At 37.4% G+C, this 57671-nt stretch carries 55 protein-coding genes and 5 tRNA genes (1 of these 60 cut by a window edge); 49 read left to right on the forward strand and 11 right to left on the reverse strand.

From position 1 onward, the window contains the following. Positions 1-1006: 1006 nt before the first annotated feature. The 16 genes from F598_RS0109905 (at position 1007) to F598_RS0109980 (ending at position 15678) form a co-directional block, all read left to right on the forward strand. Entirely contained in the window at positions 1007-1900 is an 894-nt protein-coding gene (locus tag F598_RS0109905; RefSeq protein WP_019038895.1) for a tyrosine-type recombinase/integrase, read from the forward strand. A 125-nt stretch (positions 1901-2025) separates the two neighbouring features. Continuing rightward, positions 2026-2099: transfer RNA gene (locus tag F598_RS0109910), tRNA-Thr, on the forward strand. Positions 2100-2199: 100 nt separating this feature from the next. Further along, positions 2200-2281 (forward strand) — tRNA-Tyr (locus F598_RS0109915). 51 nt (positions 2282-2332) lie between these two features. Further along, positions 2333-2405 (forward strand) — tRNA-Gly (locus tag F598_RS0109920). A gap of 29 nt (positions 2406-2434) precedes the next feature. Then, a tRNA-Thr gene (locus F598_RS0109925) sits at positions 2435-2506 on the forward strand. Between the two features lie 94 nt (positions 2507-2600). After that, positions 2601-3785 (forward strand): elongation factor Tu, encoded by a 1185-nt coding sequence (tuf, locus tag F598_RS0109930; protein WP_019038896.1) that lies wholly within the window; start codon positions 2601-2603, stop codon positions 3783-3785. Between the two features lie 126 nt (positions 3786-3911). Further along, a tRNA-Trp gene (locus tag F598_RS0109935) sits at positions 3912-3984 on the forward strand. Positions 3985-4077: 93 nt separating this feature from the next. Continuing rightward, positions 4078-4275, forward strand: coding sequence for a preprotein translocase subunit SecE (gene secE / locus F598_RS0109940; RefSeq protein WP_019038897.1), 198 nt, complete (start codon positions 4078-4080; stop codon positions 4273-4275). 3 nt (positions 4276-4278) lie between these two features. After that, a complete protein-coding gene (gene nusG, locus F598_RS0109945) occupies positions 4279-4830 on the forward strand; it encodes a transcription termination/antitermination protein NusG (protein ID WP_019038898.1) in 552 nt (183 codons plus the stop codon). A 74-nt stretch (positions 4831-4904) separates the two neighbouring features. Further along, positions 4905-5342 carry a 50S ribosomal protein L11 gene (gene rplK, locus F598_RS0109950; protein ID WP_019038899.1) on the forward strand — a complete coding sequence of 146 codons (438 nt, stop codon included), beginning with the start codon at positions 4905-4907 and terminating at the stop codon, positions 5340-5342. A 15-nt stretch (positions 5343-5357) separates the two neighbouring features. Beyond that, entirely contained in the window at positions 5358-6056 is a 699-nt protein-coding gene (rplA, locus tag F598_RS0109955) for a 50S ribosomal protein L1 (protein ID WP_019038900.1), read from the forward strand. Between the two features lie 9 nt (positions 6057-6065). After that, the gene (gene rplJ / locus F598_RS0109960; protein ID WP_019038901.1) at positions 6066-6587 is read left to right on the forward strand and encodes a 50S ribosomal protein L10; all 522 of its coding nucleotides are present in this window, start codon (positions 6066-6068) and stop codon (positions 6585-6587) included. A gap of 46 nt (positions 6588-6633) precedes the next feature. Continuing rightward, positions 6634-7011, forward strand: a complete 378-nt coding sequence (gene rplL, locus F598_RS0109965) for a 50S ribosomal protein L7/L12 (protein ID WP_019038902.1) — start codon at positions 6634-6636, stop codon at positions 7009-7011. A 158-nt stretch (positions 7012-7169) separates the two neighbouring features. Further along, the gene (gene rpoB / locus F598_RS0109970; RefSeq protein ID WP_019038903.1) at positions 7170-10982 is read left to right on the forward strand and encodes a DNA-directed RNA polymerase subunit beta; all 3813 of its coding nucleotides are present in this window, start codon (positions 7170-7172) and stop codon (positions 10980-10982) included. Positions 10983-11050: 68 nt separating this feature from the next. After that, complete coding sequence (rpoC, locus tag F598_RS0109975) at positions 11051-15358, forward strand: DNA-directed RNA polymerase subunit beta' (protein ID WP_019038904.1); 4308 nt, start codon at positions 11051-11053, stop codon at positions 15356-15358. A 2-nt stretch (positions 15359-15360) separates the two neighbouring features. After that, positions 15361-15678: a DUF3467 domain-containing protein gene (locus tag F598_RS0109980; protein ID WP_019038905.1), complete on the forward strand. Its 318-nt coding sequence runs from the start codon at positions 15361-15363 to the stop codon at positions 15676-15678. Positions 15679-15760: 82 nt separating this feature from the next. On the opposite strand, the gene F598_RS0109985 is transcribed toward F598_RS0109980, so the two are convergent. Next, positions 15761-16432 (reverse strand): YceI family protein, encoded by a 672-nt coding sequence (locus F598_RS0109985; protein WP_019038906.1) that lies wholly within the window; start codon positions 16430-16432, stop codon positions 15761-15763. A 121-nt stretch (positions 16433-16553) separates the two neighbouring features. Here F598_RS0109985 and F598_RS0109990 point away from each other — a divergent pair, with 121 nt between their 5' ends. The 3 genes from F598_RS0109990 to F598_RS0110000 all read left to right on the forward strand — a co-directional run bounded on the left by F598_RS0109990 (position 16554) and on the right by F598_RS0110000 (position 19722). Further along, complete coding sequence (locus F598_RS0109990) at positions 16554-17147, forward strand: nucleotide exchange factor GrpE (protein ID WP_019038907.1); 594 nt, start codon at positions 16554-16556, stop codon at positions 17145-17147. A 6-nt stretch (positions 17148-17153) separates the two neighbouring features. Beyond that, positions 17154-18278, forward strand: coding sequence for a molecular chaperone DnaJ (dnaJ, locus tag F598_RS0109995; RefSeq protein ID WP_019038908.1), 1125 nt, complete (start codon positions 17154-17156; stop codon positions 18276-18278). Between the two features lie 271 nt (positions 18279-18549). Continuing rightward, on the forward strand, positions 18550-19722 hold the full coding sequence (locus F598_RS0110000; RefSeq protein WP_019038909.1) for a sigma-54-dependent transcriptional regulator: 1173 nt from the start codon (positions 18550-18552) through the stop codon (positions 19720-19722). On the opposite strand, the gene F598_RS0110005 is transcribed toward F598_RS0110000, so the two are convergent. Further along, entirely contained in the window at positions 19715-20323 is a 609-nt protein-coding gene (locus F598_RS0110005; RefSeq protein WP_019038910.1) for a hypothetical protein, read from the reverse strand. The genes F598_RS0110000 and F598_RS0110005 overlap by 8 nt on opposite strands. Positions 20324-20498: 175 nt before the next feature. On the opposite strand from F598_RS0110005, the gene F598_RS0110010 reads away from it, so the two are divergent. Genes F598_RS0110010 through F598_RS0110020 form a run of 3 tightly spaced genes read left to right on the forward strand, consistent with a single transcriptional unit; the run spans position 20499 to position 22678 of the window. Further along, positions 20499-21866 carry an MATE family efflux transporter gene (locus F598_RS0110010; RefSeq protein ID WP_019038911.1) on the forward strand — a complete coding sequence of 456 codons (1368 nt, stop codon included), beginning with the start codon at positions 20499-20501 and terminating at the stop codon, positions 21864-21866. After that, complete coding sequence (locus F598_RS0110015; protein ID WP_019038912.1) at positions 21863-22087, forward strand: hypothetical protein; 225 nt, start codon at positions 21863-21865, stop codon at positions 22085-22087. The genes F598_RS0110010 and F598_RS0110015 overlap by 4 nt, the downstream gene beginning before the upstream one ends. 3 nt (positions 22088-22090) lie before the next feature. Then, a complete protein-coding gene (locus F598_RS0110020) occupies positions 22091-22678 on the forward strand; it encodes a phosphatase PAP2 family protein (protein WP_019038913.1) in 588 nt (195 codons plus the stop codon). On the opposite strand, the gene meaB is transcribed toward F598_RS0110020, so the two are convergent. Beyond that, positions 22675-23757, reverse strand: coding sequence for a methylmalonyl Co-A mutase-associated GTPase MeaB (gene meaB / locus F598_RS0110025; protein WP_019038914.1), 1083 nt, complete (start codon positions 23755-23757; stop codon positions 22675-22677). The two genes, F598_RS0110020 and meaB, sit on opposite strands and share 4 nt — an antisense overlap. A gap of 86 nt (positions 23758-23843) precedes the next feature. On the opposite strand from meaB, the gene F598_RS0110030 reads away from it, so the two are divergent. The 4 genes from F598_RS0110030 (at position 23844) to ctlX (ending at position 26985) form a co-directional block, all read left to right on the forward strand. Beyond that, a complete protein-coding gene (locus F598_RS0110030; protein WP_019038915.1) occupies positions 23844-24269 on the forward strand; it encodes an organic hydroperoxide resistance protein in 426 nt (141 codons plus the stop codon). A gap of 76 nt (positions 24270-24345) precedes the next feature. After that, positions 24346-25029, forward strand: coding sequence for a peptidoglycan DD-metalloendopeptidase family protein (locus tag F598_RS0110035; protein WP_019038916.1), 684 nt, complete (start codon positions 24346-24348; stop codon positions 25027-25029). Between the two features lie 61 nt (positions 25030-25090). Continuing rightward, positions 25091-26002 (forward strand): dimethylarginine dimethylaminohydrolase family protein, encoded by a 912-nt coding sequence (locus tag F598_RS0110040; protein WP_019038917.1) that lies wholly within the window; start codon positions 25091-25093, stop codon positions 26000-26002. Positions 26003-26052: 50 nt separating this feature from the next. Then, positions 26053-26985, forward strand: coding sequence for a citrulline utilization hydrolase CtlX (ctlX, locus tag F598_RS0110045; RefSeq protein ID WP_019038918.1), 933 nt, complete (start codon positions 26053-26055; stop codon positions 26983-26985). Positions 26986-27143: 158 nt separating this feature from the next. On the opposite strand, the gene recQ is transcribed toward ctlX, so the two are convergent. Continuing rightward, positions 27144-29330, reverse strand: coding sequence for a DNA helicase RecQ (gene recQ / locus F598_RS0110050; protein WP_019038919.1), 2187 nt, complete (start codon positions 29328-29330; stop codon positions 27144-27146). Positions 29331-29419: 89 nt separating this feature from the next. Between recQ and F598_RS0110055 the strand changes: the two genes are divergently transcribed. Genes F598_RS0110055 through lptB form a run of 5 tightly spaced genes read left to right on the forward strand, consistent with a single transcriptional unit; the run spans position 29420 to position 33025 of the window. After that, positions 29420-30382: a KpsF/GutQ family sugar-phosphate isomerase gene (locus F598_RS0110055; protein WP_019038920.1), complete on the forward strand. Its 963-nt coding sequence runs from the start codon at positions 29420-29422 to the stop codon at positions 30380-30382. 1 nt (position 30383) lies between these two features. After that, positions 30384-31229: a twin-arginine translocase subunit TatC gene (gene tatC, locus F598_RS0110060; RefSeq protein ID WP_019038921.1), complete on the forward strand. Its 846-nt coding sequence runs from the start codon at positions 30384-30386 to the stop codon at positions 31227-31229. Positions 31230-31231: 2 nt separating this feature from the next. Further along, entirely contained in the window at positions 31232-31591 is a 360-nt protein-coding gene (locus F598_RS0110065) for a carboxymuconolactone decarboxylase family protein (RefSeq protein WP_026302641.1), read from the forward strand. A 16-nt stretch (positions 31592-31607) separates the two neighbouring features. Next, positions 31608-32267: a hypothetical protein gene (locus F598_RS0110070; RefSeq protein WP_026302642.1), complete on the forward strand. Its 660-nt coding sequence runs from the start codon at positions 31608-31610 to the stop codon at positions 32265-32267. A 2-nt stretch (positions 32268-32269) separates the two neighbouring features. Continuing rightward, complete coding sequence (gene lptB / locus F598_RS0110075; RefSeq protein WP_019038924.1) at positions 32270-33025, forward strand: LPS export ABC transporter ATP-binding protein; 756 nt, start codon at positions 32270-32272, stop codon at positions 33023-33025. On the opposite strand, the gene F598_RS0110080 is transcribed toward lptB, so the two are convergent. From F598_RS0110080 to tgt, 5 genes are all read right to left on the reverse strand, one after another. Further along, positions 33026-34282: a hypothetical protein gene (locus F598_RS0110080; protein ID WP_019038925.1), complete on the reverse strand. Its 1257-nt coding sequence runs from the start codon at positions 34280-34282 to the stop codon at positions 33026-33028. Between the two features lie 8 nt (positions 34283-34290). Next, positions 34291-35832, reverse strand: a complete 1542-nt coding sequence (gene dnaB, locus F598_RS0110085; protein ID WP_019038926.1) for a replicative DNA helicase — start codon at positions 35830-35832, stop codon at positions 34291-34293. Between the two features lie 166 nt (positions 35833-35998). Next, positions 35999-36952 (reverse strand): acetyl-CoA carboxylase carboxyltransferase subunit alpha, encoded by a 954-nt coding sequence (locus tag F598_RS0110090; RefSeq protein ID WP_019038927.1) that lies wholly within the window; start codon positions 36950-36952, stop codon positions 35999-36001. A gap of 73 nt (positions 36953-37025) precedes the next feature. Beyond that, the gene (locus F598_RS0110095; protein WP_019038928.1) at positions 37026-38102 is read right to left on the reverse strand and encodes an LptF/LptG family permease; all 1077 of its coding nucleotides are present in this window, start codon (positions 38100-38102) and stop codon (positions 37026-37028) included. Between the two features lie 11 nt (positions 38103-38113). Next, positions 38114-39244 (reverse strand): tRNA guanosine(34) transglycosylase Tgt, encoded by a 1131-nt coding sequence (gene tgt, locus F598_RS0110100; protein WP_019038929.1) that lies wholly within the window; start codon positions 39242-39244, stop codon positions 38114-38116. A 142-nt stretch (positions 39245-39386) separates the two neighbouring features. On the opposite strand from tgt, the gene F598_RS0110105 reads away from it, so the two are divergent. Then, positions 39387-40232: a transketolase gene (locus tag F598_RS0110105; protein ID WP_019038930.1), complete on the forward strand. Its 846-nt coding sequence runs from the start codon at positions 39387-39389 to the stop codon at positions 40230-40232. 35 nt (positions 40233-40267) lie between these two features. Beyond that, a complete protein-coding gene (locus F598_RS0110110; protein ID WP_019038931.1) occupies positions 40268-41224 on the forward strand; it encodes a transketolase family protein in 957 nt (318 codons plus the stop codon). A gap of 52 nt (positions 41225-41276) precedes the next feature. On the opposite strand, the gene F598_RS0110115 is transcribed toward F598_RS0110110, so the two are convergent. Further along, on the reverse strand, positions 41277-41705 hold the full coding sequence (locus F598_RS0110115) for a BLUF domain-containing protein (protein ID WP_026302643.1): 429 nt from the start codon (positions 41703-41705) through the stop codon (positions 41277-41279). A gap of 142 nt (positions 41706-41847) precedes the next feature. On the opposite strand from F598_RS0110115, the gene F598_RS0110120 reads away from it, so the two are divergent. From F598_RS0110120 to F598_RS0110175, 12 genes are all read left to right on the forward strand, one after another. After that, a complete protein-coding gene (locus F598_RS0110120; RefSeq protein ID WP_019038933.1) occupies positions 41848-42618 on the forward strand; it encodes a 3'-5' exonuclease in 771 nt (256 codons plus the stop codon). A 93-nt stretch (positions 42619-42711) separates the two neighbouring features. Then, positions 42712-43056, forward strand: coding sequence for a hypothetical protein (locus tag F598_RS0110125; protein ID WP_157594998.1), 345 nt, complete (start codon positions 42712-42714; stop codon positions 43054-43056). A gap of 167 nt (positions 43057-43223) precedes the next feature. Continuing rightward, complete coding sequence (locus tag F598_RS0110130; RefSeq protein WP_019038935.1) at positions 43224-43838, forward strand: fumarylacetoacetate hydrolase family protein; 615 nt, start codon at positions 43224-43226, stop codon at positions 43836-43838. Between the two features lie 3 nt (positions 43839-43841). Then, positions 43842-45089 carry a competence/damage-inducible protein A gene (locus tag F598_RS0110135; RefSeq protein ID WP_019038936.1) on the forward strand — a complete coding sequence of 416 codons (1248 nt, stop codon included), beginning with the start codon at positions 43842-43844 and terminating at the stop codon, positions 45087-45089. Positions 45090-45174: 85 nt separating this feature from the next. Then, the gene (gene rpmB, locus F598_RS0110140; protein WP_019038937.1) at positions 45175-45414 is read left to right on the forward strand and encodes a 50S ribosomal protein L28; all 240 of its coding nucleotides are present in this window, start codon (positions 45175-45177) and stop codon (positions 45412-45414) included. 19 nt (positions 45415-45433) lie between these two features. Continuing rightward, positions 45434-45616: a 50S ribosomal protein L33 gene (rpmG, locus tag F598_RS0110145; protein WP_019038938.1), complete on the forward strand. Its 183-nt coding sequence runs from the start codon at positions 45434-45436 to the stop codon at positions 45614-45616. Between the two features lie 3 nt (positions 45617-45619). After that, positions 45620-45772, forward strand: coding sequence for a DUF4295 domain-containing protein (locus F598_RS15120; protein ID WP_019038939.1), 153 nt, complete (start codon positions 45620-45622; stop codon positions 45770-45772). 117 nt (positions 45773-45889) lie between these two features. Beyond that, on the forward strand, positions 45890-46852 hold the full coding sequence (gene ftsY / locus F598_RS0110155) for a signal recognition particle-docking protein FtsY (RefSeq protein ID WP_019038940.1): 963 nt from the start codon (positions 45890-45892) through the stop codon (positions 46850-46852). Next, on the forward strand, positions 46852-47151 hold the full coding sequence (locus tag F598_RS0110160; RefSeq protein ID WP_019038941.1) for a hypothetical protein: 300 nt from the start codon (positions 46852-46854) through the stop codon (positions 47149-47151). Before ftsY ends, F598_RS0110160 begins: the two co-directional genes overlap by 1 nt. A 102-nt stretch (positions 47152-47253) precedes the next feature. After that, a complete protein-coding gene (rimO, locus tag F598_RS0110165; RefSeq protein WP_019038942.1) occupies positions 47254-48606 on the forward strand; it encodes a 30S ribosomal protein S12 methylthiotransferase RimO in 1353 nt (450 codons plus the stop codon). Between the two features lie 114 nt (positions 48607-48720). Beyond that, the gene (gene bshC, locus F598_RS0110170) at positions 48721-50334 is read left to right on the forward strand and encodes a bacillithiol biosynthesis cysteine-adding enzyme BshC (protein WP_019038943.1); all 1614 of its coding nucleotides are present in this window, start codon (positions 48721-48723) and stop codon (positions 50332-50334) included. Between the two features lie 4 nt (positions 50335-50338). Next, complete coding sequence (locus F598_RS0110175; RefSeq protein WP_019038944.1) at positions 50339-51727, forward strand: pyridoxal phosphate-dependent decarboxylase family protein; 1389 nt, start codon at positions 50339-50341, stop codon at positions 51725-51727. Between the two features lie 136 nt (positions 51728-51863). Here the strand turns inward: F598_RS0110175 and F598_RS0110180 are convergent, their stop codons facing one another. Beyond that, a complete protein-coding gene (locus tag F598_RS0110180; protein WP_019038945.1) occupies positions 51864-52397 on the reverse strand; it encodes a DUF2911 domain-containing protein in 534 nt (177 codons plus the stop codon). 234 nt (positions 52398-52631) lie between these two features. On the opposite strand from F598_RS0110180, the gene gyrB reads away from it, so the two are divergent. The 4 genes from gyrB to secDF form a co-directional block, all read left to right on the forward strand. After that, a complete protein-coding gene (gyrB, locus tag F598_RS0110185) occupies positions 52632-54572 on the forward strand; it encodes a DNA topoisomerase (ATP-hydrolyzing) subunit B (RefSeq protein WP_019038946.1) in 1941 nt (646 codons plus the stop codon). Between the two features lie 9 nt (positions 54573-54581). Then, positions 54582-55598, forward strand: coding sequence for a DUF6588 family protein (locus F598_RS0110190; protein ID WP_026302645.1), 1017 nt, complete (start codon positions 54582-54584; stop codon positions 55596-55598). A gap of 26 nt (positions 55599-55624) precedes the next feature. Further along, on the forward strand, positions 55625-56548 hold the full coding sequence (locus tag F598_RS0110195) for a malate dehydrogenase (protein WP_019038948.1): 924 nt from the start codon (positions 55625-55627) through the stop codon (positions 56546-56548). A gap of 179 nt (positions 56549-56727) precedes the next feature. Then, positions 56728-57671 carry the beginning of a protein translocase subunit SecDF gene (gene secDF, locus F598_RS0110200; protein ID WP_019038949.1) on the forward strand. Its footprint extends 2104 nt past the window's final position, so 944 of the gene's 3048 nt are visible here — the first part of the coding sequence; the start codon lies at positions 56728-56730; the stop codon falls past the right edge of the window.

Raw genomic sequence — 57671 nt, forward strand, 5'->3', positions numbered from 1 at the left:
AAATTATCGCCAAGATGGTTATCGATAATAAGGATTATAAGCCTGCGACCTAAGTCAGTTGAAAAGATTTGACTGAACGTTTGCGCTTGGCGAAAATACATCCAAAATTATCGCCACGATGGTGATCGATAATAAGAATCATAAGCCTGCGACCTAAGTTGGTTGAAAAGATTTGACTGAACGTTGACGCTTGGCGAAAATGTATTTTAAATTAAAAATACTCTATTTAACATCGAGCGGAGTCGAGAGTAGATTTGTTCTCGACTCCGCTCGAACGTAAACATTACTTCTAAGTTGTGTAAATAGATCTTTAGATATTTTTGAAAAAGCTTAGAAGAAAATAATTACTAAGATGGTAATTGATAATAAGGACTACAAGCCTGCGACCTAAGTCAGTTGAAAAGATTTGACTGAACGTTGACGCTTGGCGAAAATAAAATCAAAATTATCGCCACGATGGTTATCGATAATAAGGATTATAAGCCTGCGACCTAAGTCGGTTGAAAAGACCTAGCTTAAAGTTGACGCTTGGCGAAAATGTAATTTAAATTAAAAATACTCTGTTTTAGCATCGAGCGGAGTCGAGATGTGGATTTGTTCTCGACTCCGCTCGAACGTAAACATTACTTCTAAGTTGTGTAAATAGATCTTTAGATATTTTTGAAAAAGTTTAGAAGAAAATAATTACTAAGATGGTAATTCATAATAAGGACCACAAACCTGCGACATAAGTTGATGAGATGTCACCTCGAGCAGCCTGTGCTGAACGAAGCCGAAGCAGAGTCAAGATGTAGATTTGTTCTCTACTTTAGTTTATCCTGAGCAAGAACGAAAGGCTTAAACATTACTACTATACTTTTTGAATGGGTATTTGGGCATACTTTGAAAACTTAGAGGAAGACAGTTATCATAATGGTAATCGACGATAAGGATCACAAGTCTGCGACTTAGTTCAAATAAATCAATAACTTTGTAACCATGAATTCACCTGAGTTCATGGTTTTTTATGGATTATATAGATGCTTTTTTAGACTATCTTGAACTTGAGAAGAAGTATGCCAAGCATACTGTATCCTCTTATGCTTCAGATTTGCAACAGTTTCAATCCTTTCTTCTCGAAGAATACGGGACATCTGATTTTTCGGAAGTGAATTATCCGATGATACGCCAGTGGATTGTCAGTTTTGTGGATAAGGGAATGACCAACAAAACCATCAATAGAAAGCTATCTACTTTAAAAACGTTTTTCAAGTTTCTATTGAAAGTTAAAGCAATAGAGTTGAACCCTATGACTAAGCACAAATCGCTCAAATTACCAAAGCGAGAGCAAGATGTGTTTTCAACGCAAGAGCTCGAGAAGGTTTCTGAATATTATAAGGAGGATAGTTTTGCTGAGGTTAGAGACCATCTGATTATTGAACTGTTGTACGCCACGGGAATGCGAAGACAAGAACTTATAGACCTTAAGCTTGATCATTTAGATTTCGAACAGAAACAACTTAAAGTTCATGGTAAACGGAATAAACAGCGTCTTATTCCATTAATGCCATCTACGATTAACTTAATTCGAAACTACCTAGAGCATCGTAAATTGCTAGCTACGGACTCAGTTTCACTATTCTTAACAGCAAAAGGAAAACCTATCTACCCTAATTTGGTTTACAGAACCGTAAATAGTTATTTTAAAAAAATATCTAGTAAACGAAAACTAAGTCCGCATTTACTTCGGCATGCTTTTGCCTCACATCTGTTAGAAGAGGGAGCAGACCTTAGCGCGATTAAAGATTTATTGGGTCATAGCAGTTTAGCTTCAACAGAAGTCTATACCCACTCCAATTTTAAAGAATTAAGTAAAGCGCATTCAGCAGCTCATCCTCGATCAATAAAGGGAAAGAAATAATAGATGAGTTTATTGACTTCATTTCTTTCAAATTTCAGAAAAAAACCAATAAAAAATTTTCAGATATCAATAATCGTTTTATATTTGCAACCCGTTACGAAAAGTAGCGTTTGACATACTGATAAGCCGATGTAGCTCAGCTGGCTAGAGCAGCTGATTTGTAATCAGCAGGTCGTGGGTTCGAGTCCCTCCATCGGCTCAAGAATGTAAAAAAGTTTATTGCATTCTTAATGATATTGAAAGTGAAGCAAAATTTATTTGCTTCTGGAAGTTAAGGCTTTTGTTCAATAATCAGCTTTGGGGAGATACTCAAGCGGCCAACGAGGACAGACTGTAAATCTGTTGGTTTTACCTTCGCAGGTTCGAATCCTGCTCTCCCCACACCAAGTCGGATGATATCAGGCTTTGCATTGACATATTGAAATTAAATAAGCGGAAGTAGCTCAGTTGGTAGAGCGTCAGCCTTCCAAGCTGAATGTCGCCGGTTCGAACCCGGTCTTCCGCTCTATTTTTTAAAAATGCAAATTCTTGAATGCCGACGTAGCTCAGGGGTAGAGCGTTTCCTTGGTAAGGAAAAGGTCACGAGTTCAATTCTCGTCGTTGGCTCAATTATTAAGTCTCAAAACCTGGTTTTGTTGACTTTATACGTTGTTATAAACATTAACACTAATATATAACTAAGATTAAATAATTTACTACTATGGCAAAGGAAAATTTTGATCGCTCCAAACCACACCTTAATATAGGTACAATTGGTCACGTCGATCACGGAAAAACTACACTTACAGCTGCTATCACAAAAGTAATGGCAGATGCTGGATATTCTGAAGCTAGTGCTTTCGATCAAATTGATAATGCACCTGAGGAAAAAGAGCGTGGTATTACTATTAACTCTTCTCACGTTGAATATCAAACTGAAAAGCGTCACTATGCACACGTTGACTGTCCAGGTCACGCCGATTATGTAAAGAACATGGTTACTGGTGCTGCTCAAATGGACGGTGCTATTTTAGTTGTAGCTGCTACCGATGGTCCAATGCCACAAACACGTGAGCACATCCTTTTAGGACGTCAGGTAGGAATTCCTAGAATTGTTACTTTCTTAAATAAAGTTGACCTTGTTGATGATGAGGAGCTTTTAGAATTAGTTGAAATGGAAGTAAGAGATTTGCTTTCTTTCTACGAATATGATGGAGATAACGCTCCTGTAATTTCTGGATCTGCATTGGGTGCATTAGAAGGAGACGAAAAATGGTCAAAAACTGTACTTGAATTAATGGAGGCAGTTGATGAGTATATCGAACTTCCAGAAAGAGATGTTGAAAAAGATTTCTTAATGCCTGTAGAAGACGTATTCTCTATTACTGGTCGTGGAACTGTTGCTACTGGACGTATCGAAACTGGTGTTGCAAACACTGGTGATGCTGTTGAAATTAACGGTATGGGTGCAGAGAACATGAAATCAACCATTACTGGTGTTGAAATGTTCCGTAAAATTCTTGATAGAGGAGAAGCTGGTGATAACGTAGGTATCTTGTTGAGAGGTATTGAAAAGAGCCAGATCTCTAGAGGTATGGTAATTGCTAAGCCTGGTTCTATTAAGCCACACGATAAGTTTAAAGCTGAGGTCTATATCTTGAAAAAAGAAGAAGGTGGACGTCACACTCCATTCCATAATAACTACAGACCACAGTTCTACGTAAGAACAACAGATGTAACTGGTACAATCAATCTTCCTGATGGAGTTGAGATGGTTATGCCAGGTGACAACCTTACAATCACTGTTGACTTGATTCAACCGATTGCTCTTAACGTAGGTCTTAGATTCGCGATTCGTGAAGGTGGACGTACTGTTGGTGCAGGACAGGTGACTGAAATTCTTTAATTCTTAAGAATTAAGTTTATATAGAGTTAAGGTGTCTGCCACAGGTAGATACCTTAACTTTTTAAATTTTCTTTTTTATCTGCTAGAAATTTTGTTTCTTTGCACGCTTTAAAAAATGAAATATTTACGGGTTTAGCTCAGTTGGTAGAGCACTGGTCTCCAAAACCAGGTGTCGGGAGTTCGAGCCTCTCAACCCGTGCAAATGAAAAGTATGTGGCGAGAAGTTTATCCTGAGTCCCGATAGCGATCGGGAGCGAAGGAAGCCTCTCAACCCGTGCAAATCTTAAAGAAGATGTCAAATTTTAAAAATTACGTAAGCGAGTCTTACAGCGAGTTAAAAAACCATGTGACCTGGCCTACCTGGGCTGAGGGACAAAAGCTCATGGTTATTGTTGCGGTGTTTTCAATTCTATTTTCGCTTGCCATTTGGGGCGTGGATGAAGTGTTTAGCGCTGCTGTAAAGCAATATTTTAACTGGGTTAAATCATAATTCATGTCTGAAACTGATTTAAAAAAATGGTACGTTGTAAGAGCGATTAGTGGCTCCGAAAATAAAGTCAAAGACTATATTGAGAAAGAAATTTCTCATCAAGGATTAAGTGACTATGTCGATCAAATTTTGGTTCCTACAGAAAATGTCGTTCAAATTCGTAACGGAAAGAAAATAAGTAAGGAAAAAGTATATTTTCCTGGCTATATTATGGTGAATGCCAATCTTGAAGGAGAAGTTGGACACGTTATTAAAGGTGTTAATGGAGTGATTGGATTTTTAGGAGAAACTAAGCGAGGTGAGCCAGTACCGATGAGAAAATCTGAGGTGAATAGAATGCTTGGTAAAGTTGATGAGCTTTCTGTTCAGAAAGACAATGTGGCTATACCTTACAACATTGGAGAGTCTGTGAAAGTGGTGGACGGACCATTCAATAGCTTTACAGGAACTATAGAGAAGATTAATGAAGATAAGAGAAAATTACAGGTAATGGTTAAGATTTTTGGGCGTAAAACACCAGTGGAACTTAGCTACATGCAAGTAGAGAAAATTTAAGTGTTACATATAATATAGAGTTGTTTTTAAACATAATGCTTCCCACTGAAAACAATTCAACTAAATTTTGAAAAATGGCAAAAGAAGTAAGTAAAGTAGTAAAACTCCAGGTTAGAGGTGGTGCAGCAAACCCATCTCCACCCGTTGGACCTGCTTTGGGTGCTGCTGGGGTGAATATCATGGAATTCTGTAAGCAATTCAATGGTAGAACTCAAGATAAAAGTGGAAAAATCCTTCCTGTAGAAATTACAGTATACAAGGATAAGTCTTTTGATTTTATCATCAAGACTCCACCGGCAGCAGTTCAATTGATGGAAGCATCAAAACTAAAGAAAGGATCTGGTGAGCCCAACTCTAAAAAAGTTGGTTCGGTAACTTGGGATCAAGTAAAGGCGATTGCTGAAGATAAAATGCAGGATTTAAATGCATTTACTACAGAATCTGCAATGAAAATGGTAGCTGGTACAGCAAGATCTATGGGTATAACTGTAAAAGGTAATGCACCATTCTAAAAAAACGAAATTAACATGGCAAAAATAACTAAAAAGCAAAAAGAAGCAGAATCTAAAGTTGATAAGTCTAAGACTTACTCTGTAGCTGATGCCTCTGCTTTATTGAAAGATGTGGCTTACGCTAATTTCGACGAATCTGTTGATCTAGCTGTAAGATTGAATGTTGATCCACGTAAAGCTAACCAAATGGTTAGAGGAGTGGTCACTTTACCACACGGAACAGGTAAAGATGTAAAAGTCCTTGCCCTTGTAACTCCAGACAAAGCTAAAGAAGCTGAAGAAGCTGGCGCTGATTATGTAGGTCTAGACGAATACCTTGAGAAAATCAAAGGGGGATGGACAGACGTTGATGTCATCGTAACCATGCCTAGCGTTATGGGTAAATTAGGTCCATTAGGACGTGTGTTAGGTCCTAGAGGCTTAATGCCAAACCCAAAAACAGGCACAGTTACTATGGACATTGCCAAAGCAGTTTCTGATGTAAAAGCTGGTAAAATTGACTTTAAAGTTGATAAAACTGGTATTGTTCACGCCGCTGTTGGAAAAGTATCCTTTGATGCAGATAAAATTGCTGGAAATGCAAGAGAATTACTAACGACGCTCGTCAAACTTAAGCCTCAAGTTGTAAAAGGTGCATACATTAAAAGTATTCACATCGCTTCTACAATGAGTCCAAGTATTGAAATCGATACTAAACGATTTACCGAGCAATAATTTTAAGTTATGACAAGAGAAGAGAAATCTATAGTAATAAAAGATTTAACTACTAAGTTAGCGGATTCATCAAATGTATATTTAGCAGATATTTCAGGGTTGAACGCCGCTGTTACATCAGATTTAAGACGTGCATGCTTTAAAGCAGACGTTAAGTTGATGGTAGTTAAGAATACTCTCCTAGCCAAGGCTATGGAAAGTACAGATAAAGAATTCGGTGAGTTAACAAGTATTTTGAAAGGAAGTACTTCTATTATGCTTTCCGAAACTGGAAACGCTCCAGCTAAAGTGATTAAAAACTTTAGAAAGAAAAATGAAAAGCCTGTATTGAAAGGGGCTTATGTTGCAGAATCCATTTATGTTGGAGACGAGAACTTAGATGCTTTAGTAGATATCAAATCTAAAGAGGAAGTAATCGGAGACATCGTTGGATTGCTTCAATCTCCAGCTAAAAATGTTGTATCAGCACTTAAATCTAGTGGTGGTAAACTTTCTGGAATCCTTAAAACACTTTCACAAAAAGAAGAATAAACACGCACTAATTACTAAATATTAAATTACACTAAAACGATAGAAAATGGCAGAATTAAAAGATTTCGCAGAACAATTAGTTAACCTTACTGTAAAAGAGGTAAATGAGTTAGCTGATATTTTAAAAGAAGAATATGGAATTGAGCCTGCTGCTGCTGCAGTAGCTGTTGCTGGTGGCGGTGCTGCTGGTGGTGGTGAAGAAGCTGAAGAGCAATCAGAATTCGACGTAATTTTGAAAGCTGCAGGTGGATCTAAATTAGCAGTTGTAAAACTTGTTAAAGAATTGACAGGTTTAGGTCTTAAAGATGCTAAAGCATTAGTTGATGGTGCACCAGCTCCAGTTAAGGAAGGTGTTGCTAAAGACGAAGCAGAAGCACTTAAAGCACAATTAGAAGAAGCAGGTGCTGAAGTTGAGCTTAAGTAAGCTCACCAACACATTTAATACTAGGTTTAGACCACAAGATATAGTCTTGTAGGTCTAAACCATTTTGCGTATCTATACGCGACGTGTTTATTTTACTTTTTATAAGTTAATATTGCTGATGAATTTTTTAAAATTCTAAGCATTAAAATCTTTCTTAGATGTTAGCAATGCATAATGAACGAATTAGTTTTTCTTCCGTACAAAACAAGCCAGATTATCCAGATTTCTTGGATATTCAAGTAAAATCCTTCCAGGATTTTTTCCAGCTTGAAACGAAACCAGAAGAAAGATCCAATGAAGGTTTATACAATACCTTCCAAGAGAATTTCCCAATTACAGACACCAGAAATCAGTTTGTACTTGAATTTTTAGATTACTTTGTAGATCCTCCCCGTTACTCTATTCAGGAATGTATCGAAAGAGGTCTTACCTACAGTGTGCCGCTTAAGGCAAGATTAAAACTTTACTGTACCGATCCAGAACATGAGGATTTCGAAACGATCGTGCAGGATGTATATTTAGGAACTATTCCTTACATGACTCCAAGTGGTACGTTTGTGATTAATGGCGCAGAACGAGTCGTAGTTTCTCAATTACACAGATCTCCGGGTGTGTTCTTTGGCCAGTCTTTTCATGCCAACGGCACCAAGTTATACTCAGCCCGAGTCATTCCTTTTAAAGGGTCTTGGATTGAATTTGCTACAGATATCAACTCGGTGATGTACGCCTACATCGATAGAAAGAAAAAATTACCTGTCACTACACTTTTCAGAGCTATTGGCTTTGAAAGGGACAAAGATATTTTAGAGATCTTCGACCTTGCTGAAGAAGTTAAGGTATCTAAAACCGGTTTGAAAAAATACTTAGGCAGAAAGTTAGCAGCTAGAGTATTGAATACATGGTATGAAGATTTTGTGGATGAAGATACCGGTGAAGTTGTTTCGATTGAAAGAAACGAAATTGTACTCGACCGTGATACTATTTTAGAGAAAGATCATATAGAAGAAATCTTAGAAACTGGATCAAAAACCATCTTACTTCATAAAGAAGATAATTTGACTGGGGACTATGCTATTATCTACAACACTCTACAAAAAGACCCTACTAACTCAGAAAAAGAGGCAGTAGAGCATATATACAGACAATTACGTAATGCTGAGCCGCCTGATGAAGAAACAGCGAGAGGTATTATTGATAAATTATTCTTTTCGGATCAACGTTACAACTTAGGTGAAGTAGGTCGTTACAGAATGAATAAGAAATTAGGACTTGATATCAGCATGGACAGTAAGGTTTTGACCAAGCTAGACATCATTACGATCATCAAGTACCTTATTGAATTAGTGAATTCCAAAGCAGAAGTCGATGATATTGATCACCTGTCCAACCGACGTGTTAGAACCGTAGGTGAGCAATTATCTCAACAATTCGGTGTTGGTCTAGCCAGAATGGCAAGAACCATAAGAGAGCGAATGAACGTAAGAGATAATGAGGTCTTCACACCAATTGACTTGATTAATGCAAAGACCTTGTCTTCAGTTATTAATTCATTCTTTGGAACCAACCAGTTGTCTCAGTTTATGGATCAAACCAATCCATTGGCAGAGCTAACTAACAAAAGAAGACTTTCTGCTCTCGGGCCTGGTGGTTTATCCAGAGAAAGAGCAGGTTTCGAGGTTCGTGATGTTCACTATACTCACTACGGAAGACTTTGCCCTATTGAAACTCCTGAAGGACCAAACATTGGTTTGATTTCTTCAATGTCGGTTTATGGAAAAGTCAACAATATGGGATTCATCGAAACTCCATATCGAAAGGTTGAAAATGGAAAAATTGATTTTGAATCCGATCCACTATACCTTTCTGCTGAAGAAGAAGAAAATAAATTAATAGCACAGGCTAATATTCCTATAGATAAGGATGGTACAATGACTTCAGAACGTGTTATTGCGCGTATGGAAGGTGACTTCCCAGTCGTAGATCCTAAAGAAGTAGATTATATTGACGTTGCACCAAATCAGATTTCATCGATTTCAGCTTCTTTGATTCCGTTCCTGGAACATGACGATGCTAACCGTGCCTTGATGGGATCTAACATGATGCGTCAGGCGCTTCCATTGTTAAGAGTTGATGCTCCAATCGTCGGTACAGGATTAGAAAGAAGAGTAGCTCAGGATTCCAGAGTATTAATCAATGCTGAAGGTGAAGGTACTGTAAAGTACGTGGATGCCAGAAAAATTGTTATTGATTACGATAGAACTGATAACCAAAGATTGGTCAGTTTTGACGATGATGACAAGACATATGATTTGATTAAATTCAGAAAAACCAATCAGGGTTCTACAATCAACCTAAAGCCAATCGTACGTGTTGGCGATAGAGTGACCAAAGGACAAGTCCTCTGTGAAGGCTATGCGACAGATAATGGTGAGCTAGCTTTAGGTAGAAATATGAAAGTGGCATTTATGCCATGGAAAGGTTACAACTTCGAGGATGCTATTGTGATTTCAGAGCGTGTGGTCAAAGATGACCTTTTGACGTCTGTTCACATCGATGAGTACTCTTTAGAAGTAAGAGATACGAAACTTGGTAATGAAGAATTAACCGCTGATATTCCAAACGTTTCAGAAGAGTCTACAAAAGACTTGGATGAGCATGGTATGATCAGAATTGGTGCTGAAATCAAGCCAGGTGATATTCTTATCGGTAAGATCACACCAAAAGGTGAAAGCGATCCAACCCCAGAAGAAAAATTACTGAGAGCGATTTTTGGTGATAAAGCTGGTGATGTTAAAGATGCTTCTTTAAAAGCCTCGCCATCACTTAATGGTGTTGTTATAGATAAGAAATTATTTACAAGAGCGGTTAAGGATAAGCGTAAAAGAGCTCAGGATAAGCAAGAAATTGATGCACTTGAAGCTAAATATCAGGTGAAGTTTGAAGAACTCAGAAACCGATTAATCGAAAAATTATTTGGTATTGTGGGTGGTAAGACTGCACAAGGTGTTCAAAATGATTTAGGAGAAGATACTTTACCTAAAGGTAAGAAGTATACCCTAAAAATGTTGAATTCTGTAGAAGACTTCAGCCACTTAACTAAAGGAACCTGGACGACCGATAAGGAAACCAATGCTCTTGTAGCAGATTTGTTACACAACTACAAGATCAAACAAAACGATCTTCAGGGTAACCTTAGAAGAGAGAAATTTACCATTACCGTTGGAGATGAATTACCATCTGGTATTTTAAAACTCGCTAAGATTTACGTAGCTAAGAAACGTAAGTTGAAAGTGGGTGATAAAATGGCAGGACGTCACGGTAACAAAGGTATTGTAGCCAAAATCGTAAGAGAGGAAGACATGCCATTCTTAGATGATGGAACTCCGGTAGATATCGTATTGAATCCACTAGGTGTACCATCACGTATGAATATCGGTCAGATTTATGAAACTGTACTGGGATGGGCTGGACAAAAATTAGGTAGAAAATTTGCTACTCCAATTTTTGATGGTGCTACCTTAGATCAGATCAACGAATTGACAGATGAAGCAGGAATTCCAAGATTTGGCCACACTTATCTATATGATGGTGGAACTGGTGAACGTTTCGATCAGCCAGCAACAGTTGGTGTGATTTATATGTTGAAACTAGGACATATGATCGAAGATAAAATGCACGCCAGATCAATTGGACCATACTCGTTGATCACGCAGCAACCTCTTGGTGGTAAAGCTCAGTTTGGTGGACAGCGTTTTGGTGAAATGGAGGTTTGGGCACTTGAAGCTTATGGTGCTTCTGCAACCTTGAGAGAGATCCTAACCGTTAAGTCTGATGACGTTATCGGTAGAGCCAAAACTTACGAAGCTATCGTGAAAGGTGAGCCAATGCCAGAACCAGGATTGCCAGAATCTTTCAATGTATTGATGCATGAATTGAAAGGTTTAGGACTAGATATCAGATTAGAAGAGTAATAGCAATCCCGCTCTAGGGCGGGATATGTTATCACATTTTATTACAATAATTCTTTAGCACTTGTATTATGACAAGAAATAATGATAAGAATACACAAAAGAGATTTAATCAAATCTCTATAGGTTTATCTTCTCCAGAAAGTATTCTAGCCGAATCTAGAGGTGAAGTTTTAAAACCTGAAACGATTAACTACAGAACACACAAGCCAGAAAGAGATGGATTGTTTTGTGAACGAATTTTTGGCCCAGTCAAAGATTATGAATGTGCTTGTGGGAAATACAAAAGAATACGTTACAAAGGAATTGTTTGTGACCGCTGTGGAGTTGAAGTTACTGAGAAAAAAGTACGTCGAGACCGCGTTGGACACATCAACTTAGTGGTTCCTGTAGCGCATATTTGGTACTTCAGATCTTTACCAAATAAAATTGGTTACCTTCTAGGAATTCCTTCTAAGAAGCTCGACATGATTATCTACTATGAAAGATATGTCGTCATTCAACCTGGGGATGCCAAAAATGAAGATGGAGAGCCGTTGAAAAAGATGGATTTCTTAACTGAAGAAGAGTATCTAAATATCTTAGATGAACTACCACAGGAAAATCAATACTTAGATGATGAAGATCCAAACAAATTCATCGCCAAAATGGGTGCTGAATGTTTGTTGGAAATCCTTAAACGTCTTGACTTAGATGAGTTATCTTACGACTTAAGACATAAAGCTAATAATGAAACCTCTAAGCAAAGAAAAACCGAAGCGCTTAAGCGTCTTCAGGTTGTGGAAGCGCTTAGAGATTCTAAAAATAACAGAGAGAACAACCCTGAGTGGATGATCATGAAAGTGATCCCCGTAACTCCACCAGAATTGAGACCTCTTGTACCTTTAGATGGTGGTCGTTTTGCTACTTCAGATTTAAATGACCTATATAGAAGAGTCATTATTAGAAACAACCGTTTAAAGCGTTTGATGGAAATCAAAGCTCCTGAAGTCATTCTTAGAAATGAGAAACGTATGCTTCAGGAATCTGTGGATTCTCTGTTTGATAACACCAGAAAATCTTCTGCAGTTAAAACGGATTCTAACAGACCACTTAAATCACTCTCAGATTCCCTTAAAGGGAAGCAAGGTCGTTTCAGACAAAACTTACTTGGTAAGCGTGTAGACTATTCTGCTCGTTCTGTCATTGTCGTTGGACCAGAAATGAAAATGTTTGAATGTGGATTGCCAAAAGACATGGCAGCAGAACTTTACAAGCCTTTCGTAATTCGTAAATTAATTGAGAGAGGTATAGTTAAAACTGTAAAATCTGCTAAGAAAATAATAGACAAGAAAGAACCTGTAGTATGGGATATCTTGGAGAATGTATTGAAAGGACATCCAGTTCTTTTAAACAGAGCTCCAACTCTTCACAGACTGGGTATACAAGCTTTCCAGCCAAAGTTAATTGAAGGAAAAGCTATCCAGTTGCACCCTTTAGTGTGTACTGCATTTAATGCCGATTTTGACGGTGACCAGATGGCTGTTCACCTTCCATTAGGACCAGAAGCTATCTTAGAAGCTCAACTTTTAATGTTAGCCTCCCATTCTATTTTAAATCCGGCTAACGGATCACCTATTACTGTACCATCACAGGATATGGTTCTTGGTTTATACTATATGACCAAGCCAAGAAAATCAACAGATGAAGTTGCTGTAAAAGGTGAAGGCCTTAAGTTCTATTCTGCTGAAGAAGTAAACATTGCTTACAATGAGAAGAAAGTAGATCTTAATGCGCTGATTACGATCAGAACTAATGATCTGGATGAAGAAGGAAATATTGTCAAGAAAAATATTGAAACGACAGTTGGACGGGTATTATTCAACGAATCTATTCCAGATAGTGTTGGTTTTATCAACGATGTGATGACCAAAAAAGCACTGCGTGACGTTATTGCAAAGGTGCTTAAAAAAACCTCTGTGCCTGAAACTGCAGAGTTCCTTGATGAAATCAAAAGCTTAGGATACAACTTCGCCTTTAGAGGTGGTTTATCTTTCTCTTTAGGTGATATTATTATTCCTGAAGAAAAGCAGACCATGATTGCTGATGCCAACGAACAGGTTGAAGGCATTATCGGTAATTATAACATGGGTCTGATCACCAATAACGAACGTTATAATCAGGTGATTGATATATGGACAGCAACGAATGCTAATCTTACCGAATTAGCGATGAAGCGAATTCGCGAAGACAAGCAAGGGTTCAACTCCGTATATATGATGCTTGACTCTGGTGCAAGGGGTTCTAAAGAACAAATTCGCCAGTTAACCGGTATGCGTGGATTGATGGCCAAGCCTAAAAAATCAACATCTGCAGGTGGAGAGATTATTGAAAACCCAATTCTTTCTAACTTTAAAGAAGGACTTTCGATTTTAGAATACTTTATCTCTACTCACGGTGCGCGTAAAGGTCTTGCCGATACCGCCTTGAAAACTGCTGATGCTGGTTACCTAACCAGACGTTTGGTAGATGTGTCTCAAGATGTCATCGTAAGAGAGGAAGACTGTGGAACCTTAAGAGGTATTGAAGTGTCCGCCTTAAAGAAAAATGATGAAGTAGTTGAAAGCCTTGGAGAACGAATTGTAGGTAGAACAGCCTTAAACGATGTTGTAGATCCCATTTCTCAGGAGCTTTTAGTTTCTGCTGGAGACGAGATTCATGAAGATGCTGCAGATAAAATTGAAGCTTCTGCTTTAAATTCTGTTGAAGTACGTTCGCCATTAACCTGTGAAGCTAAACAAGGCATTTGTGTGAAATGTTATGGTAGAAACTTATCGACTAATAAAACTGTACAAAGAGGTGAAGCTGTAGGAGTTGTTGCTGCCCAGTCAATTGGTGAGCCAGGTACTCAGCTTACCCTAAGAACCTTCCACGTGGGTGGTATCGCCGGTAACATTTCTGAAGAAAATAAATTGGAAGCCAAATTTGATGGTGTAGCAGAAATTGAAGATCTAAAAACTGTTGAAGGTCAAAATAGCGAAGGAAAGAAAATTGATATCGTTATTTCAAGGACTTCAGAGGTGAAAATCATCGATAAAAAATCCGGTATTGCTTTAAGTACAAACGTGATTCCTTATGGTTCAGAATTGATGATTAATCCTGGCGATAAAGTGAAGAAAGGAGATGTCATTTGTAAATGGGATCCATATAATGGGGTTATCATTTCAGAATTCTCTGGTAAAATTGAATTTGAAAACATCACTCAAGGTCAAACCTATGAGGTGGAAAGTGATGAGCAAACTGGATTCCAGGAGAAAGTGATTATAGAGTCTAAGAACAAACGTAAAATACCGACACTTCATATTAAAAATAATGATGATGAAGTGATGAGATCTTACAATTTACCAGTTGGAGCACACCTAATGGTAGACGATGATGAAGAGATCAAGATTGGTAAAATTTTAGTGAAGATTCCTAGAAAATCATCAAAAGCTGGTGATATTACTGGAGGTCTACCACGTTTGACAGAGCTTTTTGAAGCGAGAAATCCTTCAAACCCTGCTGTAGTCAGTGAAATTGATGGTGTGGTATCTTTTGGTAAAATCAAAAGAGGTAACCGTGAGATCATTATAGAATCTAAATTAGGTGAAATCAAAAAGTATTTGGTTAAGCTTTCTAATCAGATCTTAGTTCAGGAGAATGACTACGTAAAAGCTGGTATGCCATTATCAGATGGTTCTGTAACTCCAGAAGATATCTTGAATATTAAAGGCCCAAGCGCTGTTCAACAGTACTTAGTTAATGAGGTTCAGGAAGTCTATAGATTACAAGGAGTACAGATCAATGATAAACACTTTGAAGTGGTAGTGAGACAAATGATGAGAAAAGTGAAGATTCAGGATTCTGGAGACACTATTTTCTTAGAAAATCAATTGGTTCACAAAGAAGACTTTATTGAGGAAAACGATAATATTTTTGGTAAAAAGATCGTTGAAGACGCTGGAGACAGCACAACACTTAAGCCAGGACAGATTGTGACTTTACGCGAGTTAAGAGATGAAAATTCTATCTTGAAACGTGAAGATAAACAACTGGTCACTGCCAGAGATGCAGAGTCTGCAACAGCAGCTCCAATACTACAAGGTATTACAAGAGCTTCTCTACAGACTAAATCTTTCATTTCTGCAGCATCTTTCCAAGAGACAACAAAAGTCCTCAACGAAGCAGCTGTTAGCGGTAAGATAGATCGTTTGGAAGGCTTGAAAGAGAATGTAATTGTGGGACACAAAATTCCTGCAGGTACTGGTCTTAGAGAGTTTGACGACATCATTGTAGGTTCTAAAGAAGAACTAGCCAGGATGATGGAGAAGAAACAAGAAGTGAATGTAAACTTTAATTAAACATGAGCGATCAAAACGATAAAAAGCAACAAAAGTTAAACATACAGATCGATGATGATGTAGCGCAAGGTATTTATAGTAACCTCGCTATCATCAATCATTCTCAGACTGAATTTGTTTTGGATTTTGTTAATATAATGCCTGGATCACCTAAGAATAAAGTTCGATCCAGAATCATATTAACTCCTCAGCACGCTAAACGTTTGCTCAAGGCCTTAAATGATAACATTGTTCGTTTTGAGAAGAGTCAGGGTTCAATTAAAGAACAGGAAAAAACCAATATTCCATTGAATTTTGGTGGACCAACTGGAGAAGCTTAACAAAGCAGTTTTATTGGTTTAATAAAAAGAGCCCCGTCAAATATATTTGACGGGGCTTTTTGTGTTTACAACAATTCTATATCTATTCAGCTTTGAACGCTTTCAGATCAAACGAAATATTCATTTGATCACTCACGAAATTATCTCCTAAATTTTCTATAAAAGATTTGGACATAAATTTGATGCCCCATTCAGTTCTGTCTAACATGATTTCCTCAGAAGTGAGTATTAGAGAATTATCAGAAGCATTCATAGAAACATCGACTGGGAAAGTGATATTTTTAGAAGTGTCCTTTAAAGTCAAATTACCAGACAACATCATTTGACCATTTTTCTCTTCAAGGCCTGTGATTTCAAATTGAGCTTCAGGATATTTGTTGGCATTGAAGAAGTGATCTTCTTTTCCATTAGAGTAACCCATCAGGTGATCTTCAAGCTTCTTTTTGTCATCCCCTTCAAGATCTTGTACTTCAATACTTGTCATGTCAATGACAATATTGCCACCCTTGAGTTCATCGCCTTCTACCTGAAGTGTACCTTCAGAAATAGAGACCTGGCCATTGTGCTCTCCTGCAGGCTTTGATCCTACCCAGTTTATTTTAGACTGTTCTACATCTACGTTGTAAGAAGTAGCAGATGTTGCTTCTACGGTTTCTTTTACCTCTGACGTTTCTGTTTTCTTGTCATTTTTACAACTTAATGCTGTTGCCACAAGTGACAATATCAGCATAGAATTAAGTACTCTTTTCTTCATTTTGTGTTTATTTAGGTTTAAAGTCAACTATCCAAAAACATTCCACAATAACCTTATGCCATTATGGCACTAATGTTCTTCTGGCAATAGATTTGACATATTAGGATTAAAATTGAAAAATATGAGTGAAGACAATATAAAACCAGAAAATAATCAATCTGCAGAGACAGAACAGGCTCATCCAGAGTCTGAGGCACAAACAGAGCAGTCTGAGAATACCACAGATGCTACTGAAGATAATGATAAGGCTCCTGAAGAGGAATTATCTAAGGAAGAACAACTTCAACGAGAGCTTGATGCTAAAGATGATAAGTACTTAAGGCTTTTTGCTGAATTTGAAAATTATAAACGTAGAACTTCCAAAGAACGAATTGAACTCTTCAAGACAGCTGGTCAGGATGTCATGCAATCCATGTTACCCGTTCTAGATGATTTTGATCGAGCAATGATGGAAATTAAAAAATCATCTGATGAATCTTTGGTTCAGGGTATAGAGCTTATCAACAATAAATTGAGAGAAACGCTCAAAAATAAAGGTCTAGAAGTAATGTCTGTAAGTGCTGGTGACACTTTTGATTCAGATTTACACGAGGCAATTACTCAAATACAAGCCCCTAGTGATGATATGAAAGGTAAAATTATTGATATAGTCGAAAAAGGATACACCTTAGGAGATAAAATCATTCGTTATCCTAAAGTGGTGACAGGAAAATAAAATACTATGAAAGAAGATTATTACGATATTTTAGGATTATCAAAAGGAGCTTCCCAGGCTGAAATCAAAAAGGCTTACAGGAAAATGGCGATAAAATACCATCCTGATAAAAACCCAGATGATACCGAAGCTGAAAATAAATTTAAGAAAGCAGCAGAAGCTTATGAGGTCCTTGGTAATGAAGAAAAACGTCAAAAGTATGACCAGTTTGGTCATGGTGCATTTGATGGTTCACAAGGCTTCGGTGGAGGTGGAATGAATATGGATGACATCTTTAGCCAATTCGGAGATATCTTTGGTGGTGGCTTTGGAGGTCGAAGTCAAGGGTTTTCCGGTTTCGGAGGTGGCTTTGGTGGTAGACAACGAGCTAAAGGATCTAATTTAAGAATTCGAGTTAGTCTATCATTGGAAGAAGTCTCTAAAGGTGTTGATAAGAAAGTAAAGGTTTCTCGTAAGAAAAAGCCGTCAGATACTACATTTAAAACCTGTTCCACTTGTAATGGAACTGGCCAGGTTACTCGAGTAACAAACACAATACTTGGTAGAATGCAAACAGCTTCTCCATGTACTAGTTGCTCTGGCTCTGGGCAAATTATTGATAAAAAAGGTCAGGGAACCGATGCTCATGGTTTGAAAATGGAAGAGGAAGCAGTATCTATCAAAATTCCCGCTGGAGTAGAAGATGGCATGCAGCTTAAAGTTTCTGGAAAAGGAAATGAACCCGTTGGTGATGGAGTTTCCGGAGATTTAATTGTGCTTATAGAAGTAAAAGAGCATGAAAACCTTCAACGTGACGGTGAAAATTTACATTATGATCTTTACGTTAGTTACCCTGAAGCAGCTTTAGGAGCCAGTAAGGAAATTCAGACTGTAAACGGTAAAGTGAGAATTAAGGTAGAGCCAGGTGTGCAAAGTGGAAAAATCCTAAGGTTGAGAAACAAAGGATTACCTAACTTAAATGGATTTGGTACAGGGGATCTTTTAGTACATATTAATGTTTGGACTCCTCAAACCTTAAGTAAAGAACAGAAAGAGTTTTTTGAAGACTCCTTAGGAGATTCTAACTTCGAACCTAACCCTAACAGGTCTGATAAATCTTTCTTTGAAAAAGTAAAAGACATGTTTTCATAAGTTAGTTAACAAAATATTATATATATTTGAACATCGCTTTTTAAGCGGTGTTTTTCTTTTACATATCAATTTTTTTCCCATCCTAAACTTTGTTTAGGGTGGGTTTTGTATTTTATGTCCTGTTGTTTGATTTTCAGGTTGATAGTCAGTTCACTCACCTAAAAGGCTGTTTTTAAGTTATTCTTCCAATATTTAAATTATTCAAAAAAGTGATTATGGTAAACATAATTACTTAAAAATACTCCTATATTTAATTTAAAATAATTCAGCTATGCCAAGCCTTTTACTTATTGAAGATGAAGATGCTATAAGACGCGTATTAAAAAAAATACTTCTTGATGAAGATCAAAATTATACGATCGATGAAGCGGAGGATGGACTCCTAGGAGTGGATATGATCAAAAAAAAGACTTATGACCTGGTCTTATGCGATATTAAAATGCCAAAGATGGACGGCCTTGAAGTGTTGTCTGCTTGTCAAAAATTACAACCAGAACTTCCTGTGGTGATGATTTCTGGGCATGGAGATTTAGAAACAGCGGTGGAGACCATGAGAATGGGGGCCTTCGATTATATTTCAAAACCTCCAGATTTAAACCGCTTATTGAACACTGTAAGAATTGCTTTGGATCATACTCAATTAGCACAGGAAAACAAGCAGCTGAAACGAAAGGTTTCCAAGCAATTTGAAATGATTGGAAACTCAACTGAACTGACGCACATAAAATCCATGATCGATAAAGTAGCTCCTACCGAAGCTAGAGTGATGATTACTGGAGAAAATGGAACAGGTAAGGAGCTGGTAGCTCATTGGTTGCACGAAAAAAGCAATAGAAACAAAGGTCCTTTTATTGAAGTGAATTGTGCAGCAATCCCTTCAGAGCTTATAGAAAGTGAACTATTTGGACATGTAAAGGGAGCTTTTACTTCGGCTAATAAAGACAGGGCTGGAAAATTTGAAGCTGCAAACGGGGGGACGATTTTCCTTGATGAAATCGGAGACATGAGTTTATCGGCTCAGGCCAAAGTTTTGAGGGCTTTACAAGAGAATAAAGTCCAGAGAGTTGGTAGTGACAAAGATATTAAGGTAGACGTGAGAGTGATTGCAGCAACCAATAAAAATTTAAAGGAGGAAATTGAGAAGAAAAACTTCAGGGAAGATCTATACCACCGTCTTGCGGTTATCATTATTCATGTGCCAGCTCTTCAGGAAAGAAAAGCAGATATTCCTGAACTCATTCAACACTTCACAGAACAGATTGCTCAGGAGCAGGGTACCAAACCTAAAACCTTCGACGAGGAAGCAATAGAGCTTTTAAAACAACTGAATTGGACTGGTAACATTCGAGAACTTCGTAATGTGGTGGAGCGCTTGATTATACTAGGCAATCAAAAAATATCAAAGGAAGATGTCAATACTTTTGTTCAATTAAAATCTAGCTAGTTTCATCCAGCTTTGGTGGAGTATATTTCAAAAAATACATAAGATCACCACTAGGATGCTTCCATTTTTTAAGTAATTCAAAACCATACCTTCTATAGGCAACAGAGACTTTTCTTATTCGAGTTTCTGCATAAATAGGTAATTGAAGAGCCTTTGAGATCCTAAACATCTCATCCTTCATCTTGTAAGGCGTTTTGTCACTCGTATTCCCTCTGGCGCCTTCTAAAATACCCCAGAACCAGCAGTATAGATACTCGCCATCATTAGGACGTTGCTGTCTCACAAACTTCTGAGATTTTAGAGCTTTAAGACCTTTTTTAATGCCGGTTACATTGAGAGCTAGTTTTAAATCATTGATTATTTCGGTCCAAAATCCATCTCCTTTTCCGTCCATTTTGAAAAAAATTGCAATTCCTCTACCATCATCAGAGACGAGTAGTGCATCTTTTTTGATGGCCTTTTCAACCATATGACGGGCGAGGTAAAGGAACCTTTTCTCTTTTTTGGAGTCGTCCTTAACGATCTCCATAGAGGTCGGTATCTCTTGTAGCAATTGGGCTACGTGTTGGATGATTTCTTCCTTATCGTAATCTTTTTTCAAGGTTCTAAGTTTACAGCTTTTAATTTTCAAAGATAGAGTAAAATTGACATTTGTACGGTAAAAGCAAGCGGCATATTATGAATGAACTTCAAATGTGTATTTATGCATTAATTAAGTGAACCTCATCCCTTATTTTACTTTCAAAGTGTACTTTTGCAATTCAAAAATACAGCTGTTGAATATTTCAATTTACACAAAGGAATTCTCCAAAAACTTTAGTCTAGCCTTACCAATAATGCTTGGTCAGCTGGGGCATGTCTTAGTTGGATTCGTCGATAATTTGATGATAGGGAAGCTTGGAGCCGCCCCTTTAGCTGCTGTGTCCTTAGGTAATACGCTTATCTTTTTTGCTTTATTTCTAGGCATTGGATTTAGTTTTGCTATTACTCCTCTCATCGCTGAAGCCGATGGAGAACATGATGTCAAAAAAGGAAGAATCTATTTTCAGCATGGTTTGGTGATGTGCGCTGTAAATGGTGTAGTATTATTCCTGCTCCTGCTTCTCGCTAAGCCTATATTGTATTATCTGGATCAGCCCAAAGATGTCGTGGATTTAGCTCTGCCTTATCTGGATATCGTTGCGTTTTCATTGATTCCACTTATGATTTTTCAGGGTTTTAAACAATTTGCAGATGGACTCTCTTTAACTAAGTATGCGATGTACGCCACGTTAGCGGCTAATGTGGTAAACGTTATTTTCAATTACTTTTTGATCTACGGTATTTGGTTTTTTCCTCGGCTAGAGCTGGAGGGTGCGGCTATAGGAACGTTAATTTCCAGAATATTTATGCTGGTTCTACTGTATATCATTTTGAAACAGAGGCCAAAATTAAAGTCTTACTTTATTTTGATGAAGCGATCACTGGATAAAGCCATTTTTAAGCGTTTGATCAATCTTGGGTTTCCTACTGCTTTACAGATGCTATTTGAGGGTGGGATCTTCACAGCAACGGTGCTTCTGGCAGGTACCCTAGGAACACAAGCTCAGGCCGCCAATCAAATCGCTCTCAATTTGGCATCCATGACGTTTATGATTGCCGTTGGACTGGGTGTTACCGCCACAATTCGTGTCGCTAACCAAAAAGGAAAGCGTCAGTTTAGAACACTTAGAGATGTAGCCTATTCTATATTTCTACAGGTTTTTTTGATTGAAGGTGTATTTGCTATAGGGTTTATTCTTCTTAAAAGCTTTTTGCCAACCCTGTATATCGATGATGGCGAAGTGATTATGATTGCCTCCCAGCTATTAATTATTGCGGCTTTATTTCAGCTGAGCGATGGCCTACAAGTCACTATCCTTGGGGCTTTAAGAGGGTTGCAGGATGTCAAAATCCCCACTCTATTATGCTTTATAGCCTATTGGCTTATCGGCTTACCTATTTCATACTTTACTGGAAAAGCAAATGTCTTAGGTAGTATGGGCATCTGGTTAGGACTCTTGTCAGGGCTTACAGCCTCGGCAATTATGCTCTATATCAGGTTCAATATCCTTTCCAAAAAACAAATTCTTACTTTTGAAGAATCAAAATTTGCATCTACATGAAATTACCACGATTTATACTAGGAGACAATACAGATTATCCAGAATCAATTTTCATAATCCATACTGAATTTCCTCGATTTATTATCGATTTAAAAACAGATGATATAGAATGGTTTGAAGATTTTGATGTTGAAAATGAAGATGATTTAGTAGAAGAAACCAATAATTTGATCAAAGAAGCTTCAGAGTTCTACGACAGAGAAGTGGACCGTTATCAATAATCTATGATTGAGAAACTGAAACATATCGATACTGAGTTATTTCTATTTCTAAATAATTTAGGAATAGAAGAGTGGGATTGGTTTTGGGTTTTCCTCACCGAAAAGGAGACTTCTATTCCACTTTACGCTGTTCTCTTATTTTTGATTTATAAAAAAACCAGCCTGAAGGTCCTAGGAGTTACTGTTGTTGTAGTTGCTTTGATGGTTGCATTTACAGATCAATTTGCCAATTTCACCAAAGACACCTTTCAACGCCTTAGACCCTGTAATGAAGGGTTTATAGAATACGGTAGGTTTTTAGCTAAGCGTTGCGGTAAGTTTGGATATTTCTCTGGACATGCGATTAGTTCCTTTGCCGTAGCTACTTTGGTTTCCCATATTTTAAAACCTTATTATAAATATGTATTTTACTGGATGTTTTTCTGGGCGTTTATGATTACTTATAGCCGAATTTATGTTGGGGTTCATTATCCAGGTGATATCCTTACAGGCTCGTCATTAGGCTTAGTTACGGGTTATCTTTTCTTCAGGCTGCATTCCTATTTGACTTCGAAATTCAATTTGAAGCCTAAAGTAAATACTTCCTATTAAGACTTAGCCTTTTTTAATAAATAGTGGGCTGCTTCAAATGGACTGAGTGTCTGATTTTGAATTTGCTTTAAAACCTTTGGGAATTCAGCTTTAATGTTAGGATTCTGATAAAATTCTCGCTTAAGTGTAGCTTCTATAGTTTGAGTGAGCCAGAATTTATTTTGGCTAGCTCTTTTCTCTTCAAAGAAACCGTTGCTTTTAGCAATTGAGAAATACTTTGAAAGCATGTTCCAGACTTTATCAATACCTTCGTTCTTGAGTGCGCTTGCCAACTTAACTTTTGGAGTCCAGCCGTTTGCTTTAGAGGGATACATATGCAATGCGCGATTAAATTCTACCTTTGCCTTTTTCGCAGCTTCGATATTGTCTCCATCAGCTTTATTGATCACAATAGCATCGGCCATTTCAATGATTCCGCGTTTGATCCCCTGTAATTCATCTCCTGCTCCTGCCAACTTCAGTAATAAAAAGAAATCGGTCATACTATGCACTGCAGTTTCACTCTGTCCCACTCCAACTGTTTCAATCAAAAGAATATCATATCCGGCAGCTTCACATAATAAGATGCTTTCTCTTGTTTTACGAGCGACGCCACCAAGGGATTCACCAGATGCTGTAGGTCTTATAAACGCATTGGGGTGCTGCACCAATTTTTCCATCCTGGTTTTGTCTCCGAGTATACTCCCTTTTGTTACTGAACTAGAGGGGTCCACTGCCAGAACCGCTACTTTATGTCCCTGATCTGCCAGGTAGAGGCCCAACTGCTCTATAAAAGTACTTTTTCCAACCCCGGGAACACCTGTTATTCCAATCCTTAGCGATTTATTGGAATAAGGCAAACAATTAGATATAATCGTTTTAATAGCCTCTGTATGCCTCTTACTATCGCTTTCGATGAGCGTTATAGCTTGGCTTAAACTTGTTATGTTTCCCTTCAAAATACCCTCAGAAAGTTGAGTGATATCTTTTGAGCGTCTTCTCAGGTTTTTAATCTTTTCAGCCGAGGACGAACTCAAGTTGATACCAGGTTCGCTCTGTGTTTCCTGAAGTGCGGATTTTTTAGATTTAGACGTCGGCATGAAATTAGATTTAGTACAAATTTATGAATTCATTTTTTTACTGAGCTAGTGTAGTTAGTATATTCGAGAAAACAAAATTACAACTCATGAAAACACTCTATACAGCAAAGGCAACAGCAAAAGGAGGCCGTAAAGGTCACGTCAAAACTGAAGATGGCCCTATCGACATGCCATTGAGTATGCCAAAAGAATTAGGAGGCGATGGTGGTGATGGTGTCAACCCAGAGCAACTCTTTGGTTCTGCCTATTCTGCTTGCTTTGGTAGCGCCTTAAGTCTTGTGGCAGAAAAACATAATGTTGATTTGGGAGACTTTAGCGTCTCTGCACATATTAGTATCAATAAAGAAGACGAGGGCGGTCTTTTACTTTCTGCAGTTTTAGATTCTTATCTTCCTGGAGTAAAAGATATTGAAACAGGAGAAAAGCTTGTGAATGAGGCCCATGAAGTATGTCCATTTTCGAGAGCGACACGAGATAATATGGATGTAACCCTTAACCTTCTTCAGGATTAATTCATTATAACTATAAATCAATTCAAAACCCCAATTAATATTGGGGTTTTGTTAGTTAATACACGAGCACCTCGCTATGCTGGATTTGATAAACACACGCTTCGGATCTTCTTTTTTTTCAATTTTAGGCCCTTCCTATTCAGAAAAAGATTATGTTCCAATAGATCTTTCTCATCAAAACACTTCTCAGCTGGCAATAGATTTAAGCACTGAGTTTGCATTACAAGAGTATTTAGAACACTATTTGAAGCATCATAAAGCTAAGGCGGCATTTGGAGGGTATTTAGAAAAACGAAGTCTCTACGACAGAAGTTCTTATTTTGGAGATAGTTCACATTCTCATAAACGAAACATTCATCTAGGTCTCGATGTTTGGGCTCCTGCCGGTACGGAAGTTTACTCTCCTTTTCCAGGTAAAGTTCATAGTCAGCAAGACAATTTAAATTATGGAGACTATGGTCCAACCCTAATTTTATCTCATGAACTAGATAATCTTAAATTTTATTCACTTTATGGTCATCTTTCCAGAGAGTCTCTTCACAGCTATAAAGTTGGAGAAGAAATTTTATTAAATCGCCCTTTAGCTTTGTTAGGAACTAATGAGGTCAATGGAAATTATGCTCCTCATCTTCACTTTCAGCTCATTTTAGATATTGAAGATTATTATGGAGATTACCCTGGGGTATGTGCACAGAAAGATCTAAAGTTTTATATGATGAATTGCCCAGATCCTAATTTGATCCTTAATTTCAGTTCATAATTATTTAATACATCCACCTTTTACTTTTGAGTATATTTGCAAAAAATTTAAATCAAGTCTTTTGAAACTAAATATAAAGAATGAAACCTCTCCACTGAAGTCCGTAATCTTAGGAGTAGCTGAGTCTAACGGATCTCAGCCAAGTTTGGATGAGGCTTATGATCCAAAGTCTATAAAACACATCAAAGCCGGCACTTATCCTCAGGAAGAGGATATGGTTGAAGAGATAGAATCTGTAGCCAGAATTTTACAAAGACATAAGGTTGATGTTTTAAGACCTCAAATTATAGCAGATTACAATCAAATCTTTGCAAGAGATATTGGTTTTGTGATCGAGGATAAATTTATTTACGCCAATATTTTACCAGATCGAGAAAAGGAGATTAAAGCGATTGAATTTATTTTAGATAAAATTGATGCCGACTGTAAGATTAAGCTTCCAGAGCATTGCCATATTGAAGGAGGAGATGTTATGCCGCATGGTGATTATATTTTTATTGGCACTTACAGAGGAGAAGATTATCCAGATTTCATAACCGCTAGGACCAATGTTGAAGCGGTGGAAGAACTTCAGAAATTATTTCCAAATAAAAAAGTGAAATCCTTTAATTTAAGAAAGTCAAATATTGATCCTAAAGCCAATGCTCTTCACTTGGACTGTTGTTTTCAGCCTGTAGGTGACAAATACGCCATTATTCATAAAAACGGATTTTTGGAAGAAGAGGAGTATAACTGGCTTGTTAATCTATATGGTGCCGAAAATGTTTTCGATATTGATGCTCAGGAGATGTATGATATGAATAGCAATATATTTTCAATATCAGAACAGATAGTGATTTCAGATCAACATTTTAAACGCCTTAACGAATGGTTGAGTTCCAAAGGAATTCAAGTGGAAACTGTGAATTACAGAGAAATTGCAAAGCAAGAGGGACTATTAAGATGCTCAACTTTACCCTTAGTTAGAGCTTAATTAGAGTCTTCAAAATTATTGATTGACTATAAACTATTAGAATTAAACTGATGAAACAAATTACAGATACCTTAGTAATGATCCGTCCGGTAAACTTCAGGATGAACGAAGAAACTGCTGTCAATAATTACTTTCAACACTCCACAGAAGAATTACAAGCTACAGTTAATAAGAAAGCTCAGGACGAATTTGATGCCTTTGCAGAAAAACTTAAAGCCGCTGGCGTCCATATAATTGTTATCGATGATATAGCCAGCCAGGACACGCCAGATTCAATTTTCCCTAATAACTGGGTGTCGTTTCATGAAAATGGAGACGTAGCACTGTACCCAATGTTTGCTAAGAACAGGCGTAAAGAGCGACGTGAAGATATTTTTGATAAGATAGAAGCCGAGGGAAGAGTCATCAGAAACTTTGTGGATTACACCTCTGCAGAATTAGAGAATGTATTTTTAGAAGGGACGGGCAGCTTAATACTAGATCGTCAACATCAAAAAGCCTATTGTGCTTTATCTCCCAGAGCAGATGAAGATTTAGTCATTGAGTTTTGTGAAGATTTTGAATATACTCCTATTATATTCAATGCGTATCAAAGTCATGATGGTAAAAGGCTGCCCATTTATCATACTAATGTGATGATGTGTGTGGCAGAAGAGTTTGCTGTGATATGTCTAGATACTATCGACGATAAAAAAGAAAGGAAACTCGTAACAGAAAGTCTTTCTCAGGATGGAAAAGAAATCATAACGATATCTGAAGAGCAAATGAATAATTTTGCCGGAAATATGTTACAGGTTCAGGGAGCAAAAGATAAGTTTTTAGTGATGAGTAAAACGGCTCATGATGCTTTAAAACCTCATCAAATCGAAGCGATTGAAAAGCATTGTAAAATACTAAGCAGTGATCTCAGCACCATAGAAACTCACGGCGGAGGCAGCGCCAGATGTATGTTGGCTGAAGTATTTATACCAAAAGCGAAGTAGTCGTAAAAAGAAATTGTCTCAATACCTCAACTATTTTCATTTCGAGCGGATTCTAGTAATTCCAGTGATTAAATTCAACTCACTATGACTACCCTATCTTTGCCGTCAGGCTCCATATGACATTCATCGTTATAAAATGTTTTGAGGCAAATCTTTATTTAGTTGGCCTCCTGACTGATAAATTTTATTCGGTAAAGCCTTAGTTCTTCCTCATCATAATCTCCATCAAATTCCTCTATAGCTTCATTGATGCTATCTGATTCTGCATCCAGAAAATAATCATGTATTTCTTCTTGCTGATCTTCATCTAAGATATCATCTAGCCAATAATCAATATTGAGCTTAGTTCCGCTAAAAACAATGGCTTCCATTTCTTTAATGAAATCCTTCATTTCAAAACCTTTGCCCTGTGCTATGTCAGTAAGTGGTAATTTCCTATCAACATTTTGAATGATGTAAAGCTTATTTGCACTATTGGCTCCGGTACTTTTCACTACGAGATCATCTGGTCTTAAGATGTCGTTTTCTTCTACATAATCTTTAATGAGAGATATAAACTCTTTACCAAACTTCTTTGCCTTTCCTTCGCCCACCCCATGAATATTGATCAATTCATCCTGGTCTATTGGGTATTTAAGAGCCATATCCTCTAAGGAAGGATCTTGAAACACGACAAATGGAGGAACTTCTTTTCGCTTTGCGATTTTCTTCCTCAAGTCCTTCAGCATCTTTAAAAGCTTTTGGTCTGTTCCGCCCGAGGCTTGAGAAGCAGTAGAGCTTTTCATCGGCTTACTAAAGTCATTATCCTCTGTCATCATGAACGAGCTGGGTTCCTCTAAGAAAGCTTTGCCACTAGGTTGTAGCTTTACCACTCCGTAAGACTCCAGTTCCTTTTTAAGCATTCCAGAAATGATAACCTGTCTAAGCAGAGCTGTCCAATAACTGGAAGGTTTATCTTTACCTGCTCCAAACACCTCTAGTTTTTCTACTTTATTCGATTTGATGAGGACATTTGTTTTTCCAGATAAGGTGTGAACAATTTCCTTGGACTTAAAGAGCTGCCCCGTATCTCTTACAGTCTTTAGTAATAAGACAACATCCTCTTTTGCTTCTTTTTTCTTCTTAGGATACCGCACGTTATCATCCATATCTCCACCCTCTCCTGTTTCATTATCAAACTCTTCCCCAAAATAGTGAAGAATATATTTTCGTCTAGAAATGGAACTCTCTGCGAAGGCTACTACGTCTTGTAAAAGCGCATGTCCAATCTCTTGTTCGGCAATGGGTTTGCCACTCATGAATTTTTCAAGCTTTTCTATGTCCTTATGATTATAGTAAGCTATACAATGGCCCTCACCGCCATCCCGACCAGCTCTACCAGTTTCCTGATAGTAACTTTCAATGCTTTTAGGAACATCATTATGGATCACAAAGCGAACATCTGGCTTATCTATTCCCATACCAAAAGCAATGGTTGCCACCACCACATCAATATCTTCCATAAGAAACATATCTTGATGTTTGCTTCTGGTTTTAGCATCTAAACCTGCATGGTAGGGTACGGCTTTTATGCCGTTTACTTGAAGGGTTTGCGCAAGCTGCTCTACCCGTTTTCTGCTCAGGCAGTAAATGATACCACTTTTACCGGAATTTTTCTTAATAAATTTAATGATGTCAGAATCGATGTCGTCGGTCTTTGGCCTGATTTCATAATACAGGTTTGGCCTGTTAAACGAGGCTTTAAAGGTTTTGGCGTTTGGAATTCTAAGGTTCTTTAAAATATCTTCCTGTACTTTGGGAGTAGCTGTGGCTGTTAATCCAATAATGGGGATGTCATTTCCAATGCGCTCTATGATATTCTTAAGGTTGCGGTATTCGGGTCTGAAATCGTGTCCCCATTCAGAAATACAATGTGCTTCATCTATCGCTAAAAAAGAAATGTTTTCTTCTTTCAGAAAATCAATGTATTCTGTTTTAGTGAGTGACTCTGGAGCAACATAAAGCAGTTTTGTTACGCCGTTGGAAATGTCTTCTTTGACCTGCTTAACCTGAGTCTTATTTAACGAAGAATTTAACACATGGGCAACCCCGTGATGCTCTGATATGTTTCTGATGGCATCCACTTGATTTTTCATCAAAGCGATGAGCGGTGATACAACTATTGCAGTACCGTCTTTAATTAATGCAGGAAGTTGATAACACAACGATTTCCCGCCTCCTGTAGGCATTATAACGAATGTATCCTCACTAGCGATGATGCTTTTTATAACCTCTTCCTGGAGTCCTTTGAACTCACTAAAACCAAAGTATTTCTTTAATTCTTGATGTAAATTGATTTGTTCCAATTGAATTATTACTATTTAGTTTTATTTACCTTTGCAAAATTAAATATACGCATTCTTTAAAGGCGCGCAATTATTAAATATAGTAATTTATGGAAGATGTAGCAATACAATCTTACGCAAAAGAAATCATCGAAATGGAGTACAAGGCCATCAAGAACCTTGGGAGTCTTATCGATAATTCATTTTCTGATGCTGTAAATGCCATTTATAAATCCAAAGGCAGGGTTATTATTACTGGAATTGGTAAAAGTGCGGTAATTGCAACTAAAATTGTGGCTACCCTCAATTCCACTGGAACTCCTGCAGTCTTTATGCATGCAGCAGATGCGATTCATGGCGACCTGGGAACCATCCTGGAAGATGACATCGTTATTTGCATTTCAAAAAGTGGTAATACGCCAGAAATAAAGGTTTTAGCTCCACTGATCAAAAATTTTAAAAACACATTAATAGCCATAACTGGTAATAAAGAGTCATTCTTAGGTCAACAAGCCGATTTTATTTTGAATGCTTTTGTGGAAAAAGAAGCCTGTCCTAACAATCTGGCCCCAACAACCAGTACGACCGCACAACTTGTTATGGGTGATGCTTTGGCTGTCTGTTTATTGAAATTGAGAGGGTTTTCCAGTGATGATTTTGCAAGATTTCATCCAGGCGGAGCTTTGGGTAAAACACTGTACCTTAGAGTGCAGGATATCACTTCTCAAAATATGAAACCTCAGGTGACTAAAGAAACACCTTTAAAGGATGTAATTGTCGAAATTTCAAGAAACATGTTAGGCGTGACAGCTGTTTTGGATCAAGAAGAGGTTGTAGGTATCATTACTGATGGAGATTTAAGGAGGATGTTGAGTTCTGCAGAGGACTTTACACAACTCAAAGCCAAAGACATTATGTCCGACCATCCCAAAACCATTAAAAATTCTGCAATGGCTATTGAAGCCCTAGAGCTTTTAGAAAATAATGATATAACTCAACTTATCGCTCTGGAATCTGGAAAATATGCTGGTATTGTTCACCTTCATAACTTGGTAAAAGAAGGCATTATATAGTATGGCAAAATCAAAATCCAAGAAGGATCCCAATAATATGTCTTTTCTAGATCATCTCGAAGATTTGAGATGGCATTTATTACGGGCCACGCTAGCGATATTAATAGGAGGAGCCGTTGCTTTTGGTTTGAAATCTTTCATCTTTGATGTGATTATCTTTGGACCAAAGCGTGCAGACTTTCTGACCTATAGTATTCTCTGTAATATTTCTGAATATTTTGGACTTCAGGAAAGCTTTTGCTTTGATGAGCTTCCTTTCAGAATTCAAAGTAGGACCATGGCAGGGCAGTTTAGCGCCCATATCTGGACTTCGATTACAGCTGGATTTATAATTTCTTTTCCCTATGTGATTTATCAATTTTGGGCTTTTATTGCGCCAGGCTTACAATCTACAGAACGAAAAACAGCCAGAGGATTTATCTTCGTGACTTCGTTTCTATTCTTCCTCGGGGTATTATTCGGTTATTACGTAATTACTCCTTTATCCGTCAATTTTTTAGGGAGTTATACAGTAAGCTCAGAAGTATTTAATGATTTTGATCTTAGTAGTTATATCGGTTTGGTTAGGGCTTCAGTCCTTGCCAGCGGTCTTATATTTGAGTTGCCAGTCATCATTTATTTCTTGACCAAAGTAGGGGTAGTAACGCCAGAATTCCTAAAGAAAAATAGAAAATACGCGCTGGTGTTCATATTGATCATTTCAGCCTTGATTACTCCTCCAGACATTGCCAGCCAGGTGATTGTAGCAATTCCGGTGTTGGTTTTATATGAAGTGAGCATTTTTATATCAAAATTAGTATTGAGAAAACAACGAAAAGCAGAAAAAAAAAGAAAAACAAATAATTAATTATGATCGATTTAGTAGATGAATTTGAGGCTTACAGAGCCAGGATGAACGGTAAAATTTTAGAAGAGAATAATAAGGTATTAAAGCGTATTTTTAACCTGGATACCAACTCCTTTACAGAAGGTGCTTTAGACGTTAAAACCAAAGAGCTGTTAGGTTTAGTTTCTTCCTTAGTGTTGAGATGCGATGACTGTGTGAAATACCATTTAGAATCTTCTTATAAGGAAGGCTTAGAGCGTGCTCAAGTGGTTGAAGCCTTAAGTATCGGAACACTTGTTGGAGGCACTATTGTTATTCCACATTTAAGACGAGCTTTTGAATATTGGGAAGCTTTAGAACAAAAATTTGGTAAAACCAGTTAATTCAACTCAAATTTCTATGAAACCATTAATTCCACTTTTTACTCGATTGGTAAGTTATTCAGCCGTGATGTTTCTCATGGCTTTAGTAATTCAGTTTGATTTTGCTGAAGGTGAAGTCAAAGAGGATTCATTAATCGAGATCACACAGGAAATTGTATTATTGATAAGTACAGTGCTATTGGTAAGTTTTGCCTCGAAAGCAAAAGACTTTAGGTTGTTCTTTCTTGTTTTAGCGGGATTCTTAGGTGTTCATTTTGTGAGAGAATTTGATTTTTGGTTGAATACTCAGCTATTTGACAAAGCTTGGCAGGTTTTTTCCCTGGTCATTATTATTTTGGTCATGGTACTAGTTGTGAAAAATTGGAAAAGACTAATTCTTGAGATCACTTCAGTATCTAAGACTTATGGTTTTGCTTTTTTCTTCTCTGGACTGGTTATATTACATGTGTTTTCGAGGCTTTATGGTAGAAAACTGATGTGGATTGACTTATTAAGAGATACTCACGATAAGTATGTGATTTCTGAGAACGGTGAAAAAGTGGTCGCCCTAAGAGACTTCATGAGGCCTGTGAAAGATGCTTCGGAGGAGAGCTTAGAGTTATTAGCCTATTCAATTATACTCATAGGTGTAGTAGAGATGATTATCTTTGGAATTAAATCGACAAGAAAAGTGTAATTATGAGCCTCAATCAAGCGACACTTCGTGCAGAAAACCTAATTAAATCTTACAAGGGAAAAAAAGTTGTAAAAGGCATTAGTGTTGAGGTTACTCAAGGGGAAATTGTTGGTCTTTTAGGCCCTAATGGTGCCGGAAAAACAACTTCATTTTATATGATTGTTGGGCTTATTAAACCCAATGGTGGGCGTATTTTTTTGGATAAAGTGGATATTACCAAATTTCCGATGTATAAAAGGGCTCAAAATGGAATAGGTTATCTCGCTCAGGAAGCTTCTATATTTAGAAAATTAAGCATAGAAGACAACATCATGAGTGTGCTTCAGCTTACTGATTTAAATAAAAAGGAGCGCGAAGAAAAAATGGAAGCACTCATCAGTGAATTTGGTCTTAACCATATCAGAACCAACCGCGGAGATTTGTTGTCTGGAGGGGAACGAAGACGAACTGAAATCGCACGAGCCTTAGCTACAGATCCAAAATTTATTTTGCTGGATGAACCTTTTGCCGGTGTAGATCCAGTAGCGGTGGAAGATATTCAAAAGATTGTAGCTCAGCTGAAAAATAAAAACATAGGCATTCTCATTACAGATCATAATGTCCAGGAAACCTTGGCTATCACAGATCGAACTTACCTGATGTTTGAAGGAGGGATTTTAAAACATGGGCAGCCTGAAGAATTGGCAAACGATGAGATGGTGAGAAAAGTTTATCTGGGCCAAAACTTCGAACTTCGTAAGAAGAAGATATTTAAATAATTAAGTTTTTTGTTTCTTTTTCTCTGCTGCAGGAAATAAGATATTATTCAAAATTAGGCGATAGCCGGGTGACTTTGGGTGTAATTCTAGTTCAGTTTTAGGATCTCCTACACGGTGTTGGTAATCTTCAGGATCATGGCCTCCATAAAATGTAAAAAAGCCTTTTCCTTTTATGCCATGAATGTACCTGGCTTCCTCATTTAATTTGTTTTTACCCATCACAAGTACATTAGACTTGATTTGGTTGGGATTGAATGCAGTCGTCTGTCCCATAAATCCTTTAACAACAGCTGTATGATTCTGGCAAAGCATGGTAGGAATTGGATCCCATTTGGCAGAATAATCCATAAGTGTAAAATAATCTTTAGACTTAGGGACCGCTCTTCGCTCAGTCATATCTATAGAGGAATATTCGTAGACCATGGGATCCTTCTCCAGAATAAAATCTGTAAAAGCAAAGGTCTTGGAATAATCGATTTTATTTTGATATCCAGCCTCAGAAGGATCGCCATCAAACATAGGTTCACAAATATCAACACCATCTGCAGACAAAGCGATATCAAATGAGTCAGTAGCGCTGCACATGGCAAACATAAAGCCGCCACCGATAACATAAGCATTTATTTTTTTAGAGACTGCAAGCTTTGCCTCAGAAACTTTATCGTAGCCAAGTGAACTGGCGTAGGCTTCGGCTTCTTTTTTTTCTTTGATGTACCAGGGGGCTGAGCGGTAAGCCCTGTAGAACTTGCCATACTGACCCGTAAAATCTTCATGATGAAGGTGAAGCCAATCATATAGCAAAAGTTCATCCGCCAGCACCTCTTTATCATAAATAGTCTCGTATGGAATTTCTGCAAATTCAAGCACCATGGTAACGGCGTCATCCCATGGCGCGTTGCCTTGAGGAGAATAGACTGCAATTTTAGGTGCCTTTTCCAGTAAAACTGCTTCCATGTTTTGAGAAGGGCTGCTTATAGTTCTTAAAATCTCTTCTGATTTTGAGTTGGAGATGACTTCAAAAGATACTCCTCTTATCGTGCATTCTCTCTTAAGATCATCAGAATACGGCGAAAGAAAAGAGCCGCCTCTGTAATTAAGTAACCATTGGACTTTTTGATCTCGTTCTAATAACCAATATGATATTCCATAGGCTTTGAGATGATTGTCCTGAGATTCAAAATCCATTGGAATGAGTATGAAGTTGGAAAACCCGCTCCAGCTCATTAACAAGGTTATAATGATAATTATTTTTTTCATGGATTAGATTAAAACGGTACCTCATCATCATCTATGCCGGGAGGTGGTGGAGGAGCAGAGCCAAACACATCTTCAGCATTAGGAAAGGATGGTCCTTCAGCGTCTTTTCCAGAATTCATACTTGAATTGATTTCAAAGGGAGAGTCAAAATTATCAAGGTTCTCAAATTTACCGAGTTGACCGATGAATTTCAATCGAATATTATCCAATCCACCATTTCTGTGTTTGGCGATGATAAACTCTGCCTGACCCTGGGTAGGCGTTTGTGCATCATCATCCCATTCTTCGATATCGTAATATTCTGGTCGGTAAATAAAGGATACAATATCGGCATCCTGTTCTATAGCTCCAGATTCTCTCAAGTCACTTAGCAAAGGTCTTTTACTGCCACCCCGGGTTTCTACGGCTCTGGATAGCTGAGATAAAGCCAATACTGGGATATTTAATTCTTTTGCTAATGCTTTTAGGTTTCTGGAAATTGTAGAAATTTCTTGCTCTCTGTTTCCTCCTTTTTGAGACCCACCGCCTGTCATCAGTTGAAGGTAATCTACTACGATAAGCTTAATCCCATGTTGAGAAGAAAGCCTTCTGGCTTTTGCTCTCAAGTCAAAAATAGAAAGTGATGGGGTATCATCAATAAATAAGGGTGCCTGTTCTAAAGACTTTACCTTGACGTTGAGCTGTTCCCACTCGTGAGGCTCCAGATTACCCGTTCTGAGCTTTTCTGAACTCAGACCTGTTTCTGAAGAAATAAGTCGTGTAATCAACTGTACTGAAGACATTTCCAGTGAGAAGAAAGCAACTGGAATATTTTGTCCAACAGCAATATTTCTGGCCATGGTCAAGGTAAGTGCCGTTTTACCCATACCTGGACGAGCTGCAATAATGACAAGGTCACTGGGTTGCCAACCAGAGGTGAGTTTATCTAAGTCTGTAAATCCAGACGGCACACCGCTTAATCCCTCTTTGTTCGAAATTTCTTCAATTCGTTTTTTGGCCTGCATCACCAGGTTTTGAGCTGTTTCTGAAGACCGTTTGATATTGCCCTGGGTGACTTCGTAAAGTTTGGATTCTGCATGATCGAGAAGATCAAAAACATCGGTGCCTTCATCGTAGGATTCTTCAATAATTTCATTTGAAATTTTGATTAAGCACCTCTGAATGTATTTTTGAAGAACAATTCGTGAATGGTATTCTATGTGAGCAGAAGAAGAGACCTTCTGGGTCAATTGAATCAAGTAATATTCCCCTCCTGAAGCCTGTAATTTTTTTGATTTCTTTAATTCTGTGGAAACCGTTAATAAGTCTATTGGGTCTCCTTTTTCAAAAAGCATGATGATAGCTTCATAGATATTTTTATGAGCTTCTTTGTAAAAGACATCGGGGTGTAAGATATCAATGACTTCGTCTACCCCTTTTTTGTCTATCATCATCGCTCCAAGTATAACTTCTTCAAGATCAATTGCTTGAGGCGGTATTTTGCCCTTTTGGAGGCTAATGACATCGCCTTTTGGCGAATTTTTATAAGATGATTGAGTCGCGTTTTCCATATTGCGAATGTAAATAAAAGCTCATGAAGTTCGTAGAAAATAAAGGTTGTTAACAGTACTTCGTTTTCCACAACACCCTGTGCATAACTCCTTGAAAATGTGGATAACTAAAAAATCCAGATAAAGAATATCTGGATTTTTTCTAAGAATTTATATTTAAAAGGGCTTATTCAGAATAGACTCCTAAATCCACAAATTTGTTCATTCGTTTTTCAATCAAATCTTCTGGGGATAACTTTTTCAATTCTTCAAGTTCTGACAGAATAGACTTGGTTACAATTTCGAAAGTTTTTTCTCTATTGCTATGTGCTCCACCTAGAGGTTCCTTTATGATCTTGTCTATAATTTTTAACTTCTTCATGTCTGTAGCTGTCAACTTCAGGGCTTCAGCTGCAGTTTGTTTATATTCCCAGCTTCTCCACAAAATAGAAGAACAAGATTCTGGAGAAATGACAGAATACCAAGTGTTTTCAAGCATCATGACGCGGTCTCCAACCGCTATACCTAAAGCTCCGCCACTCGCTCCTTCTCCAATGATAATGACAATAATCGGAACTTTGAGCTGACTCATCTCCATAATGTTTCTTGCAATAGCTTCACCTTGACCTCGTTCTTCGGCTTCTAAGCCTGGAAAAGCTCCCGGGGTATCAACAAGAGTCACGATAGGCAAATCGAATTTTTCTGCTTTTTTCATCAAGCGCAGAGCTTTTCTGTAGCCTTCCGGATTGGCCATACCAAAATTTCTGTATTGTCTCGTTTTGGTATTGTAACCCTTTTGCTGGCCAATAAACATAAAGCTTTGCTGGTTGATTTTTCCTAACCCGCCAATCATAGCTTTGTCATCCCCAAAGGTTCGGTCGCCATGGAGTTCCATAAAGGTATTTCCGCAGATCGCGTTGATATAATCTAGAGTGTAGGGTCTGTTGGGATGTCTGGACAATTGAACTCTCTGCCAGGCATCAAGATTGGAGTATATCTCTTTCTTTTTATTATCGAGCTTGAGCTTGATTTGCTTACAGGTGTCGGTGACATCTACTTCACTGTCTTCCCCTATTTCGCATGCCTTCTCGTATTGCTCCTGAAGAGCTTTTATCGGTAATTCAAAATCTAAATATTCCATGAATATGGTGTGTTTCTTTAAAAGTCAATTCGCAAATATATGAAAGTTATGCCTGTTTATTTAAAAACAATGATTAGCGTTTTGCTTTGATTAAGAGATAAATAGCTAATAAACCAAATAATATATTGGAAAACCAAACAGCGATAATCGGAGAAAAAGTAGATTTTTCAGCAATAGTTCCAAACACCTTGTCTAAAAAAATATATCCAAAGGCAATTACAATCCCTATAGCTAGGTTAACACCCATGCCCCCACGTCTTTTCATTGCAGAAACTGAAACAGCAATGATAGTGAGAATAAAAGCTGAAATCGGTACACTCCAGCGTTTATAAGCTACAATTTCATAGCTGCTGATATTCGCGGATCCTCGTCGCTTCTCTGTAGCAATGAACTCCTTAAGCTCACCATAATCTAAGGTTTCAGCAATATATTCTACAGGGGTGAGTTCATCAAATTCAAAAGGAAGCACTGTGTCTAATGTTGAGGCTCTGTAAATTACATCTTCACGATCGTTGATGATTCTCTTTTCAAAGTTATTTAAAGTATAAGTTGAATCTTCAGGATTGAATTTTAAGCGAGAAGCAGAAATTTTAAATTCCATTTTGTCATCCTCAAAGTGTTCAAGCGTAAAATTTCTGGCTGTTCTTGTATTGGGTTGAAAATTTGTCGCAAATATGAATTCATTATCATTGACTTGCCTGTATACATTTGAGGTCTCCTGGGACTGTCTCCCTTTTTTAAAGTACTTGTATTTGAATTCATTAAAGCCCTCGCTAGCATTTGGGACCAGGTACATTGTAAATATCAGGGCGATGCCGCAAACTAAAGTTGCTCCAACAAAATAAGGTCTTAAAAACCTCCAGAAAGAAATACCAGAACTCAAAATAGCGATAATTTCAGTGTTGTTGGCAAGTTTGGAGGTGAACCAAATAATGGAAAGGAATAAAAAAATAGGGAATAATAAGTTGGCGAAATAAATTGTGAAATTCCCGTAAAACACCAATACTTCTTCTAAAGGAACTTCGTTTTCCTGTATTTCGTCTATTTTTTCAGATAGATTCACAACGATACCAATGGGAATAAACATCAGTAAAAGCGCAACAAAAGTGGCTAAGTATCGCTTTAAAATATACCAGTCAATAATTTTCAATGCATCAAAATTTAAAGTCTTATTGATAATTTTTTTACCATGGTATCTTTCCAGGGTCTAAATGTTCCGGCCTGAATCTGTCTGCGTGCTTCTCTCACTAGCCAAAGATAAAATCCTAAATTGTGAATTGTAGCAATTTGTTTGCCTAAAAGCTCTTTAACCGAAAATAAATGCCTTAAATATGCTTTTGAATATTCTGTATCGACCCAGGTGTAACCTGCTGGATCCAGTACAGAAAAGTCATCTTCCCACTTTTTATTTTTTATATTAACAGTACCTTCAGAAGTAAAAAGCATACCATTTCTGGCATTTCGAGTTGGCATAACGCAATCAAACATATCTACTCCCAGCGCAATGTTTTCTAATAAATTGGAAGGCGTTCCTACACCCATTAGATATCTGGGTTTGTCTTCAGGCAAAATATCAGTGACCACTTCTGTCATTGCATACATTTCATCGTCTGGCTCCCCAACAGATAACCCGCCTATGGCATTTCCTTCAGCTCCAACATTAGCGATATACTCAGCAGATTGCTTTCTTAAATCTTTGTAAGTGCTTCCTTGCACAATTGGAAAGAGTGTCTGGTCATGGCCGTATAATGGAGAAGTGCTTTTCATGTGAGTCATGCAGCGGTCTAGCCACCGATGGGTCATGTGCATCGAACGTTTAGCATAATTATAATCACAGGGGTAGGGTGTGCATTCGTCAAACGCCATAATGATATCAGCTCCGATTTCTCTCTGGACATCCACTGCGCTTTCAGGAGTGAATAAATGAGTTGAGCCGTCGATATGAGATTTAAATTTTACACCTTCTTCGTTTATTTTTCTATTGGCAGAAAGAGAGTACACCTGGTAACCACCACTATCGGTGAGTATATTTCTATCCCAATTCATGAACTTATGAAGTCCGCCTGCTTTTTTTAATATACCAGTCCCCGGTCTTAAATAAAGATGGTAGGTATTTCCCAGAATGATATCGGGATTAATTTCTTCTTTGAGTTCTTTTTGGTGAACCCCCTTTACAGTGGCGATGGTTCCTACTGGCATAAAAATAGGCGTCTCGATGACACCATGGTCTGTCGTAAGTTTTCCTGCTCTCGCTTTTGAATTTGGGTCTTTACCGAGTAATTCGAATTTCATATAAATTTCAATAGCCTGCAAAGATAGGGACTTCTTTCAAAACAACTTCTCAGGATTTAATATTAGGTTAGCCTAATCTTTGGCCTTCAGTTTTACAATAAATCCTTACTTTTGAGCAACTTAAAAATTTTGATTTTATCTCATGTCGACATCACAACATTTACAAGATTTTGTAACGCAAGTCAGAAGAGACATTCTTCGCCAGGTTCATCAAGTGAATTCAGGTCATCCTGGAGGCTCTCTAGGATGTGCAGAATTCTTTTCAGTGCTCTATCAGGAAGTAATGGATTATTCTAAAGACTTTAATATGGATGGCGTAAATGAAGATTTATTCTTCTTGTCTAACGGCCATATATCTCCGGTTTTTTATAGTGTGCTATCCAGATCTGGATTTTTTCCTGTAAAAGAATTAAATACATTTAGAAAAATTGATTCCAGGCTGCAAGGCCATCCAACCACTCATGAGGGATTACCCGGTGTAAGGATTGCTTCTGGATCACTAGGACAGGGAATGTCTGTAGCCATTGGAGCAGCATTGACCAAAAAACTGAATGGAGATTCACATCTTATCTATAGCTTACATGGTGATGGAGAACTTCAGGAAGGACAGAACTGGGAAGCAATTTTATATGCTGGTTCTAAGGGTGTTGATAATCTTATTGCAACGATAGATTATAACAAGAAGCAAATAGATGGAGCTACAGACGATGTTCTGCCGCTTGGAGATTTGAAGAAAAAGTTTGAAGCTTTTGATTGGAAGGTTTTAGAATTGAAAGAAGGTAATGATCTAGATGCTATAAAAACCACTTTGGAAACTGCAAAGGAGTTGACAGGCAAAAAACAGCCAATTGTCATTTTAATGGAAACCGAAATGGGTAATGGTGTCGACTTCATGATGGGGACTCATGCCTGGCATGGGAAAGCACCAAATGATGAACAGCTTCAAACTGCCTTGAGTCAGAATCCAGAAACATTAGGTGACTATTAATATCAAATTTTAACTAAAGACAAAGTTCATAAGAAATGAAAACATATAAAAATACAGGAAATATAGATACTCGATCTGGATTTGGAGCAGGACTTGCAGAACTTGGTAGGACTAACCCAGAGGTCGTTGCTATGTGTGCAGACCTTACAGGTTCCTTAAAGATGGACGAGTTCAAAAATAACCATCCGGAGCGTTTTTTTCAAATTGGTATTGCAGAAGCCAATATGATTGGTATCGCCGCTGGAATGACTATTGGTGGTAAAATTCCTTTTACTGGAACTTTTGCTAATTTTTCTACTGGTCGTGTCTATGATCAGATTAGGCAATCTGTGGCTTATTCAGGGAAAAATGTAAAAATCTGTGCTTCACATGCTGGTTTGACATTGGGAGAAGATGGGGCAACCCACCAAATTTTAGAAGACTTAGGATTGATGAAAATGCTCCCTGGAATGACAGTCATTAATACCTGTGATTATAATCAAACCAAAGCTGCAACGATTGCCATTGCAGAACATGATGGTCCTGTTTATCTTAGATTTGGTAGACCAAAAGTGCCAAATTTTACCCCAGAAGACCAAAAATTTGAGATCGGTAAAGCTGTCGCGCTAACTGAAGGTAATGATGTGACCATTGTTGCAACCGGTCATTTGGTTTGGGAGGCGCTAGAAGCCGCAAAAACTCTTGAGGATAAAGGGATTTCTGCTGAGGTCATTAATATTCATACGATTAAGCCACTAGACGAAACTGCGATTTTGAAATCTGTACGAAAGACCAAATGTGTCGTTACAGCAGAGGAGCATAACTTTTTAGGCGGTTTAGGCGAAAGTGTTGCCAGGACCCTTACACTTAATCATCCTGCTCCACAAGAATTCGTTGCAACCAATGATACCTTTGGAGAAAGCGGAGAGCCATTGATGCTTCTCGATAAGTATGGTCTCAACGCCAAAGCTATTTCAGAAAAAGCTGAAGCAGTGATATTAAGGAAGGAGTAAGAAAACAAATTCAACTATAGAGAGCCTTTAGATTTTTTTCTAAAGGCTTTTTTTATGAAGATAAGGTCTTTACAAAGTCGTACAAAACTTTTAGAACAGGGTGATAATCGTGATCTTTAGAGTTTAGAAAAATATCCTCTAGATTCAGCTCTTCATCACCGATGATGCCTTTTACCTGTTTATCACTCACTTCTTTATAAGCCATAGACCAGTCTTTAAACTGGCGTTCTTCCAGGTCTCCTGAATCTAATAATATCATGTCAGTATGCCTGTGATCATTACTTATAGATTCATAGACATCTGTAATTTCTTCTTCAGGACCTTCTATATATTGAACAAATTTACCTTGTATAAGCAGTAAGACTCCAGTTATGGTAAGTAGTTTATTTTTTTCTCTAACTTGAAATAAAAATTCTTCAATACTTTTTTTGGACATTACACGAGATTGAGAACTCATGTAGGATACAAACTTTAATGCCATTCGGTTTTGGTTGATTAAAAATGTAATTTAAACTTTTTTTTCATATTAACAAGAAAATTTGCAAATACCAGAATAAGTTGAAATTTTAGTTAATTCAGGGTTACTTTGATGTCAAATACTAACTTTGCATAAAATATCTGCCATGGAACTAAAGTTGACTCGACCAATCTGTTTTTTCGATTTAGAAACAACAGGCACCAATATTTCAAAAGACAGGATTGTTGAAATATCGATCTTGAAAGTTTATGAAAATAACAATAAGGAAAGTTTTACGTGGAAGGTTAATCCTGGCATCCCCATCCCTAAGGAGACGACAGCTATCCATGGTATTAGCGATGAAGATGTAGCGAATGAGCCTAAGTTTGAAGAACTAGCGCCAAAGATCAATGCGATGATTAAAGGTTGCGATTTAGCAGGCTACAACAGTAATAGATTTGATATTCCACTACTGGCAGAAGAAATGCTTAGAGTCGGGTTAGATTTTGACATGAAAAAGATAAATGCAGTTGATGTGCAAACGATTTTTCATAAAAAAGAAAAACGAACTCTGGAAGCAGCTTATAAGTTTTACTGTGATAAAGATCTTACCGATGCTCACAGTGCGGAAGCCGATACCAATGCAACTTACGAAGTCTTAAAATCTCAGTTAGACCGCTATCCCGATCTGGAAAACGATACCAAATGGCTCTCATCTTACAGCGCTCATAAAAAATTTGCAGATCTAGCTGGATTTATTGTGCTTAATAAAAAGGACGAAGAAGTCTTTGGCTTCGGAAAATTTAGAGGTAAAAAAGTAGAAGACGTTCTGGAAAAAGAGCCTGGGTACTTCGGTTGGATACAAAATTCTGATTTTCCCTTGTATACTAAAAAAGTATTGACGGCTATTAAGTTGAGAAAGCTAGCGACGAAATAAATCGATTTTCAATCACAGGTAAAGTTTAATATAGTCTTGGGATATACACATGTCATAAATTATATATCTTAGGCATATGAATCTAAACCTTCTATGATGAAAAAGAACTTGCTGTTTATTCTGACTTTATTTTTGTGCTCATTAAGTTATGCGCAGGTAGAAATGAAACTCGAAATTGATTCTACCGACATCAAAATTAGACCTTTAAATGCGTTATCCATAGACCCTGGATTTGAAAACGTAAATCCAAAGAACATTAACTTGTCTAATTTTAATTTCAATTCATTTAAAGATGAAGACCAAACAGAGACCTTACTAAAACTTGGAATCAACCCTTTGCAGGCCGACCAAAACACTATAGTGATAAAAAAGACTGTAAATGGTAAAAAACCATTACTTTTTGAACCAAAACCCTTGATTTCAAATAAAAATCAATAAAATATTACATAAATACTACAAGCTTATAATGTAATGTAAGGACCTCACAGTCCCGAAATTAAGGGACTGTGAGGTCTTTTTAAGTATAATTATTTTAACATAAGTAAAATAATTATTGTAACCTGCTATTGTAATTTTACGATTTATTTAGTCGCCTAAATTATACTATGAAATTAATTTGTATCGGTAGAAATTATACAAGTCATATCAATGAGCTTAAGAATGAAAAGCCTAAGGATCCTGTGGTTTTCTTAAAACCAGATTCTTCAGTCTTACTTAAAAATAATCCCTTTATTATACCCTCTTTTTCAAATGATGTGCACCACGAAGTTGAGGTGCTGATTAAGATCAAAAAGGTAGGTAAGCATATCCAATCTAAATTTGCTCATAAGTATTACGATGATATTGGCTTGGGTATAGATTTTACGGCAAGAGATGTGCAGCATCAGCTCAAGTCTGCAGGTTTACCCTGGGAAAAAGCCAAAGGCTTTGATGGAGCAGCGGTCATTGGAGAGCGATGGATGTCCAAAACTGAATTTCAGGATGTCAACGCGATCAACTTCAGATTAGAAAAAAATAAAGCAACAGTTCAGTCAGGTTCTACTTCAGAAATGCTCTGGAAAATAGATGAACTTATTGCTTATGTTTCTCAATACTTTACTCTCAAAATTGGGGATATTATTTTTACAGGCACCCCATCTGGTGTGGGTCAGGTGAAAGAGGGAGATGTGCTGGAAGGGTTTATTGAAGATTCTTCTATTTTTTCAATTCAAGTTAAGTAATTTATGCAAGCAGAAATAATTACCATAGGCGATGAAATACTCATCGGTCAAATTATAGATACCAACTCCGCATTTATAGCAAAGCAACTCAATAAAATTGGGGTAGATGTCTATCAAATTTCTTCGATTGAAGACGAAAAGTCACATATCTTAAATGCATTGGAGGAAGCCTCCAAGCGATCTAATATTATCATCATCACCGGCGGGCTAGGCCCAACTAAAGATGATATTACGAAGCATACCTTTTGCGAATATTTCAATGATGAACTTGTTTTAGATCAAAAAATACTGGATCATGTGGAAGAGATATTCAAAAAATACGTCAACACGCCAATTCTGGAAGCTAATCGTTCCCAAGCCTGGATGCCTTCTCAGGCAATCACTTTACATAATGAGTACGGTACAGCGCCAGGGATGTGGTTTGAGAAAAATGATGTGGTCTATATTTCGATGCCCGGAGTGCCTTATGAGATGAAATCCATTTTGACCGAACAGGCTCTGCCAAGACTTCAAGATCGCTTTAAAACGCCATATATTATTCATAAAACTGTTTTGACCTATGGTTTAGGCGAAAGCGCAATCGCAGACCGGATTGAAGACTGGGAAAATCAACTTCCTCCTTTTATAAAATTAGCTTATCTACCAAGTTTAGGCCGAGTAAGGCTACGTTTAAGTGCCAGAGGAGAGGATGAGCAGGTGCTGAAAGAAGGCTTGGAAACTTCTATTGAGCATTTGAATAGAATTATTGGAGACATTATTAAAGGCTATGAAGATGAGCAAACGCTTGAAGAGCGAATTGCCGAATCTTTTAGTTTGAAGGGCAAAACCTTAGCTACTGCAGAGAGTTGTACCGGAGGGCGACTGGCTGCAAAATTTACAGAAATTCCTGGAGCCTCTAAGTATTTTATAGGTTCTGTCGTAAGCTATGCTACTTCTGCTAAATCGGATGTATTAAAAATTCCCGAAGAGTTTGTTGAGAAATATTCTGTGGTGAGTTCTGAAATCACTAAAGTAATGGCAGAGAAAGCCAAAGCGATGTTTAAATCTGATTATGCATTAGCAACAACAGGAAACGCTGGACCAACTAAAGGGGATAGCGATGCTGAAATAGGAACCGTTTTTATTGCCGTCGCTACGCCAGAAGCGACTCAAGTGCATGAATTTCAATTTGGTAAGCACAGAGAACGAGTGACTCAAAAAGCAGTTAATAAGGCTTTGGAGTTGATTTATGAAGCCATTCTAAAAAAATAAAATTCAGTAAAATTTATTTTTTCTAATTCAGAAAAAAGTCGTTAATTTGCATCCTGTTTTTAATAACACCTAAAAGTATATAATAATGTCAAGAGTTTGTGAGCTTACAGGAAAAAGAGCGATGTCTGGAAACAACGTTTCCCACGCATTAAATAGAACTAGACGTAAATTTAGCGTCAACTTGGTTAAGAAGAGATTTTACATCCCAGAAGAAGATAAGTGGATTACCTTAAAAGTATCAACTTCTATCTTAAAAACCATCAATAAGAAAGGAATTAGTGCTGTTTTGAAAGAAGCTCGTGCAAAAGGATTCTTGACAAAATAAGACAATAAAGAATTAAGTTATGGCAAAGAAAGGCAATAGAGTTCAAGTTATAATGGAATGTACTGAGCATAAAAATTCAGGCCTTCCAGGGACTTCAAGATACATCACAACGAAGAACAAAAGAAATACTCCAGATAGATTAGAACTTAAAAAGTTTAATCCTATCATGAAGAAAATGACTGTTCATAAAGAAATTAAATAAGTTATGGCTAAGAAATCAGTAGGTACAATTCAAACCGGAACAAAAAGACTTACCAAAGCAATTAAGATGGTGAAATCACCAAAATCTGGTGCGTATGTTTTCGAAGAAAAAATCATGGCTCCTGATGAGGTGAATGATTTTTTAAAGAGTAAGTAAGTTTAAGACTTTATTATACATGAAGCCATTGCATTTTTGCGATGGCTTTTTTGTTTTTGCCTATCTTTGCAATCAATTTTATACAGTAGTCCTAAGGCTAACTTTTAATTTTTAACCATGAGTTTTTTTAAAAAAATATTTTCCAAAGAAAAAAAAGAAAAACTGGATGAAGGTCTGGAAAAGTCTAAAACAGATTTCTTTGGTAAACTAAGCAAAGCTGTTGCTGGAAAATCCAAAGTAGATGAGAGCGTTCTTGACGACCTTGAAGAAATATTGGTTTCTAGTGATGTGGGAGTGGCTACTACAATTAAAATAATTGATAGAATTGAAGAACGCGTAGCTCGAGATAAATATTTAGGAACAGAAGAGCTTAACCTAATATTGAGAGAAGAAATAGCTGGGCTATTAAGTGAGTCAGAAAATGGGGAGCTTGAAAGTCTAGAATTACCGGAAGGTAAAAAGCCTTACGTGATTATGGTGGTTGGCGTTAATGGAGTAGGAAAAACGACCACTATCGGAAAACTCGCGAACCAGTACAAACTAAAAGGTAAAAAAGTAGTACTAGGTGCCGGAGATACCTTTAGAGCTGCGGCTGTTGATCAATTACAAATCTGGGCAGACCGTGTTGGAGTTTCAATCGTAAAACAAAAAATGGGAAGCGATCCAGCTTCCGTTGCATTTGATACGGTTCAAAGCGCCATAAAGCAAGAGGCAGATGTAGTTATCCTCGATACTGCAGGTCGACTTCATAATAAAGTCAACCTGATGAACGAACTTTCTAAAATCAAAAGGGTTATGCAGAAAGTGACTCCAGATGTTCCTGATGAGGTTCTTCTGGTTTTAGATGGCTCAACAGGTCAAAACGCTTTTGAACAAGCTAAACAATTTACAGCAGCTACTGAAGTCACCGCCCTGGCTATCACCAAGCTCGATGGCACTGCTAAAGGAGGCGTGGTAATTGGTATTAGTGATCAGTTTAAAATCCCGGTCAAATATATAGGAGTAGGTGAAGGAGTAGAGGACCTTCAAATTTTTAATAAGTACGAATTTGTCGATTCATTTTTTTCAAATAAATCCTAATGTCTGAGCAAAAGCCAAAACCCTTTTCATCGGAAAGGAACAAATTGATCATCACTAAAATTATAGTGATTTATTCTGGTTTTTTTCTACTTTTAAAATTATCAGCTATCCTACAAGGAGGCTGGGTAGCAGCTAATTTGCTAATTGCTTCGCCTATCATCCTCTTAGGACTATTAGGTTATTATTTCTTAAAAACGGATAAGGTTAATTGGGCTTACGCCCTTGGCAGCATTGTTGTTATTTCGGCCATGCGCTTTTACGAACAGGATTTGATCGTTTGGATTCATAATACAATCTAGGCGCTAAGAACCATCAATACTTTAGCTTTAGTTAAACTATAAGGCGAATGCAATTTCTTTCAAATATGAAGATTGTATCTTTGCCATTCAATTATAAGATGCATGAGAACAAAGTCTATAAAAAAGAACAAAATCAACGTTGTTACTTTAGGATGTAGTAAAAATATCTACGATTCTGAGGTGCTTATGGGACAGCTTAAAGCCAATGGGAAAGAGGTAGCTCATGAAACTGAAGGTGATGTCGTGGTGATTAATACCTGTGGTTTTATCGATAATGCTAAGGAGGAGTCTGTTAATACAATTCTAGACTATGTTCAGCAAAAAGAAAATGGAGACGTGGAGAAAGTGTTTGTAACGGGATGCTTATCCGAACGCTATAAGCCAGACTTGCAAAAAGAAATACCTGATGTCGATCAATATTTTGGTACTACAGAACTGCCTGCACTACTCAAAGCTTTAGGCGCAGACTATAAACACGAGTTGATTGGGGAGCGTATGACCACAACTCCTAAAAATTACGCCTTTTTGAAAATCGCAGAAGGTTGTGACAGGCCCTGCTCGTTTTGTGCAATTCCATTGATGAGGGGAGGACATAAATCAACTCCAATTGAAGATTTAGTTCAGGAGGCTACAAAGTTAGCTGCTCAAGGTGTAAAAGAATTGATTTTGATTGCCCAGGACCTGACTTATTACGGCCTCGACTTGTATAAGAAAAGAAACTTAGCAGAATTGCTTAAAGCACTCGTAAAAGTAGAAGGCATAGAATGGATTCGTTTACACTATGCCTTTCCTACAGGTTTCCCTGAAGACGTTTTGGAGGTAATACGTGAGGAGCCAAAAGTGTGCAACTATATAGATATTCCCCTTCAGCATATTTCAGATCATCTATTGAAATCTATGCGAAGAGGAACTACTCATAAAAAAACAACCGATTTACTTTCTAAATTCAGAAAAGAAGTACCAGAAATGGCCATCAGAACAACACTAATTGTTGGTTATCCTGGAGAAACTGAAACGGATTTTCAAGAGTTAAAGGACTGGGTACAAGAAATGCGATTTGAACGCTTAGGTTGCTTTACCTACTCGCATGAAGAAAATACTCATGCCTATAATCTAGAAGATAATGTTCCTGAAGAGGTGAAGATTCAAAGGGCTAACGAAATTATGGAAATTCAATCACAGATCTCCTGGGAACTTAACCAGCAAAAGATTGGAGAAACTTTTAGATGTGTGATCGATAGAAAAGAGGGTGGTTATTTTGTGGGGAGAACAGAGTTCGACTCGCCAGACGTAGATAATGAAGTTTTAATCGACGCTAAAACTCATTATCTGAAAACCGGTGAATTTGCTAATATAAAAATCACAGATGCAGGAGATTTTGATCTTTATGGGGAGCCAATTGAAGCAGAAGTATCTTCAAGTTCATCTCCAGAATCTTTTACCAAAATAATGTAAATTTCATCATCTGCTTAACCAACGAAGAAAGTCAATGTCTTTGATTTAACGTATCTTTTTAAAGCTTTTTAGTTGGCCTCCTCTATATTTGCTTGATTCTAAATTAGAACTTATATGGCTGACTGTTTATCATTTAGGAAGACTGGTTTTTTTTCAAACCTGATCACAGATTACATTGAAGAAAAACAGGATTTAAAGCCATTTTATAATCGATTTCCGACCATCAAAAACTTTAAAAGCCAGATTGATGAAAAAAAATCGACTTATGATCAATCTAATCGAGAGGCGCTAGTTGAAGTACTCCAAACCCAGTACAGTTCCCTTTCAACTTCTGAAGCAACTCAACATCATATTGATTTACTCAACGAAGATTCTACGTTTACCGTTACTACTGGACATCAGCTTAATTTATTTACTGGTCCTCTTTATTTTCTTTACAAAATAGTTTCAACGCTAAATTTAGCAAAACAGTTAAAGTCCAACTATCCAGACTTTAATTTTGTACCCGTATATTGGATGGCTTCTGAAGACCATGATTTTGAAGAGATCAATTTTTTTAATTTCAAGGATAAAAAAATCAGATGGGAAAAAGCTGCAAAAGGTCCAGTTGGACATTTGTCCACCTCAGGGCTTGAAAAAGTAGCTAAGCAGATTGAAAAGGAATTCGGTAAAAGTGAAAATGCAGAATACCTTAAAGGTCTGTTTAAAATTGCTTACCTCAATCATGATAATTTGGCAGAAGCTACTCAGTTTTTGGCCAATGAGCTTTTTGGTAAAGAAGGTCTTGTCATATTAGACGCTGATGATGCTCGGCTTAAATCAAGATTCGATCATTACATCAAAGACGATTTAATTCATCATACTTCTTTTAAAGAAACAGAAAAACAAGCAGGCGTTCTTTCAGATTTGGGTTACTCTGTACAGGTAAATCCAAGAGAAATCAATTTGTTTTATATGCTAGAAGGTCTAAGGGAGCGAATTGTAAAAAAAGATCAGAAGTATTACGTTTTAGAAACCGATATGGAATTCACAAAAGACGAAATACTAGAGCTTGTAGATCAACATCCAGAGCGATTTTCTCCAAATGTAGTTATGCGACCTTTATATCAGGAAGTCTTATTGCCAAATTTGGCTTATATTGGGGGTGGAGGTGAACAGGCATATTGGTTAGAGCTTAAATCTCTATTCGATGCTTCGTCGGTAACCTTTCCCATATTAATGCTTAGGAATTCTGTCTTATTATATTCTGACAAAGTCTCCAAAAAAATAAAAAAACTAGAGGCGGATATCTATGATTTATTTTTAAGTCCGGAACAGCTCGAAGCCTTGCAGACCAGACGGAATTCTAAAATTAAAATAGACTTTCATAAACAAAAACAAACTTTACATCAACAGTTTGCAGAGCTTTATGACCTAGCCTCTAAAACCGATCACTCTTTTTACGGAGCTGTGGCAGCTCAGGAAAAAAAGCAAAAAAATGGTTTAGACCACCTGGAAAAGCGATTGCTCAAAGCTCAAAAGAAAAAATTAAAGCAGCAGAATGAACGTATTTTAGAACTTCAAAGTGAATTGTTCCCTGGTCGCTCCCTACAGGAGAGGCAACTCAATTTTAGTGAAATTTTTGTGGATTATGGAGAACGTTTAATACCCAAATTATTGAATGAATTAGATCCGTTTCAATTCGACTTTATCTGCTTAGAACTCGATATTTATAACACAAAACAATAAGTTTATGAAAAGCATGCACGCTGTAGATATGGAGACCGTCGAAATGACCCTCGATATCATGAAATATGCCATCAATAGAATCTCAAATACTTCGCCGGAACTTGGAAAACCAAAACAGGAGAAGGACTTGCTTAAATTAGTGGGTGATACGGTCACCAAAGAAGGGATTGGTGGTGAAAAGGCTTTTCAGTTATTTAGAGATATTTTAGTTAAAGCAGCTGTGCCAGTAGATCATCCAAGGCACTTGGCGTTTGTGCCAGCTGCACCTACACGTGCTGCTGTCCTCTTTGATTTGGTAACTTCTGCTGCTAGTATCCATGGAGCCTATTGGATGACTGGAGGGGGAGGTATCTTTTGTGAAAATAGAGCTATGGAATGGTTGGTTTCTCTCACGGATATGCCAGAAGGATCATTTGGTGTATTCACTAGCGGTGGTACAGCTGCAAACCTTTCGGCTATAGTCGCTGCTAGAGAATATTGGAGATCTCTCAACGAAGAAAACAAAGCCTTAAAAGGTTTAATAATTACTTCTAGTGGAGCTCATTCTTCAGTAAAATCAATGGCTCAGGTTATTGATGCTGACATTATCACTGTAGACGATAATGCAGAACATAAATTAACAAAGGAATGTCTGGAAAAAGAAATCGATAAACTTTCGAATTTTGATCGGAAACGTCTCTTCGCCATCGTGGCGACTGGAGGAACTACTAATGCTGGGATTATAGATGACCTCAAAGGGGTAGCAGAAATCACCGAGAGTGAAAAACTTTGGTTTCATGTGGATGCTGCTTATGGTGGAGCAGCATTAGCTGCTCCTTCGGTAAGGCATCTTTTTGAAGGAATCGAGAGAGCAGATAGCGTAACTATAGATCCACATAAATGGATGTTTTCACCCTATGATTGCGGAGCTATAATTTACAAAAACATGGAGCTGGCTAAAAACGCTCATTCTCAAAAAGGAGCTTACCTAGACATTTTTAAAGATGAAGGCGCTCAAGGTTTTAATCCATCTGATTATCAAATTCAATTAACAAGACGCCTTAGAGGCTTGCCACTCTGGTATTCCTTAGCCATGCACGGAACTGAACGATATACCACGGCGATTGAGCGTGGACTAGAATTAGCAAACAATGCCGCCAAACAGATTGAACTCATGCCTCACGTTGAGTTAATAAGAGAACCAGGACTTTCTTGTGTGTTGTTTTCAAGATTAGGATGGACCGCAGAGGATTATCGTGATTGGACGTATACCAATCACGATAGTGGCTTCGCTTTGGTTACCCCTACCAAATGGACTGTTGAAGGTGAAACCATCACTTGTGCGAGGTTTTGTTTCATCAACCCGGATACAACAGAGAAAGACATCAAAGAAATTTTAGAATCTATGAAATAGCAGTTAGATTTTTAAATAATGGTTCATGATTTTCAGAATTTATACTGAGCTTTTACCAAATAAAAAGACCCGATTTGAAAATTGATATTTCAGATCGGGTCTTTTTTAAATAAGTATAAACCAGAAGTTCTTAAACTTACTTGGCTTTTCGAATAGGGATTTCGACAAACGTATCATCCCAACCCATCAAAAGATCGGATCCGTCTTCTGTGGGCTTAAACGTGATCGAAAAATCTTCAACAGTAGCTGCAGTGCTTTTGACAGGGACTGTCGTTCTTAAAACGTCAAGGGACTTTTCGTAGCTATAAGCTCCCCAAACATTTATTTTCTCATTAATGATAATGGTCCATTCATCTTTCTGTGGAATGGTATAAAGTGTATAAGTTCCTGGATTTACCTTAGTTCCATTGATGTAGGCAGTCTCGTAAAATGTAATTTCAGTAGCCTCATTAGCTCCTGTTCTCCATATTTTATTGAATGGAACAAGTTTTCCAAAAATAACCCTGTTTTTCTTCTTTGGCCTGCTGTAAACAATCCTTGCCAGAGGTGAGTTGTCTTGGTTTCTTGTAATTACAGCATCCATTGGACTTTTGTCCATATCGGAAAAATCCTGTGCATTCACTGAAAAGCTAATCAATAGACTTAGAAGACTTATTTTTATCAAATTCATGATTTTCAATTTTTTAAACAAGTTTAGCTTAATCTAAACGTATATATCGTTTAATTCTTGTTAAAGTAAACATTAATTTATAATAGAAATTGATTTCTAAGGAAGAAACTTAATTTTTCATTCAAACTACTGCAGTTTAATTTAACTTCAATAAAATGGATTTAAAAGCGTTAAATACATCCAAATACTCATCCAATTCACTATATTTGTTTGAAGTAAAATCAACAATTAATTATGAGCGAAGAAGTCAAAAAACACAATTATTCAGCTGATAGTATTCAAGCTTTAGAAGGAATGGAGCATGTGAGAATGCGCCCGTCTATGTATATCGGTGATGTAGGAGAAAGGGGTCTCCATCATTTAGTTTACGAAGTCGTAGACAACTCTATTGATGAAGCTATGGCGGGTTATTGTGATAAAATTGACTTAGTCATCAACGAAGATGGATCCATTACGACCTCAGATAACGGTCGGGGGATACCTATTGATATGCATAAAAAAGAGGGTGTCTCTGCTCTTGAAGTGGTGATGACCAAAATTGGAGCTGGAGGTAAGTTCGATAAAGATTCCTACAAAGTATCTGGTGGACTTCACGGTGTTGGGGTGTCTGTTGTAAATGCTCTTTCTGTAAAACTTCATGCAAGAGTTTTCAAAGATGGAAGAATATGGGAGCAGGAGTATGAAAGAGGAAAACCAATGTATCCTGTCAAACCTACCGGAGAAACAGAACTTAAAGGTACCGAAGTCACCTTCAAGCCAGATTATGAGATTTTCCAGGAATCTGTAGAGTACAAATATGACACTTTAGCCAAGCGTTTAAGAGAATTAGCATTCCTGAACAAAGGAATCAAGATTTCAATTACAGATAAGCGTCAGAAAAATGAAGATGGAGAGTACAGGTCAGATTCTTTTTATTCTGAAGAGGGGCTAAAAGAATTCATTCGTTTTATAGATGCTAATCGTGACCCTATAATTACTGATGTCATCTCTATGGAAGGGGAAAAGAATGACATTCCTGTTGAAGTTGCTATGATATACAACGATTCTTACGCAGAGAATTTACATTCTTACGTCAACAATATTAACACCCACGAAGGAGGTACACACCTTTCAGGCTTTAGAAGAGGTTTAACGGCTACTCTTAAAAAATATGCTGATAATTCGGGTCTCTTAGATAAATTGAAATTCGAAATTACTGGCGATGACTTTAGAGAAGGCCTAACTGCCATTGTATCGGTAAAGGTAGCGCATCCTCAATTTGAAGGGCAAACTAAGACCAAGTTAGGGAATAGAGAGGTGACTTCTGCGGTTTCTCAAGCTGTAACAGAAATGCTGGAAATCTATCTGGAAGAAAATCCAAACGATGCTAAAACCATTGTTCAAAAAGTAATTTTAGCGGCTCAGGCTCGGCATGCTGCCAAAAAAGCCAGAGAAATGGTGCAGCGTAAAACAGTCATGAGTGGAGGTGGCTTGCCAGGAAAATTGTCTGATTGTTCCGAACAAGATCCCGAATCTTGTGAAGTTTTCTTAGTTGAGGGAGATTCTGCGGGGGGAACCGCCAAGCAAGGTAGAGATCGTAACTTTCAAGCTATTTTGCCATTGAGAGGTAAAATTCTTAATGTAGAAAAAGCGATGCAGCATCGTGTATTTGAAAATGAAGAAATCAAAAACATCTACACTGCTTTAGGAGTTACTATTGGAACCGAGGAGGACTCCAAAGCACTCAACTTGGATAAATTAAGATATCATAAAATCATCATTATGTGTGATGCGGATGTGGATGGCAGCCACATTGCTACGCTTATCTTGACCTTCTTCTTTAGGTATATGAAGGAGTTAATTGAAGCAAGTCACATCTACATTGCCACTCCACCATTATATTTAATCAAAAAGGGCAGCAAAAAACGTTATGCCTGGAATGAAAAAGAACGTAATGAGATTGTGAATGAATATAAGACCTCAGTTAGCGTTCAACGTTATAAGGGTCTTGGTGAGATGAATGCTGAACAGCTGTGGGATACAACTATGAATCCTGAGAATAGAATCTTAAGACGAGTTACCATTGATGATATGGCAGAGGCAGACAGAATTTTCTCTATGTTGATGGGGGATGAGGTGCCACCAAGAAGAGAGTTTATTGAACAAAACGCTGTATACGCTAATATCGATGCATAAATAACAAAAATGAAAAACTTTAAACTCGTTTGCTTATTTGGTGTTCTGATTTCATTCAGTAGTTTGAAAGCTCAGAATCAAATCATAGATCTATTATCATCCGGGTTTGACGACGCCAATAGATTTGCCAATGATTATACCCGACCAGGATCTGATGCTATCGTATATGGATTAGCTAATGGCTGGTATAACACAGCTAAAGTAAAAGGGTTGGGAGGTTTTGAAATATCCATCATTGCTGGAGTTTCTCAAATTGGGAGTGATAGTAATACGTTTACTTTAAATCAAAACGATTATAACTTTTTAGAATTTGAATCGGGTTCATCGACTCAGCAAGTAGGAACGGTGTTTGGACAAAACTCACCCGATATCGTTATGAATATCACTGAAGGAAATCAAACGCTGGGCACTTTAACCTTGCCGCAGGGTTTGGCTTCAGAAAATGTGGAGTATTTACCTAACATTATTCTTCAGGGGAGTGTTGGTTTACCTTTTAGTACAGAATTGAAACTAAGATTTCTTCCAGAAGTGGAGACAGAAGATGTTTCGACTCAGTTCTATGGACTAGGCCTTCAACATGAATTCACGGATTGGATCCCTGTGGTAAAAGTTATACCTGTAGCTATTTCTGGCTTTGTAGGTTATAATAAATTTGAAGGGAGGTATAATTTTTCGGAGCAATCCACTTTAATCAGTGGCTCAAATCAGGCCATCACTTCAGAAATTAATTCTTGGCATTATGCTTTACTAGTATCAACCAAACTTCCAATTATCAACTTTTATGGAAGTGTAGGAGCAGTCTCTGGTTCAGCAGATACTCGATTAAGAGGTGAATACACTATTGATTCTGGAGTTTCTGAAGTTCAAGGACGTACATTTTTAGATCCTATTCGTTTGGATTCTTCTGTTAGCGGGTTTAGAGCAACTATTGGTACTAAACTAACCTTGGCGTTTTTTAGGTTGAATGTAGATTATAGTTTTCAAGAATTCAACAGTTTAAATGTTGGTATTAATTTTGGAATTTAATTATTAATTATAAAAATAAATTTAAAATGAAAATTACAGTAGTAGGTGCTGGTGCAGTTGGCGCTAGTTGTGCAGAGTATATTGCCATCAAAGACTTCGCTTCAGAAGTCGTGCTTTTAGATATTAAAGAAGGTTTTGCAGAAGGAAAAGCTATGGATTTGATGCAAACCGCCACTCTAAACGGTTTTGATACCACAATTACAGGAACCACAGGAGATTATTCTAAAACCAAAGACTCTCAGGTCGCTGTAATTACTTCTGGTATCCCGAGAAAACCAGGAATGACAAGAGAAGAGTTAATTGGGATAAATGCTGGGATCGTAAAGGATGTAGCTTCTGAGCTAATCAAGCATTCTCCAGAGGTTACCATTATCGTAGTAAGTAATCCAATGGATACCATGACGTACTTAGCTCATAAAGAATTAGGTCTTCCTAAACATAGGATTATAGGAATGGGCGGTGCTTTAGATAGTGCCAGATTCAAATACAGGTTAAGCGAAGCTCTAGGTTGTCCATCTTCAGATGTGGATGGTATGGTAATCGGTGGCCATAGTGATACAGGAATGTTGCCATTAACACGCTTAGCCACTAGAAATAGTGTACGTGTTACAGAGTTTCTTTCTGAAGACAGGTTGGCTCAAGTGGCAGAAGATACTAAGGTTGGTGGTGCAACCTTAACCAAACTTCTAGGGACGAGTGCCTGGTATGCTCCAGGAGCAGCTGTTTCATCTTTGGTTCAATCTATTGCCTGTGACCAGAAAAAAATGTTCCCTTGCTCTACTTTACTTGATGGTGAATATGGCTTAAAGGATCTTTGTATTGGTGTTCCGGTAATCATCGGCAAAAACGGTATTGAAAAAGTGGTAGAGATAGAACTTAATGAGCAAGAAAAGGCTAAGTTGAAGGAAAGCGCAGAAGCTGTGAAAAAAACCAATGGTCTTTTAGAATAGGTTACGACATTTTTTCTAAACTACATAAAAACCTGGCTTTAGCCGGGTTTTTATGTAGTAATCTGTACTGAACTTCAGGTGGTAAAAAGTTAAAATTATCTTTAATAAAAAAATTGTCTTTTCTATATCGAAAACCTATATTTGCCTGATTTTATAATAAGACCCTAATAATTTAAAGAATGCAGAATAAAGGACTCATTAGGCTATTTGCTATTTTATTTGCTTTGGTAAGTGTTTACCAATTGTCATTTACGTACTTAGCCAGTAATGTTGAAAACGAAGCGGAAGCTTATGCTGAAAAAACTATTTCAGAAAGCGAAGAGAATTTTACAGAAAAAAGAGCTGCAGTAGCAGAACAATATCTAGACTCCATTGGAAATGAGCCTATTTATGCTGGAATCACTTACAATACAGCTAAAGATAAGGAGCTTAATAAAGGTCTGGATCTTAAGGGAGGAATCAACGTAATTCTTCAAATTTCTGTCAATGACTTACTAAAAGGTCTGGCCAATAATTCTAAAGACCCTGCATTCAATAAAGCTTTAGCAGATGCAGCTGAAGCTCGTAAAAATAGTCAGGATAGTTATTTAGAGCTATTTTTTGAAGCTTTTGATAATCAGGAGGGAGCCAAATTAGCATCACCAGATGTTTTTGGAACTAAAGCGCTGGCAGATGAAATCAGTTTTGATATGTCCAACAGTCAGGTAAGACCTATCATCTCAAGAAAGATTGATGAAAGTGTGACTTCTGCTTTTGAGGTCCTTAGAGAACGTATCGATAAGTTTGGTGTGACTCAACCTAACATCCAGCGATTAGGAGATTCAGGAAGAATCTTAATTGAACTCCCTGGTGCAAAAGATATCAGCCGTATCCAGAATTTACTCCAGAGTACTGCTCAATTGGAATTTTGGGATGTTTATAAAGCTAATGAGTTTTCAGACTATCTAGTAAATGCTGATGCTATTATCGCTGAGAACCTGAAGAGTGAATCAGATAAGTCTGACGAAGAATCGGCAGAATCTACAGAAGAACAGACTGAAGAGACCGATTCAGAAGAAACTGATGAAGATGATTTAGAAAGTCTATTGTCTTCAGAAGAAGATGGGGAAGAAGATATTTCATC

This window comes from Psychroflexus tropicus DSM 15496, assembly GCF_000378765.1.
Classification (GTDB): domain Bacteria; phylum Bacteroidota; class Bacteroidia; order Flavobacteriales; family Flavobacteriaceae; genus Psychroflexus; species Psychroflexus tropicus.

Bases quoted from the DNA above. Each gene is read 5' to 3' on its own strand.
- F598_RS0109905 (WP_019038895.1), top strand. From the start codon at position 1,007: ATGGATTATATAGATGCTTTTTTAGACTATCTTGAACTTGAGAAGAAG.
- tuf (WP_019038896.1), top strand. From the start codon at position 2,601: ATGGCAAAGGAAAATTTTGATCGCTCCAAACCACACCTTAATATAGGT.
- secE (WP_019038897.1), top strand. From the start codon at position 4,078: ATGTCAAATTTTAAAAATTACGTAAGCGAGTCTTACAGCGAGTTAAAA.
- nusG (WP_019038898.1), top strand. From the start codon at position 4,279: ATGTCTGAAACTGATTTAAAAAAATGGTACGTTGTAAGAGCGATTAGT.
- rplK (WP_019038899.1), top strand. From the start codon at position 4,905: ATGGCAAAAGAAGTAAGTAAAGTAGTAAAACTCCAGGTTAGAGGTGGT.
- rplA (WP_019038900.1), top strand. From the start codon at position 5,358: ATGGCAAAAATAACTAAAAAGCAAAAAGAAGCAGAATCTAAAGTTGAT.
- rplJ (WP_019038901.1), top strand. From the start codon at position 6,066: ATGACAAGAGAAGAGAAATCTATAGTAATAAAAGATTTAACTACTAAG.
- rplL (WP_019038902.1), top strand. From the start codon at position 6,634: ATGGCAGAATTAAAAGATTTCGCAGAACAATTAGTTAACCTTACTGTA.
- rpoB (WP_019038903.1), top strand. From the start codon at position 7,170: ATGTTAGCAATGCATAATGAACGAATTAGTTTTTCTTCCGTACAAAAC.
- rpoC (WP_019038904.1), top strand. From the start codon at position 11,051: ATGACAAGAAATAATGATAAGAATACACAAAAGAGATTTAATCAAATC.
- F598_RS0109980 (WP_019038905.1), top strand. From the start codon at position 15,361: ATGAGCGATCAAAACGATAAAAAGCAACAAAAGTTAAACATACAGATC.
- F598_RS0109985 (WP_019038906.1), bottom strand. From the start codon at position 16,432: ATGAAGAAAAGAGTACTTAATTCTATGCTGATATTGTCACTTGTGGCA.
- F598_RS0109990 (WP_019038907.1), top strand. From the start codon at position 16,554: ATGAGTGAAGACAATATAAAACCAGAAAATAATCAATCTGCAGAGACA.
- dnaJ (WP_019038908.1), top strand. From the start codon at position 17,154: ATGAAAGAAGATTATTACGATATTTTAGGATTATCAAAAGGAGCTTCC.
- F598_RS0110000 (WP_019038909.1), top strand. From the start codon at position 18,550: ATGCCAAGCCTTTTACTTATTGAAGATGAAGATGCTATAAGACGCGTA.
- F598_RS0110015 (WP_019038912.1), top strand. From the start codon at position 21,863: ATGAAATTACCACGATTTATACTAGGAGACAATACAGATTATCCAGAA.
- F598_RS0110020 (WP_019038913.1), top strand. From the start codon at position 22,091: ATGATTGAGAAACTGAAACATATCGATACTGAGTTATTTCTATTTCTA.
- meaB (WP_019038914.1), bottom strand. From the start codon at position 23,757: ATGCCGACGTCTAAATCTAAAAAATCCGCACTTCAGGAAACACAGAGC.
- F598_RS0110030 (WP_019038915.1), top strand. From the start codon at position 23,844: ATGAAAACACTCTATACAGCAAAGGCAACAGCAAAAGGAGGCCGTAAA.
- F598_RS0110035 (WP_019038916.1), top strand. From the start codon at position 24,346: ATGCTGGATTTGATAAACACACGCTTCGGATCTTCTTTTTTTTCAATT.
- ctlX (WP_019038918.1), top strand. From the start codon at position 26,053: ATGAAACAAATTACAGATACCTTAGTAATGATCCGTCCGGTAAACTTC.
- F598_RS0110055 (WP_019038920.1), top strand. From the start codon at position 29,420: ATGGAAGATGTAGCAATACAATCTTACGCAAAAGAAATCATCGAAATG.
- tatC (WP_019038921.1), top strand. From the start codon at position 30,384: ATGGCAAAATCAAAATCCAAGAAGGATCCCAATAATATGTCTTTTCTA.
- F598_RS0110065 (WP_026302641.1), top strand. From the start codon at position 31,232: ATGATCGATTTAGTAGATGAATTTGAGGCTTACAGAGCCAGGATGAAC.
- F598_RS0110070 (WP_026302642.1), top strand. From the start codon at position 31,608: ATGAAACCATTAATTCCACTTTTTACTCGATTGGTAAGTTATTCAGCC.
- lptB (WP_019038924.1), top strand. From the start codon at position 32,270: ATGAGCCTCAATCAAGCGACACTTCGTGCAGAAAACCTAATTAAATCT.
- F598_RS0110080 (WP_019038925.1), bottom strand. From the start codon at position 34,282: ATGAAAAAAATAATTATCATTATAACCTTGTTAATGAGCTGGAGCGGG.
- dnaB (WP_019038926.1), bottom strand. From the start codon at position 35,832: ATGGAAAACGCGACTCAATCATCTTATAAAAATTCGCCAAAAGGCGAT.
- F598_RS0110090 (WP_019038927.1), bottom strand. From the start codon at position 36,952: ATGGAATATTTAGATTTTGAATTACCGATAAAAGCTCTTCAGGAGCAA.
- tgt (WP_019038929.1), bottom strand. From the start codon at position 39,244: ATGAAATTCGAATTACTCGGTAAAGACCCAAATTCAAAAGCGAGAGCA.
- F598_RS0110105 (WP_019038930.1), top strand. From the start codon at position 39,387: ATGTCGACATCACAACATTTACAAGATTTTGTAACGCAAGTCAGAAGA.
- F598_RS0110110 (WP_019038931.1), top strand. From the start codon at position 40,268: ATGAAAACATATAAAAATACAGGAAATATAGATACTCGATCTGGATTT.
- F598_RS0110115 (WP_026302643.1), bottom strand. From the start codon at position 41,705: ATGGCATTAAAGTTTGTATCCTACATGAGTTCTCAATCTCGTGTAATG.
- F598_RS0110120 (WP_019038933.1), top strand. From the start codon at position 41,848: ATGGAACTAAAGTTGACTCGACCAATCTGTTTTTTCGATTTAGAAACA.
- F598_RS0110125 (WP_157594998.1), top strand. From the start codon at position 42,712: ATGATGAAAAAGAACTTGCTGTTTATTCTGACTTTATTTTTGTGCTCA.
- F598_RS0110130 (WP_019038935.1), top strand. From the start codon at position 43,224: ATGAAATTAATTTGTATCGGTAGAAATTATACAAGTCATATCAATGAG.
- F598_RS0110135 (WP_019038936.1), top strand. From the start codon at position 43,842: ATGCAAGCAGAAATAATTACCATAGGCGATGAAATACTCATCGGTCAA.
- rpmB (WP_019038937.1), top strand. From the start codon at position 45,175: ATGTCAAGAGTTTGTGAGCTTACAGGAAAAAGAGCGATGTCTGGAAAC.
- rpmG (WP_019038938.1), top strand. From the start codon at position 45,434: ATGGCAAAGAAAGGCAATAGAGTTCAAGTTATAATGGAATGTACTGAG.
- F598_RS15120 (WP_019038939.1), top strand. From the start codon at position 45,620: ATGGCTAAGAAATCAGTAGGTACAATTCAAACCGGAACAAAAAGACTT.
- ftsY (WP_019038940.1), top strand. From the start codon at position 45,890: ATGAGTTTTTTTAAAAAAATATTTTCCAAAGAAAAAAAAGAAAAACTG.
- F598_RS0110160 (WP_019038941.1), top strand. From the start codon at position 46,852: ATGTCTGAGCAAAAGCCAAAACCCTTTTCATCGGAAAGGAACAAATTG.
- rimO (WP_019038942.1), top strand. From the start codon at position 47,254: ATGAGAACAAAGTCTATAAAAAAGAACAAAATCAACGTTGTTACTTTA.
- bshC (WP_019038943.1), top strand. From the start codon at position 48,721: ATGGCTGACTGTTTATCATTTAGGAAGACTGGTTTTTTTTCAAACCTG.
- F598_RS0110175 (WP_019038944.1), top strand. From the start codon at position 50,339: ATGAAAAGCATGCACGCTGTAGATATGGAGACCGTCGAAATGACCCTC.
- F598_RS0110180 (WP_019038945.1), bottom strand. From the start codon at position 52,397: ATGAATTTGATAAAAATAAGTCTTCTAAGTCTATTGATTAGCTTTTCA.
- gyrB (WP_019038946.1), top strand. From the start codon at position 52,632: ATGAGCGAAGAAGTCAAAAAACACAATTATTCAGCTGATAGTATTCAA.
- F598_RS0110190 (WP_026302645.1), top strand. From the start codon at position 54,582: ATGAAAAACTTTAAACTCGTTTGCTTATTTGGTGTTCTGATTTCATTC.
- F598_RS0110195 (WP_019038948.1), top strand. From the start codon at position 55,625: ATGAAAATTACAGTAGTAGGTGCTGGTGCAGTTGGCGCTAGTTGTGCA.